The organism is Sinomonas halotolerans, from assembly GCF_039615075.1.
GTDB classification, from domain to species: Bacteria; Actinomycetota; Actinomycetes; order Actinomycetales; family Micrococcaceae; genus Sinomonas; species Sinomonas halotolerans.
Window position 1 is genome coordinate 475,590 of sequence record NZ_JBDFRB010000001.1, and the last position, 53,177, is coordinate 528,766.

At 71.5% G+C, this 53,177-nt stretch carries 58 protein-coding genes, 1 tRNA gene, 1 pseudogene and 2 riboswitches; of the genes and pseudogenes, 26 read left to right on the top strand and 34 right to left on the bottom strand.

Annotated elements, in window-relative coordinates; all coding sequences use genetic code 11:
• Positions 1–102: 102 nt before the first annotated feature.
• From glyA to ABCQ75_RS02140, 8 genes are all read right to left on the bottom strand, one after another.
• Entirely contained in the window at positions 103–1,428 is a 1,326-nt protein-coding gene (gene glyA, locus ABCQ75_RS02105) for a serine hydroxymethyltransferase (protein ID WP_345882824.1), read from the bottom strand.
• Complete coding sequence (gene gcvH / locus ABCQ75_RS02110; protein WP_345882826.1) at positions 1,425–1,805, bottom strand: glycine cleavage system protein GcvH; 381 nt, start codon at positions 1,803–1,805, stop codon at positions 1,425–1,427. Before gcvH ends, glyA begins: the two co-directional genes overlap by 4 nt.
• Before the next feature lie 59 nt (positions 1,806–1,864).
• The gene (gcvT, locus tag ABCQ75_RS02115) at positions 1,865–3,061 is read right to left on the bottom strand and encodes a glycine cleavage system aminomethyltransferase GcvT (protein ID WP_345882828.1); all 1,197 of its coding nucleotides are present in this window, start codon (positions 3,059–3,061) and stop codon (positions 1,865–1,867) included.
• 50 nt (positions 3,062–3,111) lie between these two features.
• On the bottom strand, positions 3,112–6,000 hold the full coding sequence (gcvP, locus tag ABCQ75_RS02120; RefSeq protein ID WP_345882830.1) for an aminomethyl-transferring glycine dehydrogenase: 2,889 nt from the start codon (positions 5,998–6,000) through the stop codon (positions 3,112–3,114).
• Positions 6,001–6,040: 40 nt separating this feature from the next.
• A riboswitch (glycine riboswitch) is annotated at positions 6,041–6,138 on the bottom strand.
• A 1-nt stretch (position 6,139) separates the two neighbouring features.
• Positions 6,140–6,238, bottom strand: a riboswitch (glycine riboswitch).
• A gap of 155 nt (positions 6,239–6,393) precedes the next feature.
• Positions 6,394–6,600 carry a hypothetical protein gene (locus tag ABCQ75_RS02125; RefSeq protein WP_345882832.1) on the bottom strand — a complete coding sequence of 69 codons (207 nt, stop codon included), beginning with the start codon at positions 6,598–6,600 and terminating at the stop codon, positions 6,394–6,396.
• Between the two features lie 231 nt (positions 6,601–6,831).
• The gene (locus ABCQ75_RS02130) at positions 6,832–9,333 is read right to left on the bottom strand and encodes a Tex family protein (protein WP_345882939.1); all 2,502 of its coding nucleotides are present in this window, start codon (positions 9,331–9,333) and stop codon (positions 6,832–6,834) included.
• Between the two features lie 222 nt (positions 9,334–9,555).
• On the bottom strand, positions 9,556–10,419 hold the full coding sequence (locus ABCQ75_RS02135; protein WP_345882833.1) for a metal-dependent hydrolase: 864 nt from the start codon (positions 10,417–10,419) through the stop codon (positions 9,556–9,558).
• A 60-nt stretch (positions 10,420–10,479) separates the two neighbouring features.
• The gene (locus ABCQ75_RS02140) at positions 10,480–10,713 is read right to left on the bottom strand and encodes a hypothetical protein (RefSeq protein WP_345882834.1); all 234 of its coding nucleotides are present in this window, start codon (positions 10,711–10,713) and stop codon (positions 10,480–10,482) included.
• Between the two features lie 81 nt (positions 10,714–10,794).
• On the opposite strand from ABCQ75_RS02140, the gene ABCQ75_RS02145 reads away from it, so the two are divergent.
• On the top strand, positions 10,795–11,415 hold the full coding sequence (locus tag ABCQ75_RS02145) for an L-threonylcarbamoyladenylate synthase (protein WP_345882835.1): 621 nt from the start codon (positions 10,795–10,797) through the stop codon (positions 11,413–11,415).
• A 94-nt stretch (positions 11,416–11,509) separates the two neighbouring features.
• Here ABCQ75_RS02145 and ABCQ75_RS02150 read toward each other — a convergent pair whose 3' ends face one another.
• Positions 11,510–12,541, bottom strand: coding sequence for an ornithine cyclodeaminase (locus ABCQ75_RS02150; protein WP_345882836.1), 1,032 nt, complete (start codon positions 12,539–12,541; stop codon positions 11,510–11,512).
• A 144-nt stretch (positions 12,542–12,685) separates the two neighbouring features.
• A complete protein-coding gene (locus ABCQ75_RS02155) occupies positions 12,686–13,126 on the bottom strand; it encodes an Lrp/AsnC family transcriptional regulator (RefSeq protein ID WP_345882837.1) in 441 nt (146 codons plus the stop codon).
• A 149-nt stretch (positions 13,127–13,275) separates the two neighbouring features.
• Here ABCQ75_RS02155 and ABCQ75_RS02160 point away from each other — a divergent pair, with 149 nt between their 5' ends.
• A complete protein-coding gene (locus tag ABCQ75_RS02160; protein WP_345882838.1) occupies positions 13,276–14,310 on the top strand; it encodes an NAD-dependent epimerase/dehydratase family protein in 1,035 nt (344 codons plus the stop codon).
• 18 nt (positions 14,311–14,328) lie between these two features.
• Here ABCQ75_RS02160 and ABCQ75_RS02165 read toward each other — a convergent pair whose 3' ends face one another.
• Positions 14,329–14,997: a haloacid dehalogenase type II gene (locus ABCQ75_RS02165; RefSeq protein ID WP_345882839.1), complete on the bottom strand. Its 669-nt coding sequence runs from the start codon at positions 14,995–14,997 to the stop codon at positions 14,329–14,331.
• Between the two features lie 144 nt (positions 14,998–15,141).
• Between ABCQ75_RS02165 and ABCQ75_RS02170 the strand changes: the two genes are divergently transcribed.
• Together ABCQ75_RS02170 and ABCQ75_RS02175 are read left to right on the top strand one after the other, a co-directional pair.
• Positions 15,142–15,218 (top strand) — tRNA-Thr (locus ABCQ75_RS02170).
• 363 nt (positions 15,219–15,581) lie between these two features.
• Positions 15,582–16,886: a tyrosine-type recombinase/integrase gene (locus ABCQ75_RS02175; RefSeq protein WP_345882840.1), complete on the top strand. Its 1,305-nt coding sequence runs from the start codon at positions 15,582–15,584 to the stop codon at positions 16,884–16,886.
• Between the two features lie 561 nt (positions 16,887–17,447).
• Here ABCQ75_RS02175 and ABCQ75_RS02180 read toward each other — a convergent pair.
• From ABCQ75_RS02180 to ABCQ75_RS02190, 3 genes are all read right to left on the bottom strand, one after another.
• Positions 17,448–18,086, bottom strand: a complete 639-nt coding sequence (locus ABCQ75_RS02180; protein ID WP_345882841.1) for a hypothetical protein — start codon at positions 18,084–18,086, stop codon at positions 17,448–17,450.
• Between the two features lie 356 nt (positions 18,087–18,442).
• Positions 18,443–19,660 (bottom strand): restriction endonuclease, encoded by a 1,218-nt coding sequence (locus ABCQ75_RS02185; RefSeq protein WP_345882842.1) that lies wholly within the window; start codon positions 19,658–19,660, stop codon positions 18,443–18,445.
• A gap of 109 nt (positions 19,661–19,769) precedes the next feature.
• The gene (locus ABCQ75_RS02190) at positions 19,770–20,258 is read right to left on the bottom strand and encodes a helicase associated domain-containing protein (RefSeq protein ID WP_345882843.1); all 489 of its coding nucleotides are present in this window, start codon (positions 20,256–20,258) and stop codon (positions 19,770–19,772) included.
• Positions 20,259–20,533: 275 nt separating this feature from the next.
• Here ABCQ75_RS02190 and ABCQ75_RS02195 point away from each other — a divergent pair.
• From ABCQ75_RS02195 to ABCQ75_RS02205, 3 genes and pseudogenes are all read left to right on the top strand, one after another.
• Positions 20,534–21,073, top strand: a pseudogene (locus tag ABCQ75_RS02195) (DUF1643 domain-containing protein); the annotation flags it as partial.
• A gap of 108 nt (positions 21,074–21,181) precedes the next feature.
• Positions 21,182–21,451 carry a helix-turn-helix domain-containing protein gene (locus ABCQ75_RS02200; protein ID WP_345882940.1) on the top strand — a complete coding sequence of 90 codons (270 nt, stop codon included), beginning with the start codon at positions 21,182–21,184 and terminating at the stop codon, positions 21,449–21,451.
• A gap of 218 nt (positions 21,452–21,669) precedes the next feature.
• Complete coding sequence (locus tag ABCQ75_RS02205) at positions 21,670–21,909, top strand: hypothetical protein (protein WP_345882844.1); 240 nt, start codon at positions 21,670–21,672, stop codon at positions 21,907–21,909.
• A gap of 492 nt (positions 21,910–22,401) precedes the next feature.
• Here the strand turns inward: ABCQ75_RS02205 and ABCQ75_RS02210 are convergent, their stop codons facing one another.
• From ABCQ75_RS02210 to ABCQ75_RS02220, 3 genes are read right to left on the bottom strand one after another with little or no spacing between them, the layout of a single operon-like run.
• Positions 22,402–23,055: an RES family NAD+ phosphorylase gene (locus ABCQ75_RS02210; RefSeq protein ID WP_345882845.1), complete on the bottom strand. Its 654-nt coding sequence runs from the start codon at positions 23,053–23,055 to the stop codon at positions 22,402–22,404.
• A gap of 41 nt (positions 23,056–23,096) precedes the next feature.
• Entirely contained in the window at positions 23,097–23,696 is a 600-nt protein-coding gene (locus ABCQ75_RS02215; protein ID WP_345882846.1) for a helix-turn-helix domain-containing protein, read from the bottom strand.
• Positions 23,697–23,739: 43 nt separating this feature from the next.
• Positions 23,740–23,955 (bottom strand): hypothetical protein, encoded by a 216-nt coding sequence (locus tag ABCQ75_RS02220; RefSeq protein WP_345882847.1) that lies wholly within the window; start codon positions 23,953–23,955, stop codon positions 23,740–23,742.
• Positions 23,956–24,321: 366 nt separating this feature from the next.
• Here ABCQ75_RS02220 and ABCQ75_RS02225 point away from each other — a divergent pair, with 366 nt between their 5' ends.
• Positions 24,322–24,555: a hypothetical protein gene (locus ABCQ75_RS02225; protein WP_345882848.1), complete on the top strand. Its 234-nt coding sequence runs from the start codon at positions 24,322–24,324 to the stop codon at positions 24,553–24,555.
• Between the two features lie 62 nt (positions 24,556–24,617).
• Here ABCQ75_RS02225 and ABCQ75_RS02230 read toward each other — a convergent pair whose 3' ends face one another.
• The 5 genes from ABCQ75_RS02230 to ABCQ75_RS02250 form a co-directional block, all read right to left on the bottom strand.
• Positions 24,618–25,049, bottom strand: a complete 432-nt coding sequence (locus ABCQ75_RS02230; protein ID WP_345882849.1) for a hypothetical protein — start codon at positions 25,047–25,049, stop codon at positions 24,618–24,620.
• Positions 25,050–25,140: 91 nt separating this feature from the next.
• Positions 25,141–27,477, bottom strand: a complete 2,337-nt coding sequence (locus tag ABCQ75_RS02235) for an FtsK/SpoIIIE domain-containing protein (RefSeq protein WP_345882850.1) — start codon at positions 27,475–27,477, stop codon at positions 25,141–25,143.
• Between the two features lie 10 nt (positions 27,478–27,487).
• A complete protein-coding gene (locus ABCQ75_RS02240) occupies positions 27,488–28,441 on the bottom strand; it encodes a hypothetical protein (RefSeq protein ID WP_345882851.1) in 954 nt (317 codons plus the stop codon).
• 13 nt (positions 28,442–28,454) lie between these two features.
• The gene (locus ABCQ75_RS02245) at positions 28,455–28,973 is read right to left on the bottom strand and encodes a hypothetical protein (protein WP_345882852.1); all 519 of its coding nucleotides are present in this window, start codon (positions 28,971–28,973) and stop codon (positions 28,455–28,457) included.
• Positions 28,974–29,126: 153 nt separating this feature from the next.
• A complete protein-coding gene (locus tag ABCQ75_RS02250; RefSeq protein WP_345882853.1) occupies positions 29,127–29,777 on the bottom strand; it encodes a hypothetical protein in 651 nt (216 codons plus the stop codon).
• Between the two features lie 101 nt (positions 29,778–29,878).
• Here ABCQ75_RS02250 and ABCQ75_RS02255 point away from each other — a divergent pair, with 101 nt between their 5' ends.
• Positions 29,879–30,196, top strand: coding sequence for a hypothetical protein (locus ABCQ75_RS02255; protein ID WP_345882854.1), 318 nt, complete (start codon positions 29,879–29,881; stop codon positions 30,194–30,196).
• A 61-nt stretch (positions 30,197–30,257) separates the two neighbouring features.
• Here ABCQ75_RS02255 and ABCQ75_RS02260 read toward each other — a convergent pair whose 3' ends face one another.
• Both ABCQ75_RS02260 and ABCQ75_RS02265 read right to left on the bottom strand, forming a co-directional pair.
• Complete coding sequence (locus ABCQ75_RS02260) at positions 30,258–30,872, bottom strand: hypothetical protein (RefSeq protein WP_345882855.1); 615 nt, start codon at positions 30,870–30,872, stop codon at positions 30,258–30,260.
• A complete protein-coding gene (locus ABCQ75_RS02265; protein WP_345882856.1) occupies positions 30,869–31,567 on the bottom strand; it encodes a helix-turn-helix domain-containing protein in 699 nt (232 codons plus the stop codon). Before ABCQ75_RS02265 ends, ABCQ75_RS02260 begins: the two co-directional genes overlap by 4 nt.
• A 518-nt stretch (positions 31,568–32,085) precedes the next feature.
• On the opposite strand from ABCQ75_RS02265, the gene ABCQ75_RS02270 reads away from it, so the two are divergent.
• From ABCQ75_RS02270 to ABCQ75_RS02295, 6 genes are all read left to right on the top strand, one after another.
• A complete protein-coding gene (locus tag ABCQ75_RS02270) occupies positions 32,086–33,393 on the top strand; it encodes a hypothetical protein (protein WP_345882857.1) in 1,308 nt (435 codons plus the stop codon).
• A gap of 134 nt (positions 33,394–33,527) precedes the next feature.
• Complete coding sequence (locus tag ABCQ75_RS02275) at positions 33,528–33,890, top strand: hypothetical protein (protein ID WP_345882858.1); 363 nt, start codon at positions 33,528–33,530, stop codon at positions 33,888–33,890.
• A gap of 58 nt (positions 33,891–33,948) precedes the next feature.
• Positions 33,949–34,221: a hypothetical protein gene (locus ABCQ75_RS02280; RefSeq protein WP_345882859.1), complete on the top strand. Its 273-nt coding sequence runs from the start codon at positions 33,949–33,951 to the stop codon at positions 34,219–34,221.
• 38 nt (positions 34,222–34,259) lie between these two features.
• Positions 34,260–34,502 carry a hypothetical protein gene (locus ABCQ75_RS02285; RefSeq protein ID WP_345882860.1) on the top strand — a complete coding sequence of 81 codons (243 nt, stop codon included), beginning with the start codon at positions 34,260–34,262 and terminating at the stop codon, positions 34,500–34,502.
• 25 nt (positions 34,503–34,527) lie between these two features.
• Entirely contained in the window at positions 34,528–34,803 is a 276-nt protein-coding gene (locus tag ABCQ75_RS02290) for a glutaredoxin family protein (protein ID WP_345882861.1), read from the top strand.
• A gap of 47 nt (positions 34,804–34,850) precedes the next feature.
• Positions 34,851–35,597 carry a hypothetical protein gene (locus ABCQ75_RS02295; RefSeq protein ID WP_345882862.1) on the top strand — a complete coding sequence of 249 codons (747 nt, stop codon included), beginning with the start codon at positions 34,851–34,853 and terminating at the stop codon, positions 35,595–35,597.
• A gap of 86 nt (positions 35,598–35,683) precedes the next feature.
• On the opposite strand, the gene ABCQ75_RS02300 is transcribed toward ABCQ75_RS02295, so the two are convergent.
• Together ABCQ75_RS02300 and ABCQ75_RS02305 are read right to left on the bottom strand one after the other, a co-directional pair.
• Positions 35,684–36,061 (bottom strand): hypothetical protein, encoded by a 378-nt coding sequence (locus tag ABCQ75_RS02300; RefSeq protein ID WP_345882863.1) that lies wholly within the window; start codon positions 36,059–36,061, stop codon positions 35,684–35,686.
• A 368-nt stretch (positions 36,062–36,429) separates the two neighbouring features.
• Positions 36,430–37,356: a hypothetical protein gene (locus ABCQ75_RS02305; protein ID WP_345882864.1), complete on the bottom strand. Its 927-nt coding sequence runs from the start codon at positions 37,354–37,356 to the stop codon at positions 36,430–36,432.
• A gap of 491 nt (positions 37,357–37,847) precedes the next feature.
• Here ABCQ75_RS02305 and ABCQ75_RS02310 point away from each other — a divergent pair, with 491 nt between their 5' ends.
• Positions 37,848–38,216: a hypothetical protein gene (locus tag ABCQ75_RS02310; protein WP_345882865.1), complete on the top strand. Its 369-nt coding sequence runs from the start codon at positions 37,848–37,850 to the stop codon at positions 38,214–38,216.
• Positions 38,217–38,284: 68 nt separating this feature from the next.
• Here the strand turns inward: ABCQ75_RS02310 and ABCQ75_RS02315 are convergent, their stop codons facing one another.
• Complete coding sequence (locus ABCQ75_RS02315) at positions 38,285–41,125, bottom strand: toprim domain-containing protein (protein ID WP_345882866.1); 2,841 nt, start codon at positions 41,123–41,125, stop codon at positions 38,285–38,287.
• Between the two features lie 54 nt (positions 41,126–41,179).
• Positions 41,180–41,659, bottom strand: a complete 480-nt coding sequence (locus tag ABCQ75_RS02320; RefSeq protein WP_345882867.1) for a hypothetical protein — start codon at positions 41,657–41,659, stop codon at positions 41,180–41,182.
• Positions 41,660–42,722: 1,063 nt separating this feature from the next.
• Here ABCQ75_RS02320 and ABCQ75_RS02325 point away from each other — a divergent pair.
• The 3 genes from ABCQ75_RS02325 to ABCQ75_RS02335 are packed head-to-tail and all read left to right on the top strand — an operon-like array spanning position 42,723 to position 44,219.
• The gene (locus ABCQ75_RS02325; protein ID WP_345882868.1) at positions 42,723–43,334 is read left to right on the top strand and encodes a hypothetical protein; all 612 of its coding nucleotides are present in this window, start codon (positions 42,723–42,725) and stop codon (positions 43,332–43,334) included.
• Between the two features lie 52 nt (positions 43,335–43,386).
• Positions 43,387–43,950, top strand: a complete 564-nt coding sequence (locus ABCQ75_RS02330; RefSeq protein WP_345882869.1) for a signal peptidase I — start codon at positions 43,387–43,389, stop codon at positions 43,948–43,950.
• A 47-nt stretch (positions 43,951–43,997) separates the two neighbouring features.
• The gene (locus tag ABCQ75_RS02335; RefSeq protein WP_345882870.1) at positions 43,998–44,219 is read left to right on the top strand and encodes a type II toxin-antitoxin system Phd/YefM family antitoxin; all 222 of its coding nucleotides are present in this window, start codon (positions 43,998–44,000) and stop codon (positions 44,217–44,219) included.
• A 212-nt stretch (positions 44,220–44,431) separates the two neighbouring features.
• On the opposite strand, the gene ABCQ75_RS02340 is transcribed toward ABCQ75_RS02335, so the two are convergent.
• From ABCQ75_RS02340 to ABCQ75_RS02360, 5 genes are all read right to left on the bottom strand, one after another.
• Positions 44,432–44,989, bottom strand: a complete 558-nt coding sequence (locus ABCQ75_RS02340; RefSeq protein ID WP_345882871.1) for an HAD domain-containing protein — start codon at positions 44,987–44,989, stop codon at positions 44,432–44,434.
• Positions 44,989–45,225 carry a hypothetical protein gene (locus ABCQ75_RS02345; protein ID WP_345882872.1) on the bottom strand — a complete coding sequence of 79 codons (237 nt, stop codon included), beginning with the start codon at positions 45,223–45,225 and terminating at the stop codon, positions 44,989–44,991. Before ABCQ75_RS02345 ends, ABCQ75_RS02340 begins: the two co-directional genes overlap by 1 nt.
• Before the next feature lie 344 nt (positions 45,226–45,569).
• The gene (locus ABCQ75_RS02350) at positions 45,570–46,127 is read right to left on the bottom strand and encodes a hypothetical protein (RefSeq protein ID WP_345882873.1); all 558 of its coding nucleotides are present in this window, start codon (positions 46,125–46,127) and stop codon (positions 45,570–45,572) included.
• A 604-nt stretch (positions 46,128–46,731) separates the two neighbouring features.
• Positions 46,732–47,661 carry a metallophosphoesterase gene (locus ABCQ75_RS02355; protein WP_345882874.1) on the bottom strand — a complete coding sequence of 310 codons (930 nt, stop codon included), beginning with the start codon at positions 47,659–47,661 and terminating at the stop codon, positions 46,732–46,734.
• Entirely contained in the window at positions 47,658–47,966 is a 309-nt protein-coding gene (locus ABCQ75_RS02360; RefSeq protein WP_345882875.1) for a hypothetical protein, read from the bottom strand. The genes ABCQ75_RS02355 and ABCQ75_RS02360 overlap by 4 nt, the downstream gene beginning before the upstream one ends.
• Before the next feature lie 250 nt (positions 47,967–48,216).
• On the opposite strand from ABCQ75_RS02360, the gene ABCQ75_RS02365 reads away from it, so the two are divergent.
• Positions 48,217–48,444 carry a hypothetical protein gene (locus ABCQ75_RS02365; RefSeq protein ID WP_345882876.1) on the top strand — a complete coding sequence of 76 codons (228 nt, stop codon included), beginning with the start codon at positions 48,217–48,219 and terminating at the stop codon, positions 48,442–48,444.
• A gap of 466 nt (positions 48,445–48,910) precedes the next feature.
• On the opposite strand, the gene ABCQ75_RS02370 is transcribed toward ABCQ75_RS02365, so the two are convergent.
• The gene (locus ABCQ75_RS02370) at positions 48,911–49,510 is read right to left on the bottom strand and encodes a recombinase family protein (protein ID WP_345882877.1); all 600 of its coding nucleotides are present in this window, start codon (positions 49,508–49,510) and stop codon (positions 48,911–48,913) included.
• Between the two features lie 201 nt (positions 49,511–49,711).
• Here ABCQ75_RS02370 and ABCQ75_RS02375 point away from each other — a divergent pair, with 201 nt between their 5' ends.
• The 6 genes from ABCQ75_RS02375 to ABCQ75_RS02400 all read left to right on the top strand — a co-directional run bounded on the left by ABCQ75_RS02375 (position 49,712) and on the right by ABCQ75_RS02400 (position 52,961).
• The gene (locus ABCQ75_RS02375; protein ID WP_345882878.1) at positions 49,712–50,074 is read left to right on the top strand and encodes a hypothetical protein; all 363 of its coding nucleotides are present in this window, start codon (positions 49,712–49,714) and stop codon (positions 50,072–50,074) included.
• A 15-nt stretch (positions 50,075–50,089) separates the two neighbouring features.
• Positions 50,090–50,512 (top strand): hypothetical protein, encoded by a 423-nt coding sequence (locus ABCQ75_RS02380; RefSeq protein ID WP_345882879.1) that lies wholly within the window; start codon positions 50,090–50,092, stop codon positions 50,510–50,512.
• Between the two features lie 172 nt (positions 50,513–50,684).
• Positions 50,685–51,077: a hypothetical protein gene (locus ABCQ75_RS02385; protein WP_345882880.1), complete on the top strand. Its 393-nt coding sequence runs from the start codon at positions 50,685–50,687 to the stop codon at positions 51,075–51,077.
• A gap of 48 nt (positions 51,078–51,125) precedes the next feature.
• Positions 51,126–52,202 (top strand): site-specific DNA-methyltransferase, encoded by a 1,077-nt coding sequence (locus tag ABCQ75_RS02390; protein ID WP_345882881.1) that lies wholly within the window; start codon positions 51,126–51,128, stop codon positions 52,200–52,202.
• A gap of 42 nt (positions 52,203–52,244) precedes the next feature.
• A complete protein-coding gene (locus ABCQ75_RS02395; protein ID WP_345882882.1) occupies positions 52,245–52,466 on the top strand; it encodes a hypothetical protein in 222 nt (73 codons plus the stop codon).
• 21 nt (positions 52,467–52,487) lie between these two features.
• Complete coding sequence (locus tag ABCQ75_RS02400; protein ID WP_345882883.1) at positions 52,488–52,961, top strand: hypothetical protein; 474 nt, start codon at positions 52,488–52,490, stop codon at positions 52,959–52,961.
• Positions 52,962–53,177: the final 216 nt, after the last annotated feature.

Here is a 53,177-nt window from a genome sequence, read left to right on the forward strand (position 1 = left end):
GTTCGAACGGCGGGGGGGGGCGGGGGCCCGCCCGGGGGGGTGGGGGGGCCGGGCCGGGGGGGGGGGGGGGCCGGGGGGGGGGCGGGCCCCCCGCAACGGGGGTCAGGCCAGGTCGGCGACGCCCGGGTACAGCGGGTGGGCCTCGGCGAGGGCGTCCACGCGGGCCTTGAGGCCCGAGAGGTCCTCGTCCGGGCCCGCGATGAGCGCCTCGGCGATGATGTCCGCCACCTCGCGGAACGCCTCCTCCCCGAAGCCGCGGGTCGCGAGGGCCGGGGTGCCGATCCGCAGGCCAGAGGTCACCATGGGCGGACGCGGGTCGAACGGGACGGCGTTGCGGTTCACGGTGATGTCGATCGCCGCGAGGCGGTCCTCCGCCTGCTGGCCGTCCAGGGCCGCATTGCGCAGGTCCACGAGCACGAGGTGCACGTCCGTGCCGCCGGAGACGACGCCGATGCCGGCAGCCTTGACGTCCTCGGCCGTGAGGCGCTCGGCCAGGATCTTCGCACCCGCGAGGACCCGCTCCATGCGCTCCTTGAACTCGGCCGAGGCGGCGATCTTGAACGCGACCGCCTTGCCGGCGATCACGTGCTCGAGCGGGCCGCCCTGCTGGCCCGGGAACACAGCCGAGTTGACCTTCTTGGCGATGTCGGCGTCGTTGGTGAGGATGATGCCGCCGCGGGGGCCCGCGAGCGTCTTGTGCGTCGTGGACGTCACCACGTGGGCGTGCGGCACCGGGCTCGGGTGCAGGCCGGCGGCGACGAGGCCCGCGAAGTGGGCCATGTCCACCATGAGGTACGCCCCGACCTTGTCCGCGATGCGCCGGAACTCGGCGAAGTCCAGCTGGCGCGCGTAGGCGCTCCAGCCCGCCACGATGAGCTGCGGGCGGTGCTCCTCGGCCAGGCGCTCCACCTCGGCCATGTCGATCCGGTGGTCGTCCTCGCGGACCTGGTACGGGACGATGTTGTACAGCTTGCCCGAGAAGTTGATCTTCATGCCGTGCGTGAGGTGGCCGCCGTGGGCCAGGTTGAGGCCCATGACCGTGTCGCCCGGCTTGATGAGCGCGTGCATCACCGAGGCGTTGGCCTGTGCGCCCGAGTGCGGCTGGACGTTCGCGTACTCGGCGCCGAAGAGCGCCTTGACCCGGTCGAGCGCGAGGGTCTCGATGACGTCCACGTGCTCGCAGCCGCCGTAGTAGCGCCTGCCCGGGTAGCCCTCGGCGTACTTGTTGGTCAGGACCGAGCCCTGCGCCTGCATGACGGCCACAGCCGTGTGGTTCTCCGAGGCGATCATCTCGAGGCCGCCTCGCTGGCGCGCCGCCTCGGCGTCGATCCCCGCTGCGATCTCCGGGTCGAGCGCGGAGATGTCCGCGTCGAGGGAGGCCGAGACGACCTGCACGAACTCGGGGGCCTTCTGGGCCGGGGCGCTCACAGCTCGCCGCCGTTCTTCGAGGCGTACTCCTCGGCGGTCATGAGGGGACCCTCCTCGGAGACCTCGACCGTGAACAGCCAGCCTGCGCCGTACGGGTCCTCGTTGACCAGGGCCGGGTCGTCGATGGCCTCCTGGTTGACCTCGACGACGGTGCCGGAGACCGGCGAGTACAGGTCGGAGACGCTCTTGGTCGACTCGATCTCGCCGCAGGTCTCGCCTGCGGTGACCACGCTGCCGGCCTCGGGGAGGTCGATGTAGACGACATCGCCGAGGGCGTCGGCGGCGACCTGGGAGACGCCGACCTTGGCCGGCGCGGCGGCCGTGTCGAGCCACTCGTGCTCTTCGGAGTAGCGGAGGCCGGTCTGGACCTTGCTCATAGGGGTGTTCCTCTTCTTCTTCGACGGGGAAGGACTGGGTGGGCGGAAAGCCCAGGCGCCTACTTCTGGCGCTTGTAGAACGGGAGCTCGACGACCTCGAACGGCTCGGCCTTGCCGCGCAGGTCCGCGTCAAGCCTCGTGCCGACCGCGGAGTGCTCGACGTCGACATAGGCGAGCGCGACCGGGTAGCCGAGCGTCGGGCTCGGCTGGCCGGAGGTCACTTCGCCGACCTGCACGCCGTCCTTGAGGACCGGGTAGTGCGCACGGGCCGCGCGGCGCCCGAGGCCCTTGAGCCCCACGAGGCGCTGGCCCGTCGTCGTGCCTGCGCCTGCCTCCTTGGCGGCCGCGAGCGCCGAGCGGCCCACGAACTCGCCCTCCTTGGTCTTGAGGGCGACGACCGGGCCGAGGCCCGCCTCGAACGGGGTGCGTGCGAGGGAGAGCTCGTTGCCGTAGAGCGGCATGCCGGCCTCGAGGCGCAGCGAGTCGCGCGCCGCGAGCCCGCACGGGATGAGGCCGTGGCCCTCGCCGGCCGCGGCCAGCGCGGCCCACAGCTCGGCTGCGCGGCCATTGGCGACGAACAGCTCGAAGCCGTCCTCGCCGGTGTAGCCGGTGCGGGCGAGCAGGACCGGGATCGCGCCGTCCTCAAGCTGGACCTCGAGCTCGATCCCCGAGTAGTACTTGAGGCCAGTCACGGCCTCGGCGTCCTCGGAGCGGACGACGCCGAGGAGGATCGCCTCGGCGTTCGGACCCTGGACGGCCACGAGGGAGGTCTCCTCGGAGGCATCGCGCAGCGCCAGGCGCGGCTTGGACTCAGCGGCACCGTCCTGGGCGGCCTCGAACGCCGTCCGACGGGACTCGAGCTCTGCCGCGACCGTGGCCGCGTTGCCCGCGTTGGGGACGACGAGGAAGTCGTCCTCGGCCACTCGGTAGACGATGAGGTCATCGATGATCCCGCCGTCCTCGCGGCAGATGAGCGAGTACTTGGCCTTGCCGACCGCGATCGCCGAGAGCTTGCCGACGAGGGCGTAGTCGAGGAACGAGGCGGCGTCCGGGCCAGTGGCCCACACCTCTCCCATGTGGGAGAGGTCGAAAAGGCCGGCGGCCTCGCGGACGGCCTTGTGCTCGGCGAGCTCGGAGCCGTACTTGAGCGGCATCTGCCAGCCGCCGAAGTCGGTGAAGGACGCGCCGAGCGCGGCGTGCTGGTCGTAGAGCGCGGTGTGCTTCTCGGTTCTCACCGGCGCAGTGGTCTCGGTCATGGAAGTCTCCTGGTTCTCAGATCTCGAAGGCTGCGGGTTCTCGTCAGCTGTCAGTTCTCGAACGCTTCGAGGGGCGGGCACGCGCAGATGAGGTTGCGGTCACCGCCGGCGCCGTCGATCCGGCCCACGGGGGCGAAGTACTTGTCCTGGGTGTGCGTCCGGCCCGGGAACGCGGCCTGCTCACGGGTGTAGGCCCGGTCCCACTCGGTGGAGACCACGGCCGCGGCCGTGTGCGGGGAGAGGCGGAGCGGGGACTCTGCGACCGCGAAGTCGCCGGCGGCGACCTGGTCGATCTCCGCGCGGATCGCGATCATCGCGTCGATGAACCGCTCGATCTCCGCCAGGTCCTCGGACTCGGTCGGCTCGACCATGAGCGTGCCGGCCACCGGGAAGGCCAGGGTCGGGGCGTGGAAGCCGAAGTCGATGAGTCGCTTGGCGACGTCCTCCGCGGTCACGCCGGTCTTGGCGGTGAGATCGCGCAGGTCGAGGATGCACTCGTGCGCCACGAGGCCGGCCTCGCCCGTGTAGAGGACCGGGAAGTGCTCGTCGAGGCGCTTGGCGATGTAGTTCGCCGCGAGCAGCGCGGACTTCGTGGCCTCGGTCAGGCCATCGCCCCCCATGAGCTTGACGTACGCCCAGGAGATCGGGAGCACGCCGGCAGAGCCGAAGCGCGACGCGGACACGGGAACGTCCGCCCCGCCCGCCCAGTCAGCGGCGTTGCCCGGCATGAACGGGGCCAGGTGCGCGCGCGCCGCGACGGGACCGACGCCCGGCCCGCCACCGCCGTGGGGGATGCAGAAGGTCTTGTGGAGGTTCAGGTGGGAGACGTCGCCGCCGAACTGGCCCGGCTGGGCGAGGCCCACGAGCGCGTTCATGTTGGCGCCGTCGATGTAGACCTGGCCGCCCGCGGCGTGGACCGCGTCGCACACCTCGCGGACGTCGGCGTCGTACACGCCGTGCGTGGACGGGTAGGTGATCATGATCGCCGAGAGGCGGTCCCGGTTGGCCTCGATCTTGGCCTCGAGGTCTGCGTGGTCGATCGTGCCGTCGGCGGCGGTCGCGACGACGACGACCTTCATGCCCGCGAGGACGGCGGAGGCCGCGTTGGTGCCGTGCGCCGAGGCCGGGATGAGGCAGATGTCGCGCTGGGACTCCCCGCGGGACGCGTGGTAGCCGCGGATCGCGAGGAGGCCGGCGAGCTCGCCCTGCGAGCCCGCGTTCGGCTGGATCGAGACCTGGTCGTAGCCGGTGATCGTGGCCAGATCGGCCTCGAGATCGGCGATGAGCTCCCGCCAGCCCTCGGTCTGCGTGTCCGGGGCGAACGGGTGGATCCCGGCGAACTCGGGCCACGTGATGGCCTCCATCTCGACCGTGGCGTTGAGCTTCATGGTGCAGGAGCCGAGCGGGATCATGGTGCGGTCGAGCGCGAGGTCGCGGTCCGAGAGCTTGCGGAGGTAGCGCAGCATCTGGGTCTCGGAGCGGTGCGTGTGGAACACCGGGTGCTGGAGGTAGAGGCTCGAGCGGTGGACCTCCGCCGCGAGGCCGAAGCCCGCAGCGCCGTCCTCGGCACCGAGGTGGGAGTCGACGCCGTCGCCCGCGGCACCGGCGCCGAAGACCGAGGCGACGGTCGCGACGTGCTCGGAGGTCGTCGTCTCGTCGCACGAGATGCCCACGGTGTCGGCGTCCACGAGGCGCAGGTTGATGCCCTGCTTCTCGGCCTTCTCCACGAGGGCGGCCGCGCGGCCCGGGACCACGGCAGTGACGGTGTCGAAGAAGCTCGTGTGTGCTACCTCGACCCCGGCGCCTGCGAGGGCCGCGGCGAGCGAGACGGCGTGGCGGTGCGTCCGCTGGGCGATCGCCTTGAGGCCCTCGGGGCCGTGGTAGACGGCGTACATCGACGCGACGATGGCCAGGAGCGCCTGGGCCGTGCAGATGTTGGACGTGGCCTTCTCGCGTCGGATGTGCTGCTCGCGCGTCTGGAGCGCGAGGCGGTAGGCGGGCTGTCCGGCGTCGTCCTTCGAGACGCCCACGAGGCGGCCGGGGAGCTGGCGCTCGAGGCCAGCGTGGACGGCCATGAAGGCCGCGTGCGGGCCGCCGTAGAACAGCGGGACGCCGAAGCGCTGGGCGGAGCCGACGGCGATGTCCGCGCCCTGCTCGCCCGGGGACTTGATGAGGGTCAGCGCCAGGAGGTCGGCGGCGACGGTCACCATGGCGCCGCGCTCCTTGGCAGCGGCGATGAGGCCGGTGGCGTCGGCGACGAGGCCGGAGGCGCCGGGCTGCTGCAGGACGATCCCGTTGATGGGGCCCTCGGGGAGGCCGTTGGAGAGGTCGGCGACCTCGACCTCGAAGCCCAGGGCCTCGGCGCGGCCCTTGACGATCGCGATGGACTGCGGGAACAGGTCCGCGTCAAGAACGGTCTTGCCATCCTTGGAGGCCTTGTCCTTGTTCGCCCGCCGCATGAGCAGCACGGCCTCGGCCACGGCGGTGGCCTCGTCGAGCAGGGACGCGTTCGCGATCGGGAGGCCCGTGAGGTCCTCGACTGCGGTCTGGAAGTTCAGGAGGGCCTCGAGGCGGCCCTGGGAGATCTCCGGCTGGTAGGGCGTGTAGGCCGTGTACCAGGCGGGGTCCTCGACGATGTTGCGGCGGATGACGGGCGGCGTCACCGTGTCGTAGTAGCCCTGTCCGATCATCTGGACGCGGGGCCGGTTCTTCGACGCGAGGGCGCGGAGGGCCGCGAGGGTCTCGGGCTCGCTCAGGGCGCGGCCGAGGGAGAGCGGCTTGTCCTGCTTGATGCTGTCCGGGACGGCGGTCTCGGCGAGCGCCTCGACGCTGTCGAACCCGACGGTGTCGAGCATGTGCTTGATGTCGGAATCGCGCCGGGCACCGATGTGCCGGTCGACGAATGCTGCGGGGGAAAGGTCCGTCACGGGGAACTCCATCAATCAGGCCGGCCGGGTGGCGCGGCTTTTGACTCTCGTTCCTCCCCGCTCTGTATGGGACCTGAGAGATTCCGCCGGGTGTTCCCGGCTTGCACCGTCGGTGAGCGCCGCTGGGTGCGGGGCTGCTTTCCAGAGTTGCCTTGCCGCAGCGGTACAGGTGCCTGAGAGATTCCTGGGGAGGTGTTGCTCCTACGGCGCCTGCTTGCTCATGCTCGCAGGACTCTCCCGCCGCAGATCAGAGGCAATGTTCAGTTGTGGCCCAGCTGGGTCTGTGCTCCAACTGGTCCCGGACCTGAGCCGGGCGGCGCCGCTCATAGCGGCACTAGTCCATTGTGCTATGCCGGAGGTCACGTCGGCAAATGGCCTGCGCCACTCCCCCGCCCCGTCCGGCGCTCACTCGGCCGTGGACACGCTCCTGCTGCCGCGGCCGAGCAGGCCGCCGTCAGGGCTGAGAGCGGCGCCGCGTGTGCGCCGCATGCCGCGGATGGCTCCGAGCAGCAGCGTGGCGCCCGCGAGGGCCGCCACTGACAGGAAGAAGAGCAGCCCACCGAGGGCTACGGTGCCGAAGAAGACGGCCGTCTGAAGGTTGAACTCGAACATTCTCTCCACTCGCTCCGGGGCCGTGGATCTCGTGGCCCCACCGTCAATTCTGACGGGGCGGAGAGGGCGGAACGCCCCGGATTCCGGGCCCCGGAGCCGTGAGATCCGACACACCCGCGCCGCCCGCGGCGGGAGGGGACATGACCCCGCGACGTGACACGGCTCCACAGCCTTGCGGGGTCGAGTCCGCGTGCGGGGACATGACCCCAGTGGCCCCAGGGCCAACGCCGATCAGCGCGCGAGGCCTGCCCGCCGCAGAGCGTCCGCAAGCGCCGTGTCTGCGCCCCCGCTCCCCGGCCCGCCCTTCGCAGCGCCCTGGCCTCCGCCCTGCCCCGACCGGGGCTGCCCAGACCGGGGGTGGTCGGAGCGGGGCTCCCCGGACCGCGTCTGGCCGGCCCCACGCCCGCCCCCGCGCTTGCCGGCCCGCTGGTCGGCCTCGCGCTCGGCACCCGGGCGCCGTTCGGCGTCGGACGCACGACGGCGCGCCTCGCCGCCCGCTCCCGGCCGCCCGCCGCCGGGCTCGTCATCGAGGCGGAGGGTGAGCGAGATGCGCTTGCGGGCCGGGTCGACGTCGAGGACCTTGACCTTGACGACCTGCCCCGATGTGACGACCTCGCGGGGGTCGGAGACGAACTTCGTGCTCATCGCCGAGACGTGGACGAGCCCGTCCTGGTGCACGCCCAGGTCGACGAAGGCGCCGAAGGCGGCGACGTTGGAGACCGTGCCCTCGAGCACCATGCCGGGCTTGAGGTCGTTGATGGTCTCGACGCCCTCGGCGAGCGCCGCGGTGACGAACTCCGGTCGCGGGTCGCGGCCCGGGCGCGCGAGCTCGGCCATGACGTCCCGGACCGTGGGCAGGCCGAAGCGGTCGTCGACGAACTGGGCCGCGTCCAGCGCCGCGACCCGCTCCTTTGCACCGCCTGCCGCCTCGAGGATGCGGCCGGCGAGGCCGTAGGCCTCGGGGTGGACGGAGGAGGAATCGAGGGGCTGCTTCCCGCCCGTGATGCGCAGGAATCCGGCGCACTGCTCGAACGCCTTCGCGCCCAGGCGCGGGACCTTCTTGAGCTCGGAGCGGCTCGCGAAGGCGCCGTGCTCGTCGCGGTACTCGACGATGTTCCGGGAGAGGTTCGGACCCACTCCGGCCACGCGCGAGAGCAGCGCGGGAGAGGCCGTGTTGACGTCCACGCCCACCGCGTTCACGCAGTCCTCGACCACTGCGTCGAGGGTCCGCTCGAGCTTGGCGGCGGTCACGTCGTGCTGGTACTGGCCCACGCCGATCGACTTCGGGTCGATCTTGACGAGCTCGGCGAGCGGGTCCTGGAGGCGCCGCGCGATCGAGACCGCGCCGCGGAGGGAGACGTCCAGGCCCGGGAGCTCGGCGGAGGCGAGGGCCGAGGCCGAGTACACGGAGGCTCCCGCCTCGGAGACGATGACCTTGGCCCGTCGTGGCATCCCGAGCCGGGTCAGGAGCTCGCCCGCGAGGCGGTCCGTCTCGCGGCTCGCGGTCCCGTTGCCCACCGCTACAAGCTCCACGCCGTGCTTCCGGGCGAGCCGCTCGAGCACCGCGAGGGATTCGTCCCACTTCTTGGCCGGCTGGTGCGGGTACACGGTCGCGGTGTCCACGACCTTTCCCGTGCCGTCCACCACGGCGACCTTGACGCCTGTGCGGAGACCGGGGTCGAGCCCGAGGACGGCGCGGTTCCCGGCCGGGGCGGCGAGGAGGACGTCCCGCAGGTTGGCCGCGAACACCCTCACGGCCTCGTCCTCGGCGGCTTCGAAGAGCCGTGCGCGCAGGTCGGATTCGAGCTTGGCGAGCAGCCGGCCCTGCCACGCGACCTTCACGGTCTGGGCGAGCCACGTGCCCGCGGGCGTCCCCTGGTCCGCCCGGACCCCGAGGGCGTGTGCTACGGCGCGCTCGTAGCCGGCGCGGGCCTGGGCGAGCTCGGCCTCGTCGCGCGGGTCGGCCTCGGCGATCTCGAGGGAGAGCTCCCCCTCGCGCTCGCCGCGCAGGAGGGCGAGGACGCGGTGCCCGGGGAGGGAGTCCACGGGCTGGACGTAGTCGGCGAAGTCGGCGTACTTGCCCTCGGGACCCCCGCCGGGCCCGGTCTTCTGGCCCGCGTCCTTGGCGGCGGAGCGCAGGCGTCCTCCCGCGAAGAGCCGCTCGCGCAGGGACGCGACGAGCGCGGCGTCCTGGCCGGCGCGCTCGGTGAGGATCGCGCGGGCGCCCGCGAGGGCCTCCTGCGCCCCCGTGATGCTGTGCTCGGGGTTGAGGTAGCCCGCGGCCAGGGCGGTGGGGTCGGCGCCCGGGTCGGCGAGGATCGCGTCGGCGAGGGGTTCGAGCCCCGCTTCCCGCGCGATCTGCGCGCGGGTGCGCCGCTTGGACTTGTACGGCAGGTACAGGTCCTCGAGCTCGGCCTTGGTCGCGGCGGTGAGCAGGGCGGCGTGCAGCTCGGCGGTGAGGGCGCCCTGCTCCGCGATGGAGAGCACGACGGCGCGGCGGCGCTCCTCGAGCTCGCGCAGGTACCGGAGGCGCTCCTCGAGGGTGCGCAGCTGGGCGTCGTCGAGCGTTCCCGTGGCCTCCTTGCGGTACCGGGCGATGAACGGGACCGTGGCGCCGCCGTCCAGGAGCTCGACCGCGGCGCGCACCTGCCATGCCTGGACGCCCAGCTCGGCGGCGATCGTCCCGGCGATCTTCGCGGCGGTCTCCTCGGCGCCCGGCAGCGCGGGCTCCACGGGACCCGCGCCGGCGGCAGCGGCCGGGCTGGCGGAAGCGGCGGGGCTGGCGGAAGCGGCGGGGCTGGCAGAAGCGGCGGGGGCGGAGAGTCGGGTCACGGCAGGTCCTTGCTCAATGCTCACCGTCCTACTGTGCACCATCTGTCGGACACTTCTCGCGCCGGACCCACGCTTCTCGCGCCCGCGCAGGCCTCCTCGCGCCGCCATGGGCCGGCCCTGCGGTCATCCGCCCCCGATCCCCCACGCGAGCGCCAGCGCGGTGAGGCCGGAGCGCCCCATCGCGAACAGCGCCACGCCCACGCCGGCGAACGCGTAGAGGCCCACAGGGATGAGCACGAGCCACTCACGGACGGATCCCGCGCCGCCGAGCACGGGGATGGAGAGGTGCCCGCCGCGCCGCCACATCCACCGCACCACGGGCACCTTGTGCAGGAGCCGGGGCCGGCGGAACCGGAGCGGCCACAGCAGGTTGCACCCGCCGGTGGTGAGCATGTCCCCCGCGATGTGCACCGCGGCGCCGAGCCCCACGGCCAGCGGGAACCAGCCCGGGTGGTCCGGGGCGTTGACTGCGACGAAGGCCGCGAGCGGGACGGCGAGGATCCACGGCAGCCGCCGCACGCCGTCGGGCAGCGCACCGAGCACCTTCGCCGCGAAGGAGACCAAAAGGAGCGAGAACGCCCCGGCCCCCACGTACACGGTGCCCCATGGCTCGAGCACGGCCGTCCACTGCGCGGCGAGCCACGCGAGGGCCGTGAACACGGCGACTCCGAAGAGGGAATGCGTGCCGTTGCGATGTCCCCCGGAGACCTTCCCGACTACCGTGCAGAGGGCGTTCGAGACGGGCGGGAGGGACTGGGCGATGGTGGCGCTGCGGTGGTCGGCGTCCGGGAGGAGGGCGGCTCCCGCGGTCACGAGCGCGCCGACGACGATCCCGGCCGGCGTCGCCTCGAGGAGGGGCCAGCCGAGGCCGAACGAGGCAGGCCCGAGCCCGAGGGGGACCGTGGCCGGAGAGAGGTCGATATGGACATGCGTGGTCACCGCGACCCAGGCTGCTGCGCCACAGGCCGCGTGGTGGGCTCCCATCATGCCGGAGAGCCCTCCCGCTGGGGACGGGACGGTGGGAGGGGGTTCATGGAGGCGGGTGGCTCACTCACCGCAGCCGGCGCACCGGCCGGCGTCGAGGTCCGCATCGGGGAGGATGCCGCCGCACTCGCGGCACTCGGTGTGCAGCGCGAGGTCCGTGCATCCCGCGCACCGGTGCTCCTCGAGCTCGGCGAGTGCCTCGCCGCAGTCCAGGCACGAGTCCTCGACGAGGGCGAGCGGGGCGGGTGTGCGGGTGTGGGACCGCGCCGGCGGGGTCACGACTGCTGCTGTGCTCATAGGAAAAGGCTAGAGAGGGCCTCCGACATTTCTCGTCGATCCCCCGGCGTGGCGCACCGCGGCGGGCGTAGGCTGGCGCCCATGGCCAGATTCTTCGACGTCCATCCGGTGGATCCGCAGCCGCGCGCGATCAGCCAGGCGGTGCGGATCCTGCACGAGGGCGGCCTCATCGCCTACCCCACCGACTCGTGTTATGCGCTCGGGGCGGTCATGGGCAACCGCGAGGCCCTCGAGCGCATCCGCCAGATCCGCCAGCTGGACGACAAGCACCACTTCACGCTCGTGTGCCGGGAGTTCGCGCAGCTTGGGCAGCTCGTGGACATGCCCAATGACGTCTTCCGGGCCATCAAGTCCGTCACGCCAGGCCCGTACACGTTCATCCTCCCGGCCACCCGAGAGGTGCCCAAGCGCATGCTGCACCCCAAGAAGAAGACGGTGGGCGTGCGCATCCCGGACCATGCGGTCGTCCGGGCCCTCCTGGCCGAGCTGGGCGAGCCGCTCCTGTCCTCGACCCTCCTCCTGCCGGGCGAGGACGCCCCGCTCACGGACGGCTGGGAGATCAAGGAGCGCCTCGACCTCGTGGTGGACGCGGTCATCGACGCTGGTGAGACCGGCTCCGAGCCGACCACCGTCGTGGACTTCTCCTCGGGCGTCGCCGAGATCGCCCGGTACGGGGCGGGGGACCCGAGCCGCTTCGAGTAGCCACACCGCCGCGGCACTGTTCTCCAGCGGCGGGAGGCGGACGACGGCGGGCGGGCGGCGCCCGGCGTCGTCCGCCTCCTTGCGCGGCGCTCGCCTACGCGCGGGCGGGGACCGCGGCGGCGATGAGCCCGAAGAGGTCCTTCGGGTCCGCGGGGGCGGCGATGAGGTCGATCTCCTCGCCGAACTCGGTGCCCTCCACCGCGTCGCGGACGAACCGGAGCGCGGAGTAGTCCTCGACCGCGAAGCCGACCGAGTCGAAGACCGTGATCTGCTCGGGGCTCGTGCGGCCGGGGGCCTCCCCCGTGAGCACCTGCCAGAGCTCAGTCACCGGGAAGTCATCGGGCATCTGCTGGATCTCGCCCTCGATGCGCGTCTGCGGCGGGAACTCGACGAAGACGTCCGCCTTCGTCAGGATCGCCGGGTCGAGCTCGGTCTTGCCCGGGCAGTCGCCGCCGATCGCGTTGACGTGGACGCCGGGGCCCACAAGGCCTGCGGTGAGGATCGTCGCGTATGCCTTGTCCGCCGTGCAGGTGGTGATGATGTCCGCACCCGCCACGCAGTCCGCGGCCGAGGCCGCCTGGACCACCGTGATGCCGTAGGGGGCGAGGTTGCGCTCGAGCTTGGCCATCGCGGCCGGGTCCGTGTCCCACACCCGGAACCCGGTGACGCCCCCAGCCGCTCGGAAGGCGAGCGCCTGGAACTCCGCCTGGCTCCCGCAGCCGATCATCGCCATCGTGCGGGAGTCGGGGCGGGCGAGCAGCTTGGCGGCCATCGCCGAGGTGGCGGCGGTGCGGAAGGCGGTGAGGAGGGTCATCTCGGCCAGGAACGTCGGGTAGCCGTTGTGGACGTCCGCGAGCATGCCGAACGCCGTCACCGTCTGGTAGCCGCGGGCCGGGTTGGAGGGGTGGCCGTTGACGTACTTGAACGCGTAGGTCTCGGACGTGCTGGTGGGCATGAGCTCGATCACGCCGAACGAGGTGTGGCTCGCGACCCGCGGGGTCTTGTCGAAGCCGGGCCAGTCGCGGAAGTCCTCCTCGAGGTACGCGATCAGGCCCACGAGGATGTCCTCGGGGCCGCGGCTCGCGGCCCATTCGACCATGGTTCGGACATCGACGAAACGCGCCATCGCGGGGGCTCCTTCAGTGGTTCCAAGGGGACGGGACCACGCTATGGACGTGCACTATGCAGGCACAATGGCCTGAATGCGCGATATCTGGTCAGTGAGTGAGCAGACTGCGGCACGGGCATGCGCATTCTGCTCAGGGCGCGGCTAGCGCAGCACCGAGCTGAGCAGGAGGCTCGTCTCGCTGTTGACTATCCCGTCGATCCCGCGGATGCGCCCGAGGACAGCGTCGAAGCCGGGGAGGCTTTCCGTGCGCAGCTCAGCGACCAGGTCCCAGCGGCCGTTGGTCGTGTGCAGGGCTGCGATCTCGGGCAGGCCGCGGAGGGCCGCGATGACCTTGTCCGCGCTGCGGCCCTCGACCTCGATGAGCGTGACGGCGCGGATGCCGTCCGCGCCCACCCCGTCCCGGACGCGGGCCGTGAAGCCCACGATCGTCCCGGAGGCGGTGAGCTTCTCGATCCTGCTGCTCACGGTCGCGCGCGTCACCCCGAGCCGCCGGGCGAGGTCCGCCACGGGGGCCCGGCCGTCCTCCCGCAGCGCGGACAGGAGCCGCCGGTCGAGGTCGGAGAGGGCGTCCGCGTGGGTCACCGCCTGAGGGTCTCGTCGAGCAGCTCCGGTAGGCACGGCCACAGGATATCGGCCGGCACCGGCCCGATCCGGCCCGGCTGTCTGCTTGCATGCCGGCGAATTGGGGAAAGGAAGGCAGGACCGTCACAGCACTCACGTCAGGAGCCGCCATGCGCATCGCCATCGTCGGAGCATCCGGGAACGTCGGGACAGCCCTGCTGAAGCGGCTCTCGGCGGCAGGAGGCCACGAGCTCGTGGGGGTCAGCCGCCGTGTGCCCGACACGGGAGCGGAGCCCTACCGCCACGCCGCCTGGCACACGGTCGACATCGGCGCCGAGGAGGCGCCCGGGAAGCTGCGCGCCGCGTTCGAGGGGTGCGACGCCGTCGTCGACCTCGCCTGGGTGATCCAGCCGAACCACCGCGAGGCCGAACTCGAGCGGGTCAACGTCGCCGGGAACGGGCAGGTCTTCGACGCGGCCGCCGAGGCGGGGGTCAAGCACGTCGTCTACGCGTCCTCGGTCGGGGCGTACAGCGCGGGGCCGAAGGACCGGCGGGTGGACGAGTCGTGGCCCACCGGCGGCCTGCACACGTCGCACTACAGCCGGCAGAAGGCCGCTGTGGAGCGGATCCTGGACAGGTTCGAGGCGGAGCATCCCGGGATCGCGGTGGCGCGGGTGCGGCCGGCCCTGATCTTCCAGTCCGGCCAGGCGTCGGAGGTGGGCCGGTTCTTCCTCGGCCGGTTCATCCCGCAGCAGGTTGCGCGCCTCCGGGTGCCCATCCTGCCGATGCCGCCGCGGATGGCCTTCCAGGCGGTCCACGCCGAGGACATCGCCGAGGCCTACGCCCTGGTCCTCGAGAAGAAGGCCACCGGGGCCTTCAACATCGCCGCCGAGCCGACTCTCGATTCGACGACTCTCCCGCCCGTCGTGGGGGCGAAGCGCTCGCTTCCCATCCCCTTCGGCGCACTGCGCAGCCTCGTCTGGGCCACATGGGAGCTGCGGCTGCAGCGCACGGACCCGGGCTGGATCGACATGGCGGTGCAGGTGCCCATCATGGACACCGCCCGAGCGCGCAATGAGCTCGGCTGGAAGCCCCGCCGCACCTCGCAGGAGGCCGTCTCGGCCGTCCTCGGGGGAATGCAGGAGGCCTCGGGCGTCTCAGCCTCGAGGCCCCTCCGCCCTGGCGACCAGGCCTCGCAGGACTGAATCCTAGGACGGCCCGGTCTACGGCCCAGGGTGCAGCGCCCTGACGAGCCCTCCGAGCGATGTGAGCGTGAGGTCCGGCCGGGCGAAGTACGGCGGGTAGGCGGCACCCGAACGGTTCACCCATGCGGTCTGGAGTCCTGCGCGGGCCGCGCCGTGGATGTCCCAAGGGTGCACCGCCACGAGAAGCATCTCCTCCGGCCCCACTCCGCACTCCGCCGCGGCGTGCCGATAGGCATCTCGGTGCGGCTTCCACGCGGGAGCGTCCTCGACGGACAGGATCCGCTCGAACTGGTCCTGGATCCCGGCGGCGCCGACCAGCCGCTCGACCACCTGACTGGAGCCGTTGCTCAGGGTGACGAGGCGGTGGCCGGCGGCGCGGAGAGCGTGGATCCCCTCCGCGGCATCGCGGTGCAGGGGCAGGTCTGCTATCGAGGAGGTGAGGCGCGACGCCGTTGCCTCCTCGTCCGCCACGCCCGCCTCGCGCAGGAGGCTGGCGAGGATCTCGGTCGCGAGGTCCGAGAAGCGCGCCGAGTCGCCGGCTGCGGCCAGGGCGAATCCTTCCCGGAGGACCATGGCGAACCAGAGCTTCGCGAGCTCCGCCGGAGCTCCGGCTTCAACGAAGCGCGGGCCGAGCCCAGACATGTCGGAGAGGGTCTCGTTGACGTCGAAGACGATGACATCGGGCATGGGGTGCTTCCTCTTGCTGGGGAGTGGGGCGTCCGCCTTGGCCCATCCCTGCCCGGCAGCCGGCGGCCGAAACCGATTCCCGGCTGGCCGCCTCTTCGCGCTACGCTTGAGGGGCGTCTCCCGCGACTTCGAGCGGGACGCCGCGCCTCCTTAGCTCAGTTGGCCAGAGCATCTGTCTTGTAAACAGAGGGTCGCCGGTTCGAATCCGGCAGGGGGCTCCACGAACCCTTCTCCGACCTGCGGAAACGCAGATCAGAGAGGGTTTTCCGTATGTTGGCCCGACGTCGCTCCCATGAAAACTCCCATAGAAACTGCTGGCCCGAATCAGGTCACGCATTCAGGGGCCGGCACAGTCCCCCAGAGACCCTGTTGTCGAGTCCGCTTCGGATGTCCGCACACATGGGGACCATGTCGAAGCAAACTAACAACGTAGACCTCCAGCGGGAGGACATGGCAGAGCTCCTGCTCACTCGCGCAGAGGCCGCCGCGTACCTAGGGCTGTCCGTCAAGCGGCTCTCAAACATGGCCGCTCTCGGCCAAGGGCCGAAGGTAATCCGGTTCCCGTGTGGGAGCGCGCGCTATGAGTGGACGAGCCTGCAAGCCTGGACTCGGTCCGGCTCAAGCAGGGCCGCCTGATGGGCCGCCCACCTCTCGGTCCCGGTGAGGTCGGGGAAATCTGGACCAGCTCCGCGAAGAACGCCAAGGGCCTCTACCGGGCCCAGGCCACCTATGTCGACACCCAGGGTGTCCAGCGCGTATGCCGCGTGGAACGTCCGCGTAAAGGCGACGCCCGCGCGGCTCTGGCCGCCCGCCTTGAGAAGCTCCTAAAGGGTGTCGACCAGGCTCCTGCCCAGACAACTGTCGAGCGGGCAGTGTGGGACTGGCTGAACTCGCGCCCGAGCCGCGACGTCGACATCCGCCGCGGCATCTCTCCGCAGACCCGCGGCGGGTATGCCGAGGTAATCCACCGCGCCGTCGTGCCCGAGCTCGGCCACATCAGCCTCGAGGAGCTCACCGCGCGCCACATCCAGGACGCACTGACCCGAATGGTGCGCGACGGGACCCGGTACACCGAGGCACGCCATGCACTGACGATTCTCCGGCAGTCCCTCCGCTACGCGGAACTCGGGGGCCTCATCAGAGGAAACCCTGCACGCGCCTGCGATGCACCGGAGAAACGAAGGGTCAAGCCGAGGGCGCTGTCAGACGAGGAGCTGCAGTCCGTCCGCGCCGCGGCACACGCCTGGCAACACGGAGGCGTTGCCTCCGGGATGCCCCGTTCGGAGCATCTTGCGGACGTCCTCGGAGTGATGCTGGGACTCGGCGTGCGGATCGGAGAAGCGCTCGCACTGCGGTGGAGCGACGTGGACCTTGAGCAGGGGCTTGTCCATGTCCGCGGCACCCTCGTCGAGCAGCGGGCCTACAGGGATGACCAGGGCCGCCATGTCGAGGGCCGGTTCTTCCGACAGGAATGGCGCAAATCAGGACGCGAGGCACCCGAGCTCGTCGTCGAAGCCCCCGACTTCGTCATGGAGATACTCGGGCGGCGGCGGCTCCACTCCCCACGGCTCAACCCGATCGACGCCGTCTTCGTCACCCGAAACGGCACCTGGGTCCGCCCCGCCGCCGTTCGCACGCACTTCCGTAAGGCCAAAGAGGCTGCCGGCCTGGAGGTTGAACTCGACTGGGCAGTTCCTCACAAACTGAGGGCGACGGCCCTCACCGAGGTGTCGCGAGCAGTCGGACTGGAAGAGGCGGCCCGGCTCGGTGGCCACAGCAGCCACAGAGTCACAGAGAGGCACTACATCGACCCAGGCGTGCCCGAGCCGGTACGGCAAGGCGCAATCCTCCAGAAGCTGTACGAACGCCCCGCCGCCGAGGTCCGATAAGCAAGGCACGTCGGGACTCCAGCCCCGGGCGCGCTGAGTAGCGCCCCGGGCAGCATCTCGAACGATCTGCTCACCCCTGATTCCTAGTGAGCCCCGCTCACGGGGGTCGCCAATTCGCTGCCGCAAATCAGCGGCGGCCGAGGCCGCCCTGCCCCCCTCCATGGCGGCGCTCAGGCGCGCGAGGCGAAGGTATTGGGAGGAAGAAGCGAGGAGGATGCTTGCGACGACCACCGTCGCGAATGTGGAGATGCTGGGAGCCGAGGGTCACTAAAACGTGGCGCCGGGGGCTGCCCGATTCTGGCAAGTGCCCCTACCCCCGGCGCTGATGTCGGCACGTCTCGGTGCCGATGTTCGGACTCCGCCCCGTCCACTAGGGCGCAATAGCACCCGCGCGCCCAGTCTCGCATCGCGGCGGGTGAGGTTAACGGAGGGTCGGCCCTCCGACTGGCGGGTCAGCGCAATTGGCGCTCCTATCAGCAGCAACGGCTGGAGCCAGAACTGAGGTTCGGGCACCCCGCCTCTCACGCCGGCTTTGATGCACAGCCGCCCAAGGGTAAGGAGTCAGGCCCTCGAGCGAATCAAGGCTCGTACGACGCTCGTCTTTGACACGCCGAGCTCTCGGGCAATCTCACGTTGCGAGAGTCCTTCTTCTCGAAGTTGCACGACTTCGGTGTCCAGGACGTTATCTCGCTTCCTGTGTCGGCGGTCGTTGGGACGGTGCACCCCTGGATAGTCCCAGCATCCGGGGCCCCGGAGGCCTACGACCGCCTCGCTGCGCAGAGTGATAGCGCCTGCCACCTGCAGGGCCTCGATCCGGATCGCTATCAGGGGAATCCCCTCCGAGAGCGCATCGGCGATTCGTACGAGGCGTTCGGAGTATTCCTCGGCAACGACGACAGCGACGTGCTCGTATTGCGGCCGCGAACGATGCTCGGCGTGCCAGTACTCAACTGCCCGCAGGAGGTGGTCCTCATCGAGAGGCCCCAACTGCAACTCCACGGCATACCGGCGCTTCAGAGCCGAATCAGTGAGAAGCAGGTCTAGCCGGCCGCCGTAGTTCTGGCGCCTCTCAATCGCGACCACAGAGAGCTCGCCGAGCCCTAGCACTGATGGGTGCTCGGCGATCTGGGCCTGGAGCCAGCGCTCGGTGAAGCGCGGGTCGTTGCGGAGCGAGAGCCGTGACGCCAGCACAAAATGCACGGTCACTGAGCATACCGCCGTCGTGAGGGACAGGGCGTTGCACGATGGTTAACCTCGCTTGCCCCGTTCGAAGGGGCTTCGGCGGGGAGACTGCACGAGATATCCGGCCGCGCGGCCGAATCTAGCGAAACAGTAGACCTCGGCAGATCTCGGTACACCGTTCCCAGACAGCTCGGGAGGGGCCTGACGCCGGAACACGGGCCAGCCAGGCATCGATGTCGTGCGTGCCGGGTCGGCGCGGAGCCGTCGGCTCCGGAGGGCGAGCGGCCGAGTCCGAGGTGGAGGTCTCGCGGTGTTCGCCCGTATTGACCGCGCCACAGGCACCCAGGCCGTGCTACGCCTTTGGGCGGCACGGGTCAGTAGAAGTCGGCCGCGGTGCGCCGCTTCGGGGCTTCCACAGCGGGCCTGTCGCCCGGGTAGGGCAGTCCCAGTGCCGTGCAGGAGAACGCCGCCCGGAGGTCGGCATTGCGGAAGTGGCCGAGCACCTCGCGGTGGGGTGCGCCGCCGATCGCGGGGGCCTCCTCGAGCGCCTCCATGGCCCCGACCAGGTACCGGATCGCGCGGTGGGCGCGGTCCTTCCCGTGGACCCGCCTGAGGTGGTCGATGGACTCCGGGCTGGCATGGTTGCGTGCCGCCCTGCCGATCCGGGAGGTCACCTCCTGCACGTAGGCGGCCACGACGGCGTCGTCCCCGCCCCTGCGGCGGTGCCCGTCTAGGACCAGGGCCTCGGCGCGCCCGCCGACGGGCAGCACCCTGGCGTCGTCGCCGACGGCGAAAAGGGCCACACCGGTCTCGGCGGCCTCCTCGAGGGCGGCGCTGGTGTATCCGGAGGTTGAGTAGAACAGGTGCGCCCCGAGCTGCGGCCTCGTGCCCCGCAGCTGCCTGATCTGGGGCGCCCCGACCGGGGTGGCCTGCATCTTCACCTGCGCGGCCGCCTCGGGATGCTCGACGTCGACGCCGCGGTCGGAGACCCCGCCGGTGAGGCGTGCCCCGAAGAAGCCCAACGGCCCGGACATGTGCCAGCGGGCGACGTCCTCGGCGGTGCGCCAGTCCCCCAGCAGCCCGGCCCGTCCGCCCAGCCCTGCCGTGCTGGTCCCGGCGGCACCACCCCCGAGGGAGGGCGGCGTCGGGGCTGCCGGGCTGTCCGGGAGCCGGAGGATGGAGGATCCGGCCCCCTGGTCGAACCACTCGACGGCCTGGTGGTCGCCGTAGGCGCACAGCTCCCCGCCGCTGTCGACCCGGAAAGAGCCCTGGGACAGCTGGGGGCCGTGCACGTTCGCAGTGTGGCGGGTCGTGGATGCGGGGATGACCAGCGGGCGCCAGCCACGGGAGGGGATGATCCACGCGTTGAAGGCCCTGGCGGCGAAGTAGGCGTCCTCGGGGATGCTTGTCGCCCGCCAGTCCGATTGCTTCCCCACGGTCACCGCCCCGAACACCTCGACGTGGTCCCCCTCGGGGATCGCCTCGAGGACCTGCCGGGCGGCGTTGTCGTCCACGGGCAGGGCGAGGTCGCTGTTTTCGTACTCGGACCACGCCCACATCGTGCGCGGGTCCTGGGATAGCAGCCGGTTCATGGCATCCGTTCTATGAGTGTTCAATCAGGAATGTACGACCCGCTGATGTTGGCGCTCCGCGCAGGGATCTCTCGGCGCACCTCGCGCAGGTCGACGCGCGGCGGGGCGGTCAGCGCATGGCGGCGTCAATGCGGGCGGCCAGGTCGGGGCGGGCGGCGGCCAGGGTCCGGTCCCTGCGGGCCTTCCATGCCCACTTGTACAGACCGCGCTCTGCGCCCCGGGACGCGGAGGCCGGCGGGCGGCCTTGGCGGGCGGCGAAATCCTCCAGCTCAGCAGTCCTCGTGGTCCAGAACTGCACGGCGCGCTCCCGCGCGGCCGGGTCGTCCCAGTGCCGGCCCAGGGTGTCGGCGAGCAGGGCGTGGTGCTGGGCGTCCAGGGTGCCGTGCCGGGCCTGCTGGCGCTGCCCACGCAGCCACTGCCCGGCGCGGGCCTCGGCGGGGTCGGCCGCGGTAGGGCTGGGCAGGCGGCCGTGCTCCTGTTGGAAACGGCGGGCCTCGGACAGGCGGGCCAGGAACCGGTCCGGTTCGACCGGGGCAGCAGTGCGGGCGGGCAGGCCGCTGATCTGGCGGGCGAGCTCGCGCCGCAGCTGCTGGTCCATCACGCGCCCTCCTGTCGTGCCCATCGTACGTTTGCGCGCCACGCGCGCCGGTTCCCCGCCACAAGCGGAAAGCGGGTCCTCCCGGGCAGTGCATGGAGCCAGTGGCTACCACCCTCACTCCCTGCCCGGGCCCGCTGCCCCGCGCGAGGAGGCGCCTGGCGGCTGCGGCGTGCCGACAGCAACCTAGGCGTCGCTTCGCGAATCTAGCATTCCGCTAGATAGCGCTAGATTTCGATACATCTGACGTCAGCTTGTCCAGACGCCGTCTGGACAGATTGCGTCAGGGCAGCTCGCTAGCCAAACGGCGCGGCGCTGAGCCGCCTCGCCATCGGCCGGCGTCCCGGAGATGGCCTACCGCCCTGGCCGACAGGCCCGCGAGCAGGAGGGAGCCCATTCTGGCATCCAGCAGCGCCGTCATCGACGGCGACTACCGCTACCTGCTCGAGCGCCGCTGGGGCCCGGGGAGCACGATGGCGTTCGTCATGCTCAACCCGTCCACGGCCGACGCCGAGGCGGACGACCGCACGATCAGCCGGTGCATCGGCTTCGCCCGGGCCCACGGCTGCGGCGGGCTCGAGGTCGTCAACCTGTTCGCGCTGCGCTCCACCGACCCGGAACGGCTCCGGGCCCACCCCGACCCGGTCGGACCCCTCAACGACGAGTACCTGCTGCGCGCCGGGGAAGGCGCGCGCGCCGTCGTGGCCGCCTGGGGAGCGCACCCGTTCGCCGCCGGCCGGGCCGCGCGCGTGCACGCCCTCCTGGCCGGGCGGGGCATCGCCCTGTCCTGCCTGGGCACGACCCGGAACGGGCACCCCCGCCACCCGCTCTACGTCGCCGGCGCCGCGCAGCTGGCCCCGTGGGCCCCGCCGGGCGCAGCCAAGCCCCTCGCGTCGGAGCCGGCCGGGGAGGGTAGCCTCAAGGCCATGAGCAACGCCCAGAACGCCCCCGCCGGGCCGCGCTTCCTGACCCTGAAGGACGTCCAGGCCGAACTCCAGGTCTCCCCCTCCCAGGCCCTGGCCCTGGTCCGCCGCGGCGAGCTGCGCGCCATCCAGGTCGGCGGGCGCGGCCAGTGGCGCATCGAGCGCTCCGAGCTGGAGGCCTACATCCAGGACGCCTACCGGCGCACGGCCGAGGCGATCGCCACCGGCCAGCTCGAGCCCGCCGACGGTGAGACGCAACCCGATGCAGGGTGATGCCCGCCCCGGCCTCGGACCACGATGAGACGCGGTGGTACTGCGTGCCCCGAGCTCTGAGGCGCACCAACGCACAGCGCTAGGATCCTCAGGATGGGGACCACCCTTGATATCGACCCGCGGGTCCTGGCCGCCGAGACCCGTGCTGATGCGGCGCCTATCCTCGGGCCCCCCGGTAGCCCTACGCTGAATGCAGAGCATGCCGTCGAGGAGAGGGGGTGGTGGCGATGATCCGCCGAGCAGGCGCGCTGCGTTCTGAGTCCGTTTCGCCCGACGTGTCGGCGCACCGGCTTGACGTCGTCATCGACCTCGGGGCCGGGTCCCTGCTCGGCGACAGGCCCGTCCACGATCCAGAAGGCACGGAGCGGGGCCTGAGGGCCCTGCTGAGCCTCTCGCGCAAGACCCTGGAAGTGGAGCGCGCCAAGCGGCAGGCGGCCACCGCCGCGGAGAACCGGTGACCAGCGCCGGGTGAGGTGAGTCGGTGTGGCATGCCTGTCAGACCGCGCACATACAATGGACCCGGGTTCTCAGGGTGTCGACTTGTGGGCCAGTTTGGCGGTGGGTGCCTGGGACGCACCCACCGCAGCGGGAAGGGCCACACCGATCCGGTGTGGCCCTTCCTTTGCGAGTCAGCGTCGTCTAACCCCCTCGGGGGGCACTGAGGGAGCTGGCTCGGTCACCCACTCGCATACACCTCCGGGACCACGCCGTGGCCGTGGGGTCGAGTGTAGTGAAACGGTAGACCTCAGTAGACCTCAGTAGATTTCGATAGACATCTAGGATGCCCAGCTCGGTGTGGTTGTGGAGGTGGACGAACGCCATGGGCTCTCCTCGGTCGCGCAGCTGCCGGTGGTGGTGTGCTCCTCCTATGCCGTGTCGGAGGCGACGGGAGGGTGCACAGCCCACGTGTGCGGCAGCGGCCCGAAGGCTCGACCGGTGGTGCCGGGCGGTCAGCCCTGGCGGCAGCGGGGGCAGGCTGCCGGGTCGGCCATGGCCGCGGGCATCCCGATCCGGTCGGCCTCGACGAGGACCCGCCGCCACATCTGTGGGTCCTGGAGGGCGAAGTCCTGGTGCATCCCGCCGATGTGCGGGACGGTGACCTCCCCGTCGGTGTCCCAGAGGGCCAGTGCGCCCCCGTTGGAGTAGGCGGCGTTGTACAGGATGCCCCGCACCGTCACCCCTTCGGCGGGCTGGTCCTCGTACACCGCCCTCGCCCACTCCTGGGTGAGGGACCGGGGGTACGGCCCTGTGGCCAGGGACGGGAGCGCGCCGATCCGCATCGCGGCGCCTTCGGAGCGCAGGTCGAGGACCGGCAGGGGCGCTTCTGGCTCGAGCGCGCAGACCCGGTACCGGGGGCATGCCGCCACCTCGCCCGCCTCCCCGAACACCTCGCCCAGGGCGGTGGCGAGGCTCTCGGCGGCGTACAGCACGGTCCTTCCCTCCGGGCACTGCCGGGGCTGGCCGTCGGGGGCCGGCACGTGGTGGTCCATCCGCCCGATCGGGCCGAAGCCGCGGTGCGCCGAGCCGCTGGCAGCCCAGCCGCTGGGGTGCCAGATGCGGCACCACTGCCACTGCTGGCCGGGCTGGCGCCCCCAGCTGGCCACCGTCCCTCCCCGCAGCGGCCGGCCCGGTCGGGCCAGGGGCCTCACCACGCGGCTGATGTGATGCTGCGGGCCGCGCGGACCACCGGCTCCACATGGCCCGCCTCGAGCTGCTGGGACGGGGTGGACCCGCCCAGGTCGGGGTTGGGCCTGACAGCCCACAGGCACAGGGATACCAGCCCGGCAGGGAACTCGGACCGGACCCGGCGGAGCCCGGGCAGGTAGCCCTTCTCGGTCTCGGCGCTGAACTGCCAGGGGGGAAGGCGCCACTCCCGTCCGGCCTTCAGGCCGAGCAGGTCCCCGGCCTCGACCCGCTCCCGGAGGGACTGCACGGAGATGCCGATGAGCTTCGCGGCCTGTGTGACGGTGAGGGCCGACTGGAGGGCCTCCTCGCGCCGGTTGAAGTCGCGGGAGAGCTGGGACAGGGCCGCGCTGCTCTCCGCCTCCTCGGTGGGGGCCTCGCCCCACGTGCCCGGGTCGAGCCGGTCGTCGGCGTGGTGGGCGGCGGCGGCCAGGAATGCCTCGCGGGCGGCCGGGGAGGCGCCGTGCCAGACCCCGAGGAGCGCCTCGACCGGCTCGCCTTCGTATTCGTGCCCGGACGCCGCAGCGGCATCCCAGTCCTGCTCGTCTCCGTGCGATCCCATGCAGGGATTCTACTCCTCAGGAAGGCTGCGCAGGATGGGAAGGTCAGCCGGCCAGGTGCGGCATCAGGAAGAACACGGCCCCGGCCACGGCCAGCAGCACACCGCACACGACGGCCAGGGCCGCGGTGGGGGAGCCGCGGCGGGCCGGGCCCGGCACGGGGGCGGACTCCCGCACGGCACGGCGCACATCGGTCTCGATGTCGAACTCGGGCAGGCTGCCGGCGGCCATGAAGGGCAGGTTCTGGGCGGTCCAGGCCACGAGAGCGTCCAGGTCGTTCTCCGCCCCCCCCGGAGGCCCAGTATGTCTGCGTCGCGCCGGACGGCCTGACGCCGCTGATGCTGCTCGCTCGACCACCGCTTACCGTCGTCGCCCGACATGCCCTCATGATGCCATCTCGCCGGGATCACTGCGCGGTAGCTATGCCGGGGCGACGTGGCGCTGCCAGAAATGCCAGAATCCCCAGATTTGCCAGCCCTTCTGGCTCGGCCAGAAGTGCCAGAAGCCCCCTTTTGCCAGCATTCTGGCAAAGCGAGGAGTGCCCGGGCCGGGATAAAGTGCCCGTCTCATAGTGAGGAGCCCTGCCTCAATGCTTGGGGCGCGGACCCGGGCGGTAGGATCCCGAGAGTGAGGACCACGCTCGATCTGGACCCGAGGGTCCTGGCGGCCGCCCGCGCCCGCGTACGTGCACGCGAGAGCCGCAGCGTGGGCGCGGCCGTGTCGGAGCTGGCCCTGGCCGGCCTAGCAGCTCAGGCTGCCGGGGCGCCGTCCGATGCCGACGGTGGCCTGGTGCTGCTCCCGGCAGCCGAGGGTCACGTAGTTACCGACGAGATGGTGGCCAAGGCCAGGGCGGGAGGCTGACCTGCTGGTGACAGTCGACCACGGGCCCGCAGTGGCTCTTCGGGAGCATCTGGGCCTCCTCGTCACCAGGCCCGCTCGGCGAGGTCGTATCGCGCCGCAGCCAGGACGCTCTGAGGGTCGGTGCGCAGCAGGTCAACTGGCCGTACCGTGCCGCTGAGCATCGCGGTTCTGGAGCCGAGCCAGAGGACCACGTCCTCATGGGCCACCCCCGCCGCACGGGCGACCTCCAGGAGATGCGCGACGACCGCGAGCACCCGCGGTCCATCGAACTGGAATGCCGGGTACCAGCGGGTCTGAGCCCCTCTGTGCCGGTATGCGAGCAACTGACCCGCGCCGCAAAGCTCCTCGGCCTGCCCAGGACGCAGCCCGAACAGGGCCTCGACCTGTGCAGCGTCGAGCCGCCCACACTCGCGCTCGAGCGATCCGAGGGCCTCCTCCTCGTCCCGGAGGGCCCGGGCGATCCTCGGGGAGAGCCCCTCAGCGTCCGTGGTCATGCGACCAGTATGCGCACTCCCCCCAGTCAGGGCTATAGGAGAGGCCCCCGCCATTGTGGCGGGGGCCTCTCCCTGTCTCCGGGGCCTGGTGTCAGGCGACCTCGTCCACGCCCTCGAGCTCGAAATCGATCTCGTCCAGGTCGAGCACCAGCTCCTCGAGCTCGTCGGCCTGCGGCGCCCGCTCGGCGACCCCGCGCTCGGCCAGCAGGCCGGGGAGCGTGGCGGGCTCGGCCCACGCGATGCGCATGCCCTCCACGTCGCCGCCGTCGGCGCCCATGACGGCCAGGCCGCGGCTCTGCCCGTCGTCGAGCTCGGCGAGCCGCTCGGCGGCCAGCTGCACCTGGTCCCCGGGGAAAGCCATCCCCAGGGTCTCCCGGGCGAGCATCGTGCCCGGCTTGGCCAGCTGGATGATCGACGTCAGGTTGGACCTCATCTCGCCGCTGATGTAGGCCGCATCGGGCCTCTGGCAGGCCAGGGCCAGGTGGACGCCCACGAAGCGCGCCTCGCGGGCGATCTTGCCGGCGTACGCCGCGAGCAGTGCCTTCGCCGCGTTCTGCTCCTCGAGCTCGACTCCGACCTCGGTGCCCTTGAGCGCGGCGTCGACCTTGATGGGCAGGACCAGGGACACGAACTCGTCGATCACGTACATGACCGGGCGGATGTTCTCCCGCTTCCGGGTGGCCTCGTCGAGGTCGGCCCAGAAACCCAGACCGGCTTTCTTGAGGATGCCCTTGCGGCGGGTGACCTCGGCGTAGATCGCCTGGATCATCTCGGAGGCCTCGGGCAGGGTCTCGGCCCAGCCGCTCGCCCACGGGCGGATCACCTCGAAGTCGGCGCCGCCCTTGACTGCGTCGGTGAGGTAGACATCGTGACCGCGGGTGAGGGCCTGCATCATCAGGGCCAGCAGGGCGATGGTCTTGCCGGTGCCGGTCGGGCCGACGATCAGCGACATGGGCCCAAGCTTGAGGTTGATGCCGCGCTCGTCACCCTGGGGGTCAATGCCCAGCGGCAGGTTGGACCACAGTCCCGGCTCGACCTCGGCCGGGAGCATGTCGGCCAGGGGTGCCAGGCCCGGGAGGCTGCGGGGGACGCCGTAGCGCATCGTGACGGCACCCGTGACGGGTTCCTCCTCGGAGTGCCAGCCGGGGCCGCCGCCGGGGATGGCGGCGACGAGCTCGGCCCAGGTGGCCTGGCGCTTCTCGGCGGCCGTGCCGACGGCGGGCACGCGCAGCAGGGTGACGGTGTCGATCCGGCCGGCCCCGGTCTCCTCGTCGACCGCGAAGGCGAGGGCGAGCTCGATCTCCCAGGGCCGGTCGGTGCGCAGCAGCTCGGCGAACCTGCCGCGCAGGGCCACGGCCGCGGGCAGCGGGTTGGCGACGACGGCGCGGCGCTCCTCTGGGGCCCACTCGACCAGGGACAGGCCCTGGGCCCGGGCCAGGGCCGCGTAGCGGGCCGCGGCGGTGGGCGAGGTGCCGGCCGGCAGGGTCCACGTCTCGGCGGAGGGCCGCGGGTCAGGGGTGCCCTGGACCAGGCGCAGCTCGGTGCCGCGGACCTCCTGGATCTGCCAGCCGTCGCCCAGGACTCGGGTCGCGGCCCGGTGGGCCTTGGCCAGCTCGGCCGTGGTGCCCGCGAACCCCGCGGGGACCTCGAGCACTGCCTCGGCCGGGGTGGGGTGGTGCTCGATGGACTCGATCATGCCCTCGGAGCCGGCCAGCAGCTCGCGGCGGGCCATCGCGTCCGCGGAGACGGGGACCAGGACCAGGCGCTCGTGCGAGGTGGTCGGGTCGGCCTCGTACTCGGGCCAGGCCAGGGCGAGCCGGCCCTCGAGGTCGGCCAGGCGCAGGGCAGCCCCCGGCGGGGTGGGGGTGACGGTGAGCCGGCCGCCCCGGTTGTCGAGCACCGAGCTCTCGAGCGCGGAGGGCTGCACGCCCAGGACGGCGGCCAGGCGGGCCCCGTAGGTGCCGCGCAGGGCGGCCTGGCGGAGGGTGCGGGACGTCCACGATCCGGCGACCGTGACGGCCAGGGCCAGGATGAGGCCCAGCCCGGCCAGGCCCAGCAGCGGGGATGCGTCAGGGATCGTGGTGCGCAGGGCCAGGGCTGCGGCGCCGGCCCCGCCCAGGATGAGGGTGAGCCGCATGCGGCGGGCCAGCTCGCCCCGGAGCCCGTGGCGGGGCCAGGTCAGGCCGCGGGAGCGGGGCCAGCGCAGGGCGACGGCGAGGCCGGCTGCCAGGGCTGTCGGGAGGGCGATGAGCCAGCCCGCGGCCGCGGCCATGGTCGCGACCAGGATGAGGACGGCGACGCCGAGCCAGCGGCGCCCGGCCTCGGCGGTGTCGGTCTGTGCGGCGTCCCGGGAGACGGAGAGGGCCGCGCGGGTGGCGGCCCTCCCTGCCTTCCAGGTCCCGCGCATCAGGGTGCGGGCGATGCGCATCGGGGTCCTCCTAGTCGTCCAGGCTGATCATGGTGCGGGCCTCGGCCGGCACGGGCACCGGTGCGGGCTGCGCCACGGCCGGTGCCGGGGCGGCGGGTGCATCGGCGCGGCGGGATGCTGCGCGGCGGCGGGCCCGGCCGACGGCGAGGCAGCCCAGCCACAGGGCCCAGCCGGCGGCGGCGACACCCCAGGGGGTCCACCCGCCCGGGAGCATGGCCAGGGCCCAGGCGGCGGGGACGTCCTCGGACGCCGCGGCCGGCTCGGCGGCCGGTGCCGTGGGCGCTGCAGTGGTGGCGGGGGCCGCGGTGGCCTGGCCCTCGGCGGGTGCCGTGGCCTCGGGGGTGGTGGTGGGCGTGGCGGAGGCCGTGGCCTCACCCGGGCCGTCGGCGGGCTTGACGGCGGTGACCTGCACGAAGCCGGCCTCGCCGTCGACCTGCACCGGAACCCAGGACGCTCCGGAGATGTCCACGGGGATGCCTGCCCGCACGGTCTGGCCCTCGGCCAGGGTGGCGACCACGTCGGCGTCCTCGAGGGGCCCCGAGTGGACGTCGTAGACCTTGTCCCCGGCCTTGCCGCCGAAAAATCCGGTCTCTGCCTCAGCACCGGCCGGGTCGTGGGAGACCCACCGGGAGTACAGGGCCTCGGGGTCTGCCGGGACGGTGACGATGCTCGAGGCGGCCTGGGTGTAGCCGGTGCGGCCGTAGTCGTCGGTCACGGACCAGCAGGTGTCCGAGCTCGAGTCCGCCTTGCGCGGGGCCTCGGTGGCCTTGAAATGGCCACCCTGGGGGATCTTGCCGGTCTCGCCGGAGTACGTCCCGCAGGACGGGTAGAGGGTGACGCTCGAGGTGGCCCAGCCGTCGAGCTGGCCGGCCTTGGTGTCGGCGTGGGCGGGCGTGGCCAGGGCGGTGAGCCCGGCCAGGGCGAGGGCGGCCGCTACCGTGCGGGTGGTGGTGCGGGTGTTCATGGTGGTCCTTTCCTCAGTTCTCGGTCTCGGTGTGTGCGGGCGCGGGCTTGATCGCCATGGCCGTCTTGGCCCAGCGGAAAACTTCCGGCGCGATGGCGAGGGCGCCTACGGCGCAGCCCAGGCCGCCGGCGAGCCAGGGCGAGGACATGGCGTGGATACCGGAGACGATCCCGGCGCGGAGCAGGGCGATGCCGATGCCCATGAGGGCGGACACGAGCACTCCGGCGAGCAGGGTGCGGCGGGCGACCCAGGCGGACACGTCGGCCTGAGAGGCGATGACAGCCTCGGCGATGCGGCTGAACGGGCCGAATCGGCCCTGGAGCTTCTCACTGGAGGCCCGGCGGGCCCAGAAGCCGATCGTGAAGACGATCGTGCAGGACAGCACCGTAGCGGCGAAATCCAGCAGGGCGACCTCTCGGAGCCCGTAGGCGGTCAGGCCCAGGGCGCCGAAAGCCAGGATGACGCCGATGAGGCGGTAGACGGGGTTCGTCTGGAAGACCGTGGTCGTGGAGTGGGTCGTGGCGGCAGTCATGCTTGTCCGTTCTCTCGTGCTGACATATTCATGCTAGCTGTATCTCATCAGATGTTCAAGAAGAGGGGCGCCGCAGTGTCTGCGACGCCCCTCGTGTGCCGGGGCCTGCGGAAGGGGGGATTCCATATGGGGGATCAGCCCCGGCTCTATGGTCTATGCGCCCTCCGGCCCGACGGCCGGCTCGTCCCCCTGGCGCAGCCGCTCGGGGATGAGGCCTGGCCTTTTGACCATGTCCCCATGAAGCATGAACCGGGTCATGACCCGAAGAGGTCGCCGACCGTCAGGCCCGGGAGCCGCGGATTTCTTTGGGACCATGAGGTCGCGCACTTCGATGCCCGCCCTGGGCTTCACCCCGGCGTCGCGGTTGGCCTTGGACCCACCGGCCCACCGGGCGAGCGTGGGCATCGGCACCTCCGCGACCGCGGAGGCCTCCGCCAGGGACATGCCCCACGGCTCCGGCTCCGGCTCGACCGGCCGGCGCCGACTCCGCATGTACTCGATCTGCGCCGCGCGGATCTGGCCGGACGACTCGGAGTACTGCGAGTACACGCTCGAGCCGGTCACGCCCATGGCCTTACCGATTGCGTCCCAGGACGGGCGGTCCCCTTGGGGGAGCCCGCGCAGGCTGCGGATCGCGCTGGACAGAACGTCCGCGACCGCCTTCTCGAGGTCCTTGGCGCGCGGCAGTGCCTCCAGGAGCCGCCCCTCGCCGATGAGCGCCTGGGCCTCGGTGGCCAGGTCTACGGCCCTGGCGGCTGCAGCCCCCGGGCCCACCTCCGCCTCGCCCTCTTCTGAGTTATTCATAATAGGAGCATAGCAGGGTGAGATGGGCATGGACAGCGTCCTGCAGGGCATGGTTTACTTTTTACTAGCATAAGTAACTCACGGAAAGGAAGCTGAGGACCATGAGCTACACCGCAAGCCTCGTCGCCGCACTCGGCGTCACCACAGTCCTCGTCGGGGGCGTCGCCGTCAGCGTGCCGGCCCTCGAGGAGGAGGCCCGCGTCCAGGTCATGCAGCAGGACCTGGCCAACGCCCAGCAGGACCTCCTGCTCAACCGGTTCACCGCCGCGCCCCTGACCGCGGCCCGCGCCCAGGCGGAGCTGGCCGACCTCGAGCTCAGTCCGGGCACCATGCTCACGACTGTGGACTCCCCGGCCGGCGTCCTCCTCCACGCCCACCACCCGGACGTGGCCCGGACAGTGGAGGCCATCGTCTACTGACCCTCGCGAGCACAAAGAAGGCCCCCGGCATGCGTGCCGGGGGCCTTCTCCTTGCCCGGGTTCAGGCGGTCCGCTGCGTGGCGTCTAGGACGGCGTAGCGCACCTGGACCCCCTCCAGGCCCTGCCCGTCGCCGACGATCCGGCGCAGGTCGCGCGGGTCCACGGCCACCGTTCCCCGCTCCGGGGTGCAGCCGGCGCGGACGGCGACGATCGGGTTCGCGTCGCGGACCGTGATCCACATGACGGGGGCGCAGCTGCCGCCCTGGTCCGGGTACACGGTGACCCGCTCGACGGTGGAGACCCGCTCCGGGTCCACCCCCTCGGCGATCCGGGCCAGCACGAACTCGCTGGCACGGCGGCCGCCAGCCAGCGCGACGAGGGCCCCACGGGGGTCGATCACGAGCTCGCGCTCGGCATAGGGCACGGGCCGGGACGGGACCCAATCCCGGGCCAGGGTGTCCGGGGCGGACCCGGACGAGAACGGGACGCCGGGCATCGGGGCCCGGCCTGGGTTGGGGAGGGTGCGCAGGCGCGGCTCCGGTGCCGGCGGGGAGGCCTGCGGGGTCTGGATGCGCGCTGCGGGGGCCGGGCTCGTGGACGAGCCGGCGGCCCCGACAGCCAGGGCGGCTGCCAGCGCCATGGAGCCGGCGACAGCGGCGAGGGCCCGGCCGGTCATGCCGCCACCGGCCCGGTGCGCGTCGCGAGGAGGATGCGCTGGACCTTGGGGCGGCTGATGCCCAGCGCCGAGGCGACCTTGGCCTGGGAGAGCCCGGAGTCTGTGAGCTCGAGGACCCGCTCGCGCAGCGCGTCCCCGTCCAGGGCCGGGCCGGCGGGCTCGGCATCGCCAGGTGCCGGGGCGGGTGCCAGACGGGCGGGCGCTGTCCTGGCCGGCGTCGCAGCCTGGGCGGGGGCGGCCTGAGGGAGTGCTGGCGCGGTGCGCTCGGCCGGCCTGCGCGGGGCGGGGGCGGCCTTGCCCTCGACCAGGATGCGCTCGAGGATCCCCGAGGAGGTCACCGCGGCGATCGGCATGAGGGCCGCGATGCCGGCGGCGATCCACGCGGCCGCGGTCATCTCTCCGTTGACGAGCACCACGTGCATGACGTTGCCGGTGGCGGAGACGCCGGTCCAGGCTACGGTGCCCACCCGCAGCCAGCGCACGGACCAGCCGCGGCGGCGGTAGACCATGGCGCCGGCGGTCGTCATGAGCAGACTGATGTCCAGGGCGATCGGCACGGCCGCCCGGACCGGGGCGGGCAGGCCCATGGCCTCGGCCAGTGCCAGGAGCCCGGCATAGGAGACGGCCAGGGAGCACGCGAGCACGGTGACGGCGAGGGCCACGAAGGTCATCTCGAAGCGTCGGAAAGTCATCATGAGATAAGCATAGCAACAATATCTCACGGAGGAGGTGAAGAGAGCCAATGAGAAGACAGAACAAGCCAGGGAGGAAGACCAACCAAGGGAGGGGGTCTATAAGGAGAGCGTTCCGGACGGCACAGTGCCCTGCAGATCGAACCACTGCCTGCTGCTGTGGCCCTGCCCCTGGCCTCGGCCCCACCCGGATCCTGCCCGGCTGCTTGGTCCTGGCCTGTCCCTGCGATGTGCCCTGTCCCCTGGAGGTGCGGCCCTGCCCTGGGGTGTGGATGGTGCGTGGGTCTGCCTCTGGGGATGCCCGTCCCTGGGTTCCGCCACCGCCCCGGCCTCCGACCCGCTCCCCTGCATGCGCTGCGCCTCGGAGAACCCCCGGCCCTGCTCCGCCCGGCTGCCCTGCCCCTGTCAGGCCCTCGGCATTCGCCTGCCCTCCCCGGCGGGGCCCGCCCCTGCAAGCGCCCAAGATGAGGCCCTTAGGACTATTGACTTCGTCATAGTCCTAATGGCCTATCATCCACTACATGACAATCTCACCTGGGGCCACGGGCCCGGCCCTCCCGGAGCGGCTCGCCCTGCTCGCGTCCCGGTCCACGGCCAGCCCCCCTGACCGCCTCGCCCTGGCCTCCTACACCCTGGCCTACTCCCATGGCGCCGGCTCCACCGCGACCGGCTTCCTCCGGTCCCTGGCCCACCGGTCCCGCCCTGACCTGCTCCCGGTCGTCTCCGATGCCTCGGCCCTGTCCCGGCTCCGCTCGGCCGGTCGCTCCCGGGCTCTGGACTCTGTCACTCCTGCGCGCGCGGACGCGGCGCGGCGGCGGCTCGCCGTCTCGCTCTCCCGGCTCGCTGTCGCCCGGGTCCTGGGTCCGCTGCCGGATGGCTGCCCGGTCTCGGCTCGGGCTGCGGTGGAGCGGCGCCGGGTGATGGCGGTGGTCGGATCGGATCTGGCCGCCCGGGCCGGGGAGCGTGGGTGGGACTCGATGGCGGTGAGCGCGCCGCGCATGGTGGCCCGGCTGCTGATGCCGCCGGCGACGGTGCAGCGGGTGATGGCGGATCTGTCCCGGCCGGATCGGCTCGGCTGGCTGCGGGTGCACCGGCGGGTGGCCGGGGGCGTGCACGTGTACAAGGCCCAGCGGCTCAGCACCCGATCCGAGCGCGAGGCGGCGGAGGGCCTGTTCGATCTGATCGGGGAGCTCGCCGAGCATGCGCTCGATCCGGCCCGGCCGATCGGATCGGCGGCTGCGCTGATCGCCCGGGCTGATCACCCGGCCTGGATCGCCGGGGCGGGGATCGGATCGCGGCACTGGCTGGCGCTGCTGGCCCGATCCGCCGGGGTCGATCCGGCCCTGGTCGGGCTGGCCGGGCGAGGCCTGTCCCCCCTGGACCGGGAGCTGGCCGCGGCTGGCCTGTCCGGGGCGGAGGCGTGGGGCGGGGCGGAGCTGATCGCGGCCCTGGACCGGATCGCGGCCGGCACGGATGTGGCGGACCGGCTCGAGGCGGCCGAACGGGAGCGGGCCCGGGCGGCGGCTGATCGGCTCGCCCTGGTGGAGGCGGCCCGGGCGGAGCGGGCCGGGAAGAAGAGGACCAGGCCGGCACCGGATCGGGCGCCTGCGCGCCCGGCCGATCCGGCGGGCGTGTCGGCGCCGGTCCCGCGCACCCTGGGCATCACTGTGCCGGACCGGCTCCGGTCCGCTGACCGGGCCACCCTGGAGCGGGTCGCTGCGGCCGCGGCCGACAAGGCGGCAGCCCAGGCGGGCGGCCAGTGGACCTACCAGGGCGAGGCACCGACGGTAGGGCCGGACGGGCGGATGGTCCTGGTGGAGGTCGTCTAGGGTCGGCATCTGGACTGAGGGGCGTCACGTACACCGTGGCGCCCCTCTTCTGTGCCCGGGGAGTGGACAACAGACCCCTCATATGGTTGAGTTATTCATAGCAACATAATCTCAACAGGGAGGGGAAGCCCGCGATGAGGAGCATCGAGGCAGTCAGGGCACGGAGCTCATGCCAGGCCAGGGCCTACGTCGACCTCAGGCACCGGCCGGAGCCCATGCACGCCCCCGCGATCTGGTCCCGGACGGACATCGAGCTCGAGGTGTGGGAGGTCTGGAGCCTGGCCGCCGTCGCCGAGGAGCTCGCCGCGGAGGGCCTGCCCCTGATCCGCGTCGGGGACCTGTGCGAGATCGTCGACAGGCCCGGCCTGGCCGAGGGCATCACCGTCCCCCGGCTCGTCACCGTCCTGGGAGCCGCCGGCTACCGGGTCCTGGGCCCCGTCCAGGCGCTCGCCCAGGCCAGCGCCGAGGACTGCCATGCGGGCGCGCACGCGGCCTAGCGTGACGGCCCCCGGCCCGGGCCGCACACATGAGAAACACACCGAGAGAAGGAGCACTATGAAGTCCCGCACCCGCACCCGCATCGCCGCCCTCGCCCTGGCCCTGGCCGGGTTCACCGGCGCGGCCATCCCCGCCGCGGTCGCCGGCACCGCGCCCACTGCCCACGCCCAGGCGCCCGACGACCGGGAGGCCGCCCTCCGCGAGGCCGCGGCCGACGCCGTCCGGGCGGCTGCCATCCGTCGGGCCGCCGAGGCGGCGGGGACGGAGTTCGCCCTCCGCCAGGCCGCCGCACAGGCAGCCGCAGACTTCACCGCCAGCACCAGCCGCTGATCCAGCCAGCCGATCCACCACCACCGAGGAGACAGACCATGACCATCACCCCCCACGCAGCCCCCGCCCTGACCGATCTCGACGCCTTCCTGGACGACGTCCGCCGCCGGTTCGAGCAGACGTACTCGTTCAGCCGCCTGCGGAGCGACGGGGAGGGGGGCTTCGAAGAGGACACGTACAAGATCGGGGCCCACGGCGAGCTCACCCCCGCGGGGCGCCGCGCCCTCGGGAGGGCCATCATTTCCGTGGCCCCCCGCTACGGCATCCGCCTGGACCGCTGACCGCGATCTGGGAGAGAGGAGACCGATGGACACGATCGAGCAGGCCCCGGCCAGCACCCCTGCCCGGCAGGCCGTCACGATGTACGGCCGGCCCGGCTGCGGGCCCTGCCGCGCCACCGAGCGCGGCCTGGAGTCCGCCGGCGTCGTGTATGCCTACGCCGACGGGGCCGCCCACCGCGACGAGCTGGCCGCCCTGGGGCACACCCAGTCCCCCGTCGTCGTCGTGCGCGACGGCCGCGGGGCCGTGACCGACCACTGGCACGGCTTCCGCCCCGACCTGATCGCGGCCCTGGCCGCCTGACCCCGCCCGAGCACCCGAGCACCCGAGCACCCGAGGAGCCTGACCCCGTGAACCCCGCACCCGCCCTGGTCGCCCGCTGCGCGGCCCTGTCCCTGGCCAGCCTGCTGGCCCTGTCCGTAGCCGGCTGCGACGCGCCCCGCGACACCCCAGCCCAGGCAGCCGCCCCGGCTGCAGCCGACGGGCAGCCGGCCGACGACCAGGCGGGCACCTCGCAGGGCGAGACGGCCCAGCCCGATCCCACTCCCGAGCCGGCATCCACCAAGAGCATCGCAGAGCTCGAGGCCGAGGGCGCCGCCCGCGCCGAGCGGATGGCCGGTCAGGCCCGCACCATCCCGTGCACCCCCGGTCCCCGGGCCCAGGCCGCCGTCGCCAAGCGCGGGGCCTTCCTGGACAACCCGGCAAGGCCCCTGGGCGGGGTGGTCCCCGCGCCCGTGGTCGTCGTAGGAGAGGACCAGGTAGTGGACGCCGGGAGCCCCGCGGTCGATGTCGGCGCACTCGAGCTCGACACCGTCCAGGTCTGCATCCACGTCCCGGAGGGGAGCTACGCCCCCACCGCATCCTGGTCCGAGGTCACTGCGGACGGCGATCTGGTCGAGCGCACCGAGGACGTCACCCGCACCGTCGCCGGCTGGGGCCGCGTCGAGGCGACGGCCGGGCGCCACCACCCCGAGTACTACCGCAAGGGCGGCCCCATGGAGGGGCAGCCCCCGTCGGCCAGCGGGGTCGATGTCATTGTCTGGCTCCTCAACAGTGACCGCGTCAATGCCGACGTCTCCGTGGGCATGCGGGACTGACTGCCGGGTGCAGAGAAGGGCCCCCGCCAAGGATCTGGCGGGGGCCCTCTGTGTGTGTTCGCGGCGCAGGGTGCAGGTGCGCCCGGTCACACCGCGTAGGTGTCATCGATGAAGGCCTCGGCGGCGCCGACGACCTCGCGGTTCTGCTGCTGGATGCACAGAACGGGGAGGTCGTCGCCCAGGCGCGGGTTGGCGCCCATGAGCCAGGCGAGGGCGACGTTCCTCCCCTCGGCCATCTCGAGGGTCTTCCAGACCCGATAGCCGAGCCTGAGGCGTGCCTCTGTGACTGGACCGGGGTCCGGTCCGTCGGGCTTTGCCCAGCCGCGAGGGAGGGTGCGGTCCTCCACGCCGGCCATGGTCTGGACCACCGTGGCACCCACGCTCCGGGTGAGCTCACGGACGAGGTCGCGGATGTCCATCCGTGAGGCATTCTGGCGGATCTGGTCTCGAGTGGCATCCTCCATGCCCCGACCCTCGCAGGCTCGAGCTGCCATGACAACGCGGGCTGCTCGGAGAGGGTACCCGGTCTGCCGTTATGCCACCGATCGGTGGCATAACGGCAGCCACTGAGGGGAGCGGGACGGCCCCTACCGCGATCCGGGCCGACCGAATCGCCTAGGGCCCGCCGCACCAAGGACATCGCCACGCCTGCGGAGGCGTACAACGAATCCGCTGGAATCAGCGGATTCGTTGTTTGACCGCCCAGCTTGGGATCCGGTAAGCGCCTACTGCTTGGCTACCGGGACGCGTGGCTCTGCCCGGGGCCCTCCCCTTCGCTGCCCTGGGATTCCTGAACGACGCCCCGCAGGTCCCGCGGCGCCGCGTCCTGGGGCTAGTCGCTCGAGGCCAGGCAGCCGGCGGTGACCCACCGCCAGGACGGGCCCAGGGCGGCCAGGAGGCGGTCGGAGAGCTTCTGGGGGCTGACCTCCCGGCCCGTGCTGGAGGGTGCGACCAGGCCGCGCTCCGGTCGGCCCTGCCCCTCCCAGTGCTCGGCCAGGACCTGGACGACGGCGGCGGGCAGGCGCAGGACCCCAGTGGGTGTGATCCAGGCGGCCCGGTCCAGGTCGATGTCCTCCCAGCAGGCGCCCAGGGCCATGGCCGCCCCCGACACACCCGGGGTCACGTACAGGGCCAGGTGCACGTCTAGGTTGCGCACGCGGGGCCGGCCCACGGTGGGCTCGTCCTGCCAGGCCCGGACGGCGGCCAGCGCCTGGGCGAGCTCGAGCCTGGACATGGCCCGCCTGGCCGGCGGCTCGGGCCGGGGTAGGGGGTCGCGGCCGACGGGGACGCGGCGGATCGCCCCGGCGTCCTGGGCCAGCCCCAGGACGGCCCGCAGCGCGATGCGCAAGGCCTTGGCTGTGGCGGGGGCCTGGACGCCCAGTACCCCCAGGTGCTCCTCGACGTCCTGGAGGGTCAGCTGGCCGACGGAGGCCAGGGCCATGGGCCCCAGGTGGTGTGTGAGAACGCGCCGGTGCTCGCGGAACTTGGACGGGCTGGCCTCGTGCTCGAGCGCGGCCAGGTACCCGGTGGCCAGCTCGCCCAGGGGCGTGGCATGGGTGATGTCGGGGGAGTGGCCGGCGGCGCGCATGCCCAGCCTGACCCGGAGCATGCGCTCGGCGTCCTGGGCGGTTCCCGCCGTGGCTGTCATGCGGCGCAGGTGCTCGCCGTCGCGGATGTAGGCGACGGCCTTGGCCCCGGCGGCGGTCTCCCGGACCGTGAGCTCGCCGGCCTGGCCGTCCGGTATTCGTGGCCGTGGCATAGGGGTCCTCCCAGAGGTCGGGGTGCGGGAATCGCATCGAGAGCTGAATGCGATTCCCAGCCGGACCCCATGCTACGGCGCCGTGCAGGAGAACCGCAGGACGCAGCAGCGCTCGAGGCGGCCGGCACGATCGGCCGCGCCCTGGCAGCAGGCACCATCACACCGGACGCCCTGGCCGCAGCTGTGGGCCGCGAGGCGGACCGCGCAGCGCGCAGCGCCCTGGTGCCCTGTGAGGCTGGCGGCGCACCCCACCACGCCGCCGTGCTCGCCCTGGACGGCGTTCCCAGATGGGCCTGCCGCGCGAGGGGTCCTGGACCGGGTCGTGGCCCTGCCGCACTCCCAGGAAGGGCTGGCGACCGCTGGGAGTGCGGCGTCTGACCTCGGCCGCGGCTTCCTCCTCGCGGAGCCGGCGCTGGGATGCCGTGGTGCAGGTACTCACATGCCACCCCTGCGACTTGTACCGGTGCAAGATGGTGGCGTATCCTGGTGGTATGCCCCAGAGAACCCCCGCGCCCGCCTGGGCTGCTGCGGCGGCCCGCCCCCTCGTCGCCGAGCTCGCCGAGCACGCCCGCCTGTCGCTGGACCGGCTCGAGCCCGCAGCCGCCCAGGCCGCCGGCATCCAGGACTGGCACCCCGGCCAGCTCGCCCCCGCCCTCGTCCAGGCCCTGCTGGAGGCCCTGCCCACCGAGCTGAACAAGATCGGCCGCGGCCGCCTCGACCAGTACCTGGCCTCCCGGGCCGCCCAGGACGGGCTCACCGCCAAGGAGGTGCTGGCCACCGAGCTCAGCCCTCTCATGGGCATGAGCGTCAGCGGCCTCACCACCGCTTTCGGGTACCGCCCGCCCCGGCGCCCCGCCTGAGGGGCACCACCAGGAACACGGGCAGAGGCCCCCAGGTTCGACCTGGGGGCCTCTCTCATGCCCGGGGGTCAGTACGCCTCGCGGGTCACGGTGCCCTCCCACACCGCGTCCACGAGGGAGGCCGTCCCGGCCGTCGCTGCCCTGGGGGCCGGGTCAGCCTGGGACGGGGCCGCGTCCAGGATGGCCTCCTCGACGGTGTCGCCCTCGGGGGCCTCGAGCCCGCCCTGGTCCCACACGTCCTGGGGGATGAGGATCCCCACGTGGTTGTAGCTCGTGTTCCGGACGGCCTTGCCCGTCCGGGAGTCGCGGGCGATGGCGTCCCCCAGCATGGCGATCAGCCGCTCCCTGCTCTTGTAGGACTGGGTGGCCCTGGGGGCGATGGACGGGATGAGCCCGATGTACCCGTTCCACGTCCAGCCGATGACCTCGGCGGAGGGGGAGGCGCCCTCGGGGCGGCGCAGCGCCTTGCCGTCGCGCTCGGCCAGGATGTACCGGCCCGATGCCAGGGCGTCCTTGAGCTCGAGGATGGGGCCCCGCTCGGCGACGGCGACGGCCTCGGCCCGGTTGCGGCGGTTCCACGCCTGGGACACGGCCACCAGGTCGGCCCTGGACCTGGCCACCCACGCCTCCACCTCGGCGGCGGTCAGGTACTCGGCCAGCACGGAGGCCGCCACACGGATGCCGTACAGGATGGTCCCGGCCACGTCGCTGGCGCGCTGGGTCTCGGCGGCCAGCTCGCCCTCGCGCAGCTCGTCGCCGGCCGCCTTGCGGTACCGGTCCGCGGCCTCGAACAGGGCGGGCAGGCCCTTGGCGCCGGAGGGGAGCGGGGTGCCGTACACGTCCACGCCCCGGGCGTAGCGCTCGGCCAGGCGGGTCACCAGGAGGGAGCCCCACCGGTGGTATCGCCCGTCCGTCTTGGCCTCGGCGGAGAGCTGGAAGGCCTCGTCGCCCAGGGCCTCTGCCGGGTACTCGGCCAGGATCATGCGGTCCAGGCTCGAGCTGGCCCGGGAGCCGGGCAGGGCGGGCGTCTCGGCCGTGATGATGAACCAGGGCATCGACGGGTCGCTGCGGTCCACCTTGGTGTAGTCGTCCTTGTTGAGTCGGCGGCGGGAGTAGGAGCCGGGGCGCTGGGCGATGGAGCGGCGCGCGAGGCCGATGACGCCGGAGGTCTGCTCGACCGCGGCCTTGCCCTCCTCGCCGCGGTCGCGCACGTCGTCGTAGGCGCACAGGGCGTTGTGCACGCCCATGCCGGCGGCCCGGATGGCGCCCGTGGTGCCCTCGAAGTCCCCGTGGGCCATGTCGGGGCCGAAGCACGCCATGGCCAGCGTCATGACCCAGCTCTTGCCCGCGCCGTAGGCCCCGTAGACGCCCGGGAGCCCGAACGGGGTGGCCCCGGTCACGGATGCCGCCGCGGTTGCCATGGCGATGGTGTACGCCCGGGAGTCCGTGGCCTGGGCCGTGACCCCGGTGACGGCCCGGCAGGCCTCGGCCAGCTGCTCGTCGGTGAGGTCCCGGATGTCCAGGAAAGCCTGCCTCTCGCCGGTGACCTCGGACACGCGGGCCAGGTGCTCGCCCTCGTCCCGGCCGGAGCGGACCGACCCGTCGGGGTCGGCCTTGGCCCAGGTCGACCCGCGGGCGTCCAGGTAGCGGACTGCGTCCCCGTCGGCGGCGGACAGGTACCAGCCGGAGTGCGCCTGGACCACCTGGATGAGCTGCTCGGAGCCGGTGCGGATGGCGCGGAGGATGTCCTCCTCGTCCCGGTCGTACGCGTGGATGTTGACGCCGGTGCCGTCGTCGATGGAGTCCAGGATGTGGCGGACCCGGAAGTCGCGCGGGCGGATGTTGTTGACCTCGTAGGTCCTGCGGGCCCCGCCCAGGCGCAGGTGGACCAGGAAGTCGTACTCCAGCTGGACGGCCGCCTCGGGGTCCAGCTCGTTGCCGATGGCCCGGCTCCGGTGGATCTCGATGGCGGCGTCCAGGAGGACCCGGCGCGCGGCGATGAGCTCGCCGGCGGCGTTGCGGACCTCGGGCATGACGATCTGGCAGGCCTCGCGGTCGATGACCGGGTCCAGGGCGGAGTGCTCGGCGGCCTCGCGCCGCTTCTTCGGGCGGGCGCCGGGCTTGGCCGTGGCCTCCTTGAGGAGCCCCTCGATCATGTCGCCGCGGTGCTCGGGGCGGCTGCGGGCCAGCCAGTCGTCCAGGCCGGCTTTGGCCCCGGCGGGGATCCGGCAGAACCTCACCTGGGCGCCGGGGATCATGCGCAGGTTGCCGGCCAGGAGGTTGGCCGCGTCCCACACGGACGGGTTGGTGCGCATGTCCGCGTCCAGGCAGATGTACACCTCGGCGTCGGGGGCGATGAGGTCCTGGAAGGCCGCCAGGTCGGGGACCCCGTTCTGCACGGACCCGTAGCACCCGGCCAGGCCGACCACCAGGATGCCCTCAGGGGTGGCCTCGTTGGCGGCGATGTTCTGGACCGTGCCCTCCACGATCATGACCCGGGTGGCCTGCTGGGCCAGGTGGGCGCGGCGCTCCTGGACGAACGGGCCGGTCTGGCACCCGGGCTGGAAGATGTACTTCTGGAGCTCGCCGGTTTCCGGGTGGGGCTTGGGGTGGGCCGGGCGGTACTGGTGCCACACGGTCCCGTCCAGGAGGCGGTGGGAGAAGAGCATGCCTCGGCCGTGCCGGTCCCAGGCCCACTGCAGGTCCTCGGGGAGGTGCTCGCGGACCAGGATGGACCGGACCCCGGCGGCGGTGGCCATGTCCTGGGTGATGCCGCGGGCCTCGAGCACCTCGAGGTCCTCGTCGGCGAAGTAGGTCGTGGTGGAAAGGCCGTGCTCGGCGAACATCGCCTGGAGGTCGGCGACGTCCTGCTCGAGGGTGGGCGCGGTGCTGGTCGGCTCGGTGGTCATGGGGGCTCCTTGCGTCGTTCGGCCGCGGGTGCTGTCGGATCGGGTGTGCATGGTCTAGCGGGTGTGGCGGAGGGCCACGGACTCGGTGAGGGCGTCGGCCAGGGCGGCGGCCAGGGCACCGGCCCGGGCCTTCCAGTCCCCGTCCAGGCGGGCGTGGTGGGTGCGGCCGCCGGGGGCTGCCAGGGCGATGGTCCGGACGCCGGCGGTGGTGGCGGACTCGGTGAGGCGCAGGCCCCAAGTTGCGGCCAGGGAACCGGCCAGGGCGGCGAGGGCGTCGCGGTGCCAGTCGTCCACGGGCTGCTCGCGGGTCCAGGCCAGCACGGCGCCCTCCTCGTCCGGGATCCACTCGCAGGCCCGGTAGTGCTGGACGGAGATGAGATCGCCGACCCGGTAGAGGATGTGGCCGATGAGGCGGTCGCGGGTGAGGGTGCGCATGCCCTCCTCGGGGCGGAGAGTCACGACCTCGGCGGAGGCCAGCTCGAGGCAGAGGGTGTAGCGGATGGAGGCGGGGAGGGAGTGGAGGGCGATGGCCACGGTGTGCTCCTGAGGTTGTCGGGATCCTGTGTTCTGGCCCCATGTGTGCGGCAGGGGCCGGGTCTGTCTGGCCCCATGTGTGCGGCAGGAGCCGGGTCTGCCTGAGCTTGCGGCGCCTGACATGGATGACACTACGCCGGGATTTGCACCCGTGCAAGCCACGACATGGCTTCCTTTATGTGAGCTCTGTCACATCATCAGCCCGTTTTGGCAGGTTTTGCCCCCCAGGTTTTGGCAGCCGGCCAACATTCTCCAAACCGTGATCCCAGTCGGGAGTAGGGCTGTAGCCCCGTTTTGGCGTCTTGGCAGTTTTGGCGCGGGAAAACATCCCCTAGGTATAGAGAGCGTGTGCACTGGGAGACACACCCAGCACACGCTCCCCAGGACCTACATACCTACATACACATGCCAAAAAATCCAAAAGTGTATATATCCGCATGATTCCGGGGTTTTCGGGCGTTGGCGGCCCCTCCAAAAGCTTTGGCAGGGATGCAAAACACGGCCAAACTGGACGCACATGGCCACCCTTTGACCGGGAGGCCCGCGTTGCACGGTCTGTTGTAGCGCTCGACTGTTAAGGTCAGTGCATGACCTCCTCCCCTGCACCAGCCCGCCTCGCCCTGGCGCTGAGCCATCTGGCCTTCCCCGGCGTGGCCTGAGCAGCCTGACGGCACCTCTGTCCGCACCCCGCTCCCGGACCAGCTCGAACTCATCGCAGTCTGGGCCCTCGCCCGGCTCCAGGACCGGGCCGCTGCACTGCCCGGCCGCCTGGCGCGCCTGGTCAGGCCCCACCCGCCACACCACCAGGCCTCCCAGGCCTGAGCCCAACCCGTCAGGCCGCCCGGGCCTGTCCTATCCACCGCTAGGAGAGCAGCCAGGGACGAGACGCAGTACAACTCGGCCGGGCGCCAGCGCGCTTCCGGGCGGGGCCGCACACAGGCAGGTGCAGGGCCAACATTGCCCGCATGAGTTACAAAGGCTATGATTAGCTCACAGCCGGAGGTCCTTGCCCCACCGCGGCGGAGCCGCAGCACCCACTCCACCAGCACGTCGAAAGGCATACATGAGCACCACCACCATCACCCCCGTGGCCCCGGCCACGGAGACCGCCGCCAAGCCGCGCCGCCGGTTCAGCAAGAGGGCCGCCGCCCTCGCCACCGCCGCCGCCCTCCTCGCCGGGTCGTTCGGCGGGAGTTTCGCCCTCATCCAGGGCAGCGCCCAGGCGACCGGGGCGACCAGCATCCGGGTCGGCGACCTCGCCGTGCAGACCTACGACCCGGTCTGGCAGTCCGTGCCCTCCGGCACCGTGATCAACCCCTCCACCTACACCCTCAACGCCGGCGGCCAGATCCGGGCCACCAGCCAGTCCTCGATCATCAACACCACGGGCAAGCCCATCCAGGCCACCATCCACCTCGACGGCCAGCTCGGCAGCCTCCTGGCCGACCCGGCCTCGGGGATCACCGCGAAGATCTCCGTGTGGCAGGGCTACGCGGTGACCGGCACGCAGATCGTGGCCCCGACGGACCTCAAGAGCGGTGACGTGGCCGTGCCCCTCAGCACGACCGGCACGCACACGATGGTCCTCGACATCGCCTACGCGGACGGCGGCACCGTGCCGCTCGACTCCTCGGTGGTCATCCCGGCGATCCAATGGCTCGTCGCCCTGACCTGACCCTGAGCGCAGGCCCCGCCCTCCGGGGCGGGGCCTGCAGAGAGGCTCCCCGATGCCACACACAGTCCTCCGCGCCGCCGGCAGCGCCCTGGCCTGGGCCCTCATGGGCCTGGTTTTCGCCGTCACGGTCGCCGTCGGCATCGCCCCGCGCGTGATGGGCGCGGTGCCCCTGACCATCCTGACCGGGTCGATGAACCCAGTCCTGGCCCCCGGCGATGTCGCCGTGGTGGCCCCGGACCCTGCCGGGTACCGGCGAGGGGACATCATCACCATGCAGCCGGCGTACGACGACCCGCGCCTGGTCACGCACCGTGTCGTCTCCGTGGTCCTCGGCCCGGACAGGCTCCCGTCCCGGTACGTCACCCAGGGCGACGCCAACGCTTCCCCTGATGAGCCGGTTGACGCGGACCAGGTCCACGGCCGCATGGTCTACGCCATCCCCCTGGTCGGCTGGGCCCTCCAGGCCGCCAGCCTGGCGCAGCTCGACCTGGCCGTCCGCACGGCAGGCATCCTCATCGCCGCCTGGGCGCTCACCCCGACCCGGCTGCAGGACCGGCTCCGCGCCGCGGCCGGCCGCCCGCTCCCCCGCCGGCGCCGCACGGCGCCCGCAGCCTAGCCCCTCTCCCAGTGGCGGCGGACCGGTTTGTCGGGCAGTCTGTCTCCATGAGGTCGATGAGCATCAGCGAGGCAGCGGCCGACCTGGACTCGGTGGTCGATGCGGTCGTCGCCGAGCATGAGCCTGTGTGGCTCACCCGCGATGGGCGCCGGGTTGCCGGGCTGATCAGCATCGAGACGTACGAGCAGCTCCTGGCGGCTGCAGAGGCCTTGGAGCGCCGTCAGCGCGATCTGGGCGAGGGCTCGGCGTCCAGTGGCAGCGAGCAGTAGGAGGGCGACGGTGGCGGAGCGCCGGCGACCGGAGTCAGCCGATGGCGACGCGGGCGATGTCCAGCCGGCAGCCCGACACGGCGCAGAAGGACTTGGCCGAAACGAGACAGGGGAAGCTGACGAATCGAGCACTCCGACAGCGGCCACACGGGCACGGGTACAGCGCGCTGCCGAGCAGATCGCCCGGCTCTCGGAGGAGCTCAATCGGCGGCTCAGGTGATGTCCGGCCGGAGTTCGGCGAGGCGATGCGCGATGTGTCTCTCGAGCAGGTCGATGTGCCGCGGCTCGATGCCCCACTCCGGGTCCGGAGCGACAGCCAGGATGCCTGCCGCCTCAGCCCACTCACGCGCCTCCCGCTCCCGATCGAGGTGATCGTCGATCCAGATGGTGATGTCGGGCCGGGTGATGGCAAGGTGCGCCCTGATCGACGTGAACTTCTGCCACTCCTCCGAGTGGCTCACGTCCTCGGTGGCGAGCACCGGCCAACGGTCAGAGCCAGCCAGCGTGATGTAGTCGCCGAACTGCGGCGCACCTGGCCCCCATGTGGTGAGCCAGTGGCCCACGATCCGGTAACGGGCGATCAGACGGTTCAGCGCGAAAACCGCGTCGAGGGCGATCGTGGCCCCGTAATACGGTGCCGGGACGTTGTAGCCCCCGGGCCAGGGCGACTCCGCTCGTCGGTGGAGCGCTCTGGCCTCGGCGTTGAGGACCCCGTCGATGTCCAGGTACAGGTGAATCCGGGGTACCGGGGGTAGCCGCAGCCCTTGCACTACCACTGCCTGCGTGCGGCCGTCTGAGCGCCGCGGTGGATGGTCTCGAGGACATCTCTCAGTGCGAGCTGCAGGGCGTCGAAGCCAGTGCGGTAGTACGTCTCGTCCATGTCGCCGAGCTCCGTGGCGTCCAGGTCGGCGAGAAGCTGAGCCGCGTCCTGGAGTTGGCCGAGCTCCTCTGCACCGCGTAGCTCGATCCGGAGCACCATCTCACCCGGACCCGTCGGCTCGTCCATACTGCCCTCTCGTGGAGTCTTCGATTCTATTCGGAGCAACATTTGTCGCCAGAATCGGAATTGTCAAAATTAAGCCCGAAATGCTGGCATTTCTGGCTTTCTGGCGTTTTGGTAATCCCGTCCTAAGCGTCAGGCCCCACAGCTCGCCCCCGGGGACCTCCCACGCGCCTGACCAAGCGAAGAACTTGATCGAGGTCACGGAAGTAGGTGAGCGGTGCCGAGCGTTGAATGGGCCAACACGCCTTGCCGCCTGAGCGCGAACTCTTCGACCACGCCTACAGCTACGCCCGGCAGGACTTCAACCAACTGTGGGACCAGTCCTTAACCTTGACGAAAAGATCTGGCTAATGACGCTCTGCCGGCGCCTCAGGTGCAGCGAGCCCGCTCATCAGAATGCCCAGGCAGCGCCCGACTTCGACGCTAAACTGATGAAGCATCGGCAGGACATCGTGAACTTCATCGTTGTAGACCAGCTGCGCCTTGACTAAGGGGCGCAATATGAGCTGCCCATGCATGCGGACCGGGGCGCCCGCGTGGATTGTTCCGAGCACGGTGCCGTCCTCCAGTTTGGCGTCCTCGTGCAATTCGACCCATGGCACGGCGTGAGCACTGTGCTCCTCGTACTCAAAGGAACCGCCAAAGTCGAGTCCGTGGAGCTCGGCTGAGACTGTAAGGCTGTCGCGGTGCTTGTCCTGAATGTCCAAGTCATGGAGCATCGAGAGGACCGTCATGCGGCCACCCGCGTACGTGAAGGGCTGCATAATCAGAAGCCGATGCTGGAACTCCGGGTGGATTTCACCGATCCAGGCCTTCAACGCGGTGTTCCACTGTTTCCGATCTTGGCAGACTGGGAATGCGACAGCCTTAGGGCGGATTGGCTTCGCTCCGTTGAAGTGGGCCATGCCCCACGCCACAGCATCGAGGGCGCTCCGAAAGTTGTGCACTGCGTCACCCAGCTCGAGCGACCACTGAGGCGAAGGGACGCCCCATGGGATCCTCGCAACCAGATCGATAGATTGACGGTCGTGCCGGAGCGTCGCGTTCACCGACACAGGGGCGCTCGCATGCCATTCTGCCAATCTCGACTGCAGTGCGGCGATATGCGAGTTGCCTCGGCTGAATTTCAGGTCTGGCCATGTCGAGAAGTTGGCTCCGCCGAAGAGCCGGAGCTGGTGGGGTATCGCGCCGCTGTCTGCGCCTTGGGAGTCTCTGTCGTCCAGGGGGTCTCGGTCCACCGCTCAAGGATCGCACTTGCCAACGGGGCGCACCGAGCACGGGGGGCAACTGTGGAGCCACTCACGGCAATGTGTGTCGGCGAGATCCTCCGCATCTTCATGAGCCGAGGACCTCGGGGGCCACGACTACAGGCCGGTGATCAGGTAAACCAGCTCGCCGGAGATGAGGGCGAGGATCTCTTCTAGGCGGTCCCCAGCTTCCGGGGTGGAGCCTCCCGAGTGCCCCATGGGCGTTCAGGGTTGGGTCCGCGCCGCGCGCCCTGACGGATCCTCACTCCTCTCTATGGGGATCCTCGGCGCCGAGGCCACCTATCCGGTCCTGCCTCATTTCGTCCAGGATCTCGACTGAAGGCCTGTCTAGCGTGACCTGGGGGACCTGCGCGAGTGTCTGGGCGTACGGTGCCTCCTCCTCTGGGTCTCGCTGAGGCTTGCTCCCGACGACGAGAGGCAGCACTTCCACAGCCCCGCTGTCGTGGGCGCGGACCTCGACCAGATTGCCAGCCCACGACGAGTCGTCGGCGAGGGCGTGGAGCTGGGTCGATGTGCCGTCCGGCCACTGTGCCGTGTGGGTGCGGCGCTGGTGCCAATGTCCGGAGAACACAGCTTTCGGGCGCATGGCCTCGAGGACGCCTTGGAGGAGCTCCCGGGTCCGGGTAGCGTGCGCGGCAACAGCCTGGGGCAGGTTGAACTTGCTCTCCAGGCCGCGGAAACACGCAGGCGCGTCGTGGAAAAGAAGGATGTCGACCGGCCCTGCCGCGATGAGCCGGGCCGCCTCCTCCTCGGTGGGCTCCTCGAGATCCGCCCAGAGGTCTTTGCCCTCGGTTCGCCACTGCCGGTCGACGCTGAATGCGCCGCCGAGCCCGCCGACCCTCAGCCCGCCGATGTCTAGGACGGCCCCGCGGGGGATGTACGAGATGTGGTCCGAGAGCCGCCGCGTCCCGTCGGGCTGAGAGGGGAGTTCGCGGAGCTCGAGGTGGTTGTCGTGGTTGCCGTCGATGAAGAGCATCCGGATACCCGCATCCGCGAGCTGCTGCTCGAGGCGGCTGTCGAAACGGCCCTTCTTCGGGCCCGGCCACCGCACGGCGAGGTCGCCCACGTGGAGGAGGTTGGTGATGCCGTGGTCGCGGAGGGTCCGGACGGCTGCGCGGGCGGCCTGTGTATTGCCGTGCCAGTCGCCGGCAACGGCGAACCTCGCCCTCATCCTGCTGCCTCAATCGAGACGATCGGCGTCGTGGTCCGGAGCGTCGGGATCCCGTCGCCACGGATGTCGAGTAGGAGCGCGGCCTCGAGCCCGGCCTCGAGGCGGATGATGCTGAGGAGCGGCACCGCCTCGGCGTCGCGGCGGAGCGTGCTGGTGTAGTCGCAGGCCGTGGCCGGGGGCACCTGGCCGGGCAGGCGCGTGATCGTGCTGCCCTCCGGCCCGCGGAGCTCGACGACGTGCACCGCCCCTGAGGAGGTGGTGACGCGGTACGTCCCCGAGTCGAGATCAGTCAGCCGGTGGGTCATGGACCCATTGTGCAGATCGCGCCCAGCGGGGCCAAAAGAATGCCCGAAATGCCAGCACCTGCCCGAATTGCCAGCAATGCCAGCACCCCTGCCCGAATTGCCAGCGATGCCAGAAGCGCCAGAAATGCCCGAAACGCCGGCAATGCCAGTCCTGCCAGCAGTGCCAGCAACGCTGGCAGCGCCAGCCGCCCGCCAGCAACGCCAAGCGTCGGAGGACCCTGGTCGGGAGCGATCGCGGGAGAATGATGCAATGGGCAAGCGGATGGTGATGTGGCTCCCTGACAGCGTGGTGGCCTGGCTCGACCGTCGCGTCGCCTCGGGCGAGGCGGCCAACCGCGCTGCCTTCGTCACCGCGGCCCTCGAGCGGGAGATGCGGCGGCGGGCCGCCGAGCACGACGCGAAGACCCTCCGCGAAGCCGGGCCCGAGGACGACTTGGACGACCTGGTGGAGTGGACGGCGGCGCGGGAGCCCCGCTGAGGGATGGACGCACCACTGAGTCAACTCATGCGCCCTTGCCTCGGGATCGCCCTGGGGGCAGGGGTAGGGCGGTCCCGTGGTGGAAATAGCAGATTCTCTGGCCGAAATAGCAGTGGATAGCAGGGGGCTGCTATTTGCTGGGCCCCCCAAAAACCCCGGAATCATGCGGATCTATCTATCTATCTGTCTAAGAAATAGCAAAATAGCAGGATCCCAAGAGATGCACCCCCTATCTCGCGCAGGGGATCTTCGGGCCAAGCCTCCACCCCTGCCCGGTCCCCCGTGACCGCATAGAGGGGTGCTTGCTCTGGAATCCTGCTATTTTGCTATTCGGCCCCCGGATCCGCATGATTCCGCGGTTTTTCCGTACCAAGGGTGCTGCTATCCCCTGCTATTTCACCTGCTATATCCAGTCCAGGGCGCCGAGGTGTAGCCGGACCCACAGGCCGGCTGCACCGCCGTTCACTCACACAGGGGCGGGGCCCGGCTCGAGGGCGAGCCATCGGTACAGCGTGGGAACGGAGATGCCCTCGAGGCGGGCGATCTCGTCCGGGGTGAGCTCGCCGGCGGCGTGCCTGGTCTTGGCGCGGATGACGCGGGGGTCATCGGCGGTGACGCGGGGCCGGCCGCCCCTGCGCCCGCGGGCCCGGGCCGCCTCGAGCCCGGTGCGGGTCCGCTCCGAGATCAGGGCCCGCTCGAACTCCGCCAGGGCCCCGAAGATTCCCAAGAGGAGCTTCGCCTGCGCGCTGGTGCCGTCGGTGGAGAGCACCGGGTTGTCGAGCACGCGCACGCCGACGCCACGGGCCCCGAGCTCGTCGAAGAGCGAGATCAGGTTGGCCAGGGACCGGCCCAGCCGGTCGAGCTTGGCCACGACGATCGTGTCCCCGTGCCGGGCGGCCGCCAGGAGCCGGTCCAGGGCCGGCCGGGAGGCCAGGCGGCCGCTGACCCCGTGGTCGACGAAAAGGTGCTGGCCGTCGTCGCGCACGCCGGCGGCCAGGAGCGCGTCGCGCTGTCCGTCGGTGACCTGATCGGCGGTGCTGACTCGCATGTACCCCAGGAGTGCCATCGCCGGGCCCCTTTCTCTCAAAAAACGCTGCCAAGACAAGTATATAAGAATTTGATTCTGAGAGCGACAATCGAGAATCTGGAAGCGCCTCTGGGGCGCCTGCACGCCGGCCTCGCTCGGGCGGTCCGGCATTCTCGTAAAACGGTCGTTTGTTGCGGGGTACAGTGTCGGTTTCACACCGAGCCTGCAAGGATGAGAGGCATGGAAGCTGACACTGATGCCTCGCGGATGGACATCCACGACGTCGTCCGTGAGCTCAACCAGCATGTGGGTGCCACGGTGGTCCAGACCATGGCCGGCGTCAAGGGCCGCACCTCTACCTACAGCTGGGCAAAGCCCGACGGACCGGACCCCGGTCCAATCGCCGAGGCACGCCTAAGGCTCGGCTACCGCGTCTGGAGGATCCTCGAGATGGCCGAGGGGAAGCACGTCGCCCTCGCCTGGCTCATGGGCGCCAACCCCCGCTTGGACGATGAGCTCCCCGTCCTGTACATCCAGCAGCAGAAGGTACGCGAGGTCATCGGCGCCGCCGAAGCCTTCATCGACGACACCTACGCGGCTTGACGCACGGACCAGAAGATGGGCGCATCCCGACACCAGATATTCGACTACACCTCAGCGCGCACGGGCCTCAAAGGGATCCTCGACTTCTCCGCGCGGGGCGGAGCCTCAGTCATCCGCCGGTCCACCGGCTCGGCCGCCGTAGTGGACGCAGACCGGCTGAGGAGCTACCTCGAGAGCAGCCTGGACCTCGAGGGGGTCACCGTCCACGAGGACGGGGCCTGGGCCGCTTTCCTGCCGGGCATCCCCGTAGCCGCCGAGGCCACCAGCCTCGACGAGGCCGTCGCGGAGCTCGTCGCAGCCCTGCGCGAGTACGCCGAGGACTGGACCGACCATCTCTCGCATGCTCCCAACCACCGTGGGCACTGGGGCCTGGTGCAGCTCGTCGAGCTCTCCACGGACGATCAGCTCGCCGGCTGGCTCACCGGTGATCCTCACTGATCGCGGAGCATGGGGAGTGACCGTCTGGGCACCGTCCGCGCAGATCTGCAGGAAGCCCCGGGGCAGGGGCTCCTTGGTCGGTGCACTTGCAGCTGTCCTTGCTCAGCCTGTCCTGTGATTTCGGGTGGGATTCCGGCTTTGGTGGGCGTGCCGTCCATGGCAGCATGAGGTCATGGCAGCAGTTGAAGGAGCCCGCGGCGGGCTGAAGGCACATCAGGATTCGATCAGGCTGCCCGAGGCAGAGCTGGTCCGCGGCCTCCGGGACATCCTCGGCGCGAAGCTCGTGGCCTACATCGGCTCGGTGCGGGAGACCCGCGCTGTCAGACAGTGGGCCGACGGCGAACGGAAGCCCGCAGCTGAGGCGATTACCCGGCTGCGCCACGCCTACCACGTGGCGGCCCTATTGGCGGAACGCGACTCCCGAACGGCGGTCCAGGCATGGTTCCAGGGCATGAACCCCCAGCTGGACGACGTACCCCCGGCGCGGCTGCTGCGCGACGGCCAAGTCGACGACGCGGCCCAAGCCGTTCTGGCCGCGGCCCGGTCCTTTGCGGCAGCAGGCTGACGGGTGGGGTCTGAACAGCAACCTGCGACCGCGGCGCGTCGGCTTCCCGTGAACAGGCTCATCGTCGGCGACGCGGCCGCCGCCCTGGCTGACCCGTCCCACGCAGGCACCGCCCGCATGGCCTACCTCGACCCGCCGTACAACACCGGCAAGACGTTCGCCCAGTACTCCGACTCGTCCCCCCTGGCCGACTGGCTCGCCATGCTCCGGGCCACGCTCGAGGGCGTGCACACGGCCCTCCGGCCCGACGGGTCCGTGTGGGTGCACCTGGACGACCGGCACATCCACCGGGCCCGCTGCATCCTCGACGACGTCTTCGGCGACCAGTCCTACGTCGGGACCATCATCTGGGAGAAGAAGAACCGGGCCTCCTTCCTGCACGCCCATCTGGCCGACGTCACCGACCACATCCTCGTCTACGCCAAGGACCGGGCCAGGATGGCCCCGCTCGTGCACTCGGCCACCCAGGCCGGCAAGCGGATCCCCTTCCACAACGGCTCGAGCAAGGACGCGGTGCTGACCTTCCCCGCCCGGTCCGTGGCCTTCGGGTTCACCGACCGGCACATCCCGGCCGGGCGGATGGACACCCCGACCATCGCCTCCGAGCTCCTGGACCCCGTCGACGTCGTCGACGGCACCAACGCCGCCCCGTTCCGTATGTCCGGGCCGTTCCGGTACCAGCAGGCCGCCGTGGACAAGATGGCCGCCACAACGGGCTCGATCGTCGCGCCCAAGCCGCTGCTGCGCCCGTCCTACCTGTCCCAGGAGTCCCGCGGGAAGGTCCTGACCAACCTGCAGTCCTTCCGCATCAACGGGGCCCCCACCAACGAGGACGCCCACGCCGAGTCGCAAGAGGCCTTCGGGCCCGGGCGCGGGTTCGACACCCCCAAGCCCGAGGCCCTGCTCGAGCGGTTCATCCTCGCCGCCACCGACCCCGGCGACCTGGTCCTGGACCCGTTCGCCGGCTCCGGCACCACCCTGGCCGTCGCCGAGCGCACCGGCCGGGCCTGGACCGGGATCGAGCTCAGCCAGGACACCGCGGCCGGCTTCATCGCCCCGCGCCTGGCGCGCCTGGGCGCCGAGTACGCCACGGAGGGGCCGGCAGCCGCCCCGGCCGTCGCCTGACCGTTCAGGCTCCCGTAGGCTGGCACGTGAAGGGAGGTCGGAATGCGGAACGAGAACAAGCAGAAGACGGCGCGCCGGCAGCGCCGGTCACGCCGCACCTACACCGACCTGTACATCGACCTGGGCGGCGGCTCACTCGTCGGCCCTGACCTCCCGCTGACCGCGGAGCAGGCTGACCGCGCCGCGAACGCCCTTCTGGCCCGGGCGCAGAAGGCCGTCGCCGACCGCCAGGCACTGGGCGGACACCGGCCCAGGAGCACCTGACCCACGACATAGGGGGCGTGTATGCCCGAGACCCATCCCGCAGTCCCCCGCTCCGTGCATGCAGCGGCTGCATCGAAGAGGGGCACCGCCTCCCCGCAGCTCGCCCGCGCCCTGATGGCCACCGAGAACGTCTGGGCCTCTGTCGAGGGCGAGTTCGGGCTCCTGACCAGCACCGGAGTGGCAGAGCTCATCGGCTCCAGGGGCAAGGGCAGATCGTTCGCCGCTGACCAGCGTGGGGCCGGTCGGATCGTCGGCGTGCGCCGGCGGGGCGTGTACCTCTACCCAGGGTTCCAGTTCGACCGCGCGCGGGGGAGGGTGCTGCCAGTGGTGCAGGATCTGGCCGCAGCTGCACGGGAGGCCGGCTGGGACGGCGAGGACCTGGTCCTGTGGCTCGTATCCCCCAGCGGGTACTTCGGCGGCGCCCGACCGGTCGACCGCCTGGACGACGAGGCCATCGTGGAGAGGCTGCGGCAGGCCTCCACCGTCCAGTGGTGACACCTCCCCCATCAAGAGAACCGGCCGGGGCTTCCGCAACGCAGACAACTACAAGACGCGTATCCTGCTCAGGAACGCCGCTCAGACAGCGGCCTGACACTCAGTCCAGCAGGACCATTCCGCGGAAACGCGAAGAGCCACTTTTTCGCTACTCTCCACCGCACAGCCAGATCTCTCATGCAGTCTCCCCCACCAAAACCCTCTCAGGGGCGGGTC

What these genes read in the sequence shown, in the direction of transcription:
- ABCQ75_RS02315 (WP_345882866.1), bottom strand. Translation starts at nt 41,125, where the DNA reads ATGACCACCGAGCCGACCAGCACCGCGCCCACCCTCGAGCAGGACGTC.
- ABCQ75_RS02355 (WP_345882874.1), bottom strand. Translation starts at nt 47,661, where the DNA reads ATGAGGGCGAGGTTCGCCGTTGCCGGCGACTGGCACGGCAATACACAG.
- ABCQ75_RS02380 (WP_345882879.1), top strand. Translation starts at nt 50,090, where the DNA reads ATGGGCGCATCCCGACACCAGATATTCGACTACACCTCAGCGCGCACG.
- ABCQ75_RS02160 (WP_345882838.1), top strand. Translation starts at nt 13,276, where the DNA reads ATGCGCATCGCCATCGTCGGAGCATCCGGGAACGTCGGGACAGCCCTG.
- ABCQ75_RS02285 (WP_345882860.1), top strand. Translation starts at nt 34,260, where the DNA reads ATGACCATCACCCCCCACGCAGCCCCCGCCCTGACCGATCTCGACGCC.
- ABCQ75_RS02395 (WP_345882882.1), top strand. Translation starts at nt 52,245, where the DNA reads ATGCGGAACGAGAACAAGCAGAAGACGGCGCGCCGGCAGCGCCGGTCA.
- ABCQ75_RS02270 (WP_345882857.1), top strand. Translation starts at nt 32,086, where the DNA reads ATGACAATCTCACCTGGGGCCACGGGCCCGGCCCTCCCGGAGCGGCTC.
- ABCQ75_RS02350 (WP_345882873.1), bottom strand. Translation starts at nt 46,127, where the DNA reads ATGGCCCACTTCAACGGAGCGAAGCCAATCCGCCCTAAGGCTGTCGCA.
- ABCQ75_RS02190 (WP_345882843.1), bottom strand. Translation starts at nt 20,258, where the DNA reads ATGGACCAGCAGCTGCGGCGCGAGCTCGCCCGCCAGATCAGCGGCCTG.
- ABCQ75_RS02280 (WP_345882859.1), top strand. Translation starts at nt 33,949, where the DNA reads ATGAAGTCCCGCACCCGCACCCGCATCGCCGCCCTCGCCCTGGCCCTG.
- ABCQ75_RS02370 (WP_345882877.1), bottom strand. Translation starts at nt 49,510, where the DNA reads ATGGCACTCCTGGGGTACATGCGAGTCAGCACCGCCGATCAGGTCACC.
- ABCQ75_RS02185 (WP_345882842.1), bottom strand. Translation starts at nt 19,660, where the DNA reads ATGAACCGGCTGCTATCCCAGGACCCGCGCACGATGTGGGCGTGGTCC.
- ABCQ75_RS02360 (WP_345882875.1), bottom strand. Translation starts at nt 47,966, where the DNA reads ATGACCCACCGGCTGACTGATCTCGACTCGGGGACGTACCGCGTCACC.
- ABCQ75_RS02230 (WP_345882849.1), bottom strand. Translation starts at nt 25,049, where the DNA reads ATGACCACGGACGCTGAGGGGCTCTCCCCGAGGATCGCCCGGGCCCTC.
- ABCQ75_RS02290 (WP_345882861.1), top strand. Translation starts at nt 34,528, where the DNA reads ATGGACACGATCGAGCAGGCCCCGGCCAGCACCCCTGCCCGGCAGGCC.
- gcvT (WP_345882828.1), bottom strand. Translation starts at nt 3,061, where the DNA reads ATGACCGAGACCACTGCGCCGGTGAGAACCGAGAAGCACACCGCGCTC.
- ABCQ75_RS02240 (WP_345882851.1), bottom strand. Translation starts at nt 28,441, where the DNA reads ATGAACACCCGCACCACCACCCGCACGGTAGCGGCCGCCCTCGCCCTG.
- ABCQ75_RS02250 (WP_345882853.1), bottom strand. Translation starts at nt 29,777, where the DNA reads ATGAATAACTCAGAAGAGGGCGAGGCGGAGGTGGGCCCGGGGGCTGCA.
- ABCQ75_RS02215 (WP_345882846.1), bottom strand. Translation starts at nt 23,696, where the DNA reads ATGGGATCGCACGGAGACGAGCAGGACTGGGATGCCGCTGCGGCGTCC.
- ABCQ75_RS02265 (WP_345882856.1), bottom strand. Translation starts at nt 31,567, where the DNA reads ATGATGACTTTCCGACGCTTCGAGATGACCTTCGTGGCCCTCGCCGTC.
- ABCQ75_RS02235 (WP_345882850.1), bottom strand. Translation starts at nt 27,477, where the DNA reads ATGCGCATCGCCCGCACCCTGATGCGCGGGACCTGGAAGGCAGGGAGG.
- ABCQ75_RS02345 (WP_345882872.1), bottom strand. Translation starts at nt 45,225, where the DNA reads ATGGACGAGCCGACGGGTCCGGGTGAGATGGTGCTCCGGATCGAGCTA.
- ABCQ75_RS02325 (WP_345882868.1), top strand. Translation starts at nt 42,723, where the DNA reads ATGAGCACCACCACCATCACCCCCGTGGCCCCGGCCACGGAGACCGCC.
- ABCQ75_RS02135 (WP_345882833.1), bottom strand. Translation starts at nt 10,419, where the DNA reads ATGATGGGAGCCCACCACGCGGCCTGTGGCGCAGCAGCCTGGGTCGCG.
- ABCQ75_RS02150 (WP_345882836.1), bottom strand. Translation starts at nt 12,541, where the DNA reads ATGGCGCGTTTCGTCGATGTCCGAACCATGGTCGAATGGGCCGCGAGC.
- ABCQ75_RS02305 (WP_345882864.1), bottom strand. Translation starts at nt 37,356, where the DNA reads ATGCCACGGCCACGAATACCGGACGGCCAGGCCGGCGAGCTCACGGTC.
- ABCQ75_RS02300 (WP_345882863.1), bottom strand. Translation starts at nt 36,061, where the DNA reads ATGGAGGATGCCACTCGAGACCAGATCCGCCAGAATGCCTCACGGATG.
- ABCQ75_RS02260 (WP_345882855.1), bottom strand. Translation starts at nt 30,872, where the DNA reads ATGACCGGCCGGGCCCTCGCCGCTGTCGCCGGCTCCATGGCGCTGGCA.
- ABCQ75_RS02375 (WP_345882878.1), top strand. Translation starts at nt 49,712, where the DNA reads ATGGAAGCTGACACTGATGCCTCGCGGATGGACATCCACGACGTCGTC.
- ABCQ75_RS02125 (WP_345882832.1), bottom strand. Translation starts at nt 6,600, where the DNA reads ATGTTCGAGTTCAACCTTCAGACGGCCGTCTTCTTCGGCACCGTAGCC.
- ABCQ75_RS02145 (WP_345882835.1), top strand. Translation starts at nt 10,795, where the DNA reads ATGGCCAGATTCTTCGACGTCCATCCGGTGGATCCGCAGCCGCGCGCG.
- ABCQ75_RS02255 (WP_345882854.1), top strand. Translation starts at nt 29,879, where the DNA reads ATGAGCTACACCGCAAGCCTCGTCGCCGCACTCGGCGTCACCACAGTC.
- ABCQ75_RS02140 (WP_345882834.1), bottom strand. Translation starts at nt 10,713, where the DNA reads ATGAGCACAGCAGCAGTCGTGACCCCGCCGGCGCGGTCCCACACCCGC.
- ABCQ75_RS02365 (WP_345882876.1), top strand. Translation starts at nt 48,217, where the DNA reads ATGGGCAAGCGGATGGTGATGTGGCTCCCTGACAGCGTGGTGGCCTGG.
- ABCQ75_RS02385 (WP_345882880.1), top strand. Translation starts at nt 50,685, where the DNA reads ATGGCAGCAGTTGAAGGAGCCCGCGGCGGGCTGAAGGCACATCAGGAT.
- ABCQ75_RS02400 (WP_345882883.1), top strand. Translation starts at nt 52,488, where the DNA reads ATGCCCGAGACCCATCCCGCAGTCCCCCGCTCCGTGCATGCAGCGGCT.
- ABCQ75_RS02245 (WP_345882852.1), bottom strand. Translation starts at nt 28,973, where the DNA reads ATGACTGCCGCCACGACCCACTCCACGACCACGGTCTTCCAGACGAAC.
- ABCQ75_RS02310 (WP_345882865.1), top strand. Translation starts at nt 37,848, where the DNA reads ATGCCCCAGAGAACCCCCGCGCCCGCCTGGGCTGCTGCGGCGGCCCGC.
- ABCQ75_RS02200 (WP_345882940.1), top strand. Translation starts at nt 21,182, where the DNA reads ATGAGCAACGCCCAGAACGCCCCCGCCGGGCCGCGCTTCCTGACCCTG.
- gcvP (WP_345882830.1), bottom strand. Translation starts at nt 6,000, where the DNA reads ATGGAGTTCCCCGTGACGGACCTTTCCCCCGCAGCATTCGTCGACCGG.
- ABCQ75_RS02165 (WP_345882839.1), bottom strand. Translation starts at nt 14,997, where the DNA reads ATGCCCGATGTCATCGTCTTCGACGTCAACGAGACCCTCTCCGACATG.
- ABCQ75_RS02335 (WP_345882870.1), top strand. Translation starts at nt 43,998, where the DNA reads ATGAGGTCGATGAGCATCAGCGAGGCAGCGGCCGACCTGGACTCGGTG.
- gcvH (WP_345882826.1), bottom strand. Translation starts at nt 1,805, where the DNA reads ATGAGCAAGGTCCAGACCGGCCTCCGCTACTCCGAAGAGCACGAGTGG.
- ABCQ75_RS02275 (WP_345882858.1), top strand. Translation starts at nt 33,528, where the DNA reads ATGAGGAGCATCGAGGCAGTCAGGGCACGGAGCTCATGCCAGGCCAGG.
- ABCQ75_RS02330 (WP_345882869.1), top strand. Translation starts at nt 43,387, where the DNA reads ATGCCACACACAGTCCTCCGCGCCGCCGGCAGCGCCCTGGCCTGGGCC.